This window comes from Streptococcus sp. ST14, assembly GCF_046098195.1.
Taxonomy (GTDB): Bacteria; Bacillota; Bacilli; order Lactobacillales; family Streptococcaceae; genus Streptococcus.
This window is the reverse complement of record NZ_JBJUSF010000011.1, coordinates 1-57671: the sequence shown is the minus strand read 5'-3', so window position 1 is coordinate 57671 and position 57671 is coordinate 1. Positions and strand designations below refer to the sequence as shown.

At 41.4% G+C, this 57671-nt stretch carries 48 protein-coding genes and 1 pseudogene (1 of these 49 running past the window's edge); 3 read left to right on the top strand and 46 right to left on the bottom strand.

From position 1 onward, the window contains the following. The 6 genes from ACIY19_RS05225 to ACIY19_RS05200 all read right to left on the bottom strand — a co-directional run. Positions 1–349, bottom strand: the 5' portion of a protein-coding gene (locus ACIY19_RS05225) for a DUF948 domain-containing protein (protein ID WP_268700020.1). It extends 35 nt beyond the left edge of the window; the window shows 349 of its 384 coding nt (coding positions 1–349); it begins with the start codon at positions 347–349; its stop codon lies beyond the left edge, outside the window. Continuing rightward, positions 350–1138, bottom strand: a complete 789-nt coding sequence (gene lgt / locus ACIY19_RS05220) for a prolipoprotein diacylglyceryl transferase (RefSeq protein WP_409002866.1) — start codon at positions 1136–1138, stop codon at positions 350–352. Continuing rightward, positions 1131–2066: an HPr(Ser) kinase/phosphatase gene (gene hprK / locus ACIY19_RS05215; RefSeq protein ID WP_000115193.1), complete on the bottom strand. Its 936-nt coding sequence runs from the start codon at positions 2064–2066 to the stop codon at positions 1131–1133. The genes lgt and hprK overlap by 8 nt, the downstream gene beginning before the upstream one ends. 130 nt (positions 2067–2196) lie before the next feature. Then, complete coding sequence (rpsU, locus tag ACIY19_RS05210; protein ID WP_000048054.1) at positions 2197–2373, bottom strand: 30S ribosomal protein S21; 177 nt, start codon at positions 2371–2373, stop codon at positions 2197–2199. A gap of 146 nt (positions 2374–2519) precedes the next feature. Further along, positions 2520–2825: a hypothetical protein gene (locus ACIY19_RS05205; RefSeq protein ID WP_409002865.1), complete on the bottom strand. Its 306-nt coding sequence runs from the start codon at positions 2823–2825 to the stop codon at positions 2520–2522. Positions 2826–2972: 147 nt separating this feature from the next. Continuing rightward, the gene (locus ACIY19_RS05200; RefSeq protein WP_409002864.1) at positions 2973–3680 is read right to left on the bottom strand and encodes a glucosamine-6-phosphate deaminase; all 708 of its coding nucleotides are present in this window, start codon (positions 3678–3680) and stop codon (positions 2973–2975) included. A gap of 147 nt (positions 3681–3827) precedes the next feature. Here ACIY19_RS05200 and queA point away from each other — a divergent pair, with 147 nt between their 5' ends. Then, complete coding sequence (queA, locus tag ACIY19_RS05195) at positions 3828–4856, top strand: tRNA preQ1(34) S-adenosylmethionine ribosyltransferase-isomerase QueA (RefSeq protein WP_009013937.1); 1029 nt, start codon at positions 3828–3830, stop codon at positions 4854–4856. A gap of 39 nt (positions 4857–4895) precedes the next feature. Here queA and ACIY19_RS05190 read toward each other — a convergent pair whose 3' ends face one another. The 5 genes from ACIY19_RS05190 to ACIY19_RS05170 are packed head-to-tail and all read right to left on the bottom strand — an operon-like array spanning position 4896 to position 9602. After that, positions 4896–5756 (bottom strand): YihY/virulence factor BrkB family protein, encoded by an 861-nt coding sequence (locus tag ACIY19_RS05190; protein ID WP_409002863.1) that lies wholly within the window; start codon positions 5754–5756, stop codon positions 4896–4898. 35 nt (positions 5757–5791) lie between these two features. Next, positions 5792–7846: a cation:proton antiporter gene (locus ACIY19_RS05185; RefSeq protein WP_409002862.1), complete on the bottom strand. Its 2055-nt coding sequence runs from the start codon at positions 7844–7846 to the stop codon at positions 5792–5794. Positions 7847–7857: 11 nt separating this feature from the next. Then, a complete protein-coding gene (locus tag ACIY19_RS05180) occupies positions 7858–8112 on the bottom strand; it encodes a hypothetical protein (protein WP_000361099.1) in 255 nt (84 codons plus the stop codon). Then, positions 8105–8662 (bottom strand): class I SAM-dependent methyltransferase, encoded by a 558-nt coding sequence (locus tag ACIY19_RS05175; RefSeq protein WP_409002861.1) that lies wholly within the window; start codon positions 8660–8662, stop codon positions 8105–8107. Before ACIY19_RS05175 ends, ACIY19_RS05180 begins: the two co-directional genes overlap by 8 nt. Further along, positions 8646–9602, bottom strand: a complete 957-nt coding sequence (locus ACIY19_RS05170; RefSeq protein ID WP_409002860.1) for a TIGR01212 family radical SAM protein — start codon at positions 9600–9602, stop codon at positions 8646–8648. Before ACIY19_RS05170 ends, ACIY19_RS05175 begins: the two co-directional genes overlap by 17 nt. Positions 9603–9693: 91 nt before the next feature. On the opposite strand from ACIY19_RS05170, the gene ACIY19_RS05165 reads away from it, so the two are divergent. Further along, positions 9694–10053, top strand: a complete 360-nt coding sequence (locus tag ACIY19_RS05165) for a DUF3397 domain-containing protein (protein ID WP_409002859.1) — start codon at positions 9694–9696, stop codon at positions 10051–10053. Between the two features lie 80 nt (positions 10054–10133). Here ACIY19_RS05165 and ACIY19_RS05160 read toward each other — a convergent pair whose 3' ends face one another. The 7 genes from ACIY19_RS05160 to miaA all read right to left on the bottom strand — a co-directional run bounded on the left by ACIY19_RS05160 (position 10134) and on the right by miaA (position 23021). Then, a complete protein-coding gene (locus tag ACIY19_RS05160; RefSeq protein ID WP_409002858.1) occupies positions 10134–10874 on the bottom strand; it encodes a class I SAM-dependent methyltransferase in 741 nt (246 codons plus the stop codon). Positions 10875–11079: 205 nt separating this feature from the next. Continuing rightward, entirely contained in the window at positions 11080–18318 is a 7239-nt protein-coding gene (bgaA, locus tag ACIY19_RS05155; protein WP_409002857.1) for an LPXTG-anchored adhesin/beta-galactosidase BgaA, read from the bottom strand. 251 nt (positions 18319–18569) lie between these two features. Further along, entirely contained in the window at positions 18570–19325 is a 756-nt protein-coding gene (locus tag ACIY19_RS05150; protein ID WP_409002856.1) for an SDR family NAD(P)-dependent oxidoreductase, read from the bottom strand. Between the two features lie 20 nt (positions 19326–19345). Beyond that, positions 19346–20275, bottom strand: a complete 930-nt coding sequence (gene rnz / locus ACIY19_RS05145; protein WP_409002855.1) for a ribonuclease Z — start codon at positions 20273–20275, stop codon at positions 19346–19348. A gap of 14 nt (positions 20276–20289) precedes the next feature. Then, positions 20290–20913 (bottom strand): cystathionine beta-lyase, encoded by a 624-nt coding sequence (locus ACIY19_RS05140; protein ID WP_409002854.1) that lies wholly within the window; start codon positions 20911–20913, stop codon positions 20290–20292. Beyond that, a complete protein-coding gene (gene hflX / locus ACIY19_RS05135) occupies positions 20906–22144 on the bottom strand; it encodes a GTPase HflX (protein WP_000573172.1) in 1239 nt (412 codons plus the stop codon). The genes ACIY19_RS05140 and hflX overlap by 8 nt, the downstream gene beginning before the upstream one ends. After that, a complete protein-coding gene (gene miaA / locus ACIY19_RS05130; RefSeq protein WP_409002853.1) occupies positions 22137–23021 on the bottom strand; it encodes a tRNA (adenosine(37)-N6)-dimethylallyltransferase MiaA in 885 nt (294 codons plus the stop codon). The genes hflX and miaA overlap by 8 nt, the downstream gene beginning before the upstream one ends. A gap of 120 nt (positions 23022–23141) precedes the next feature. Between miaA and ACIY19_RS05125 the strand changes: the two genes are divergently transcribed. Further along, a complete protein-coding gene (locus ACIY19_RS05125) occupies positions 23142–23312 on the top strand; it encodes a DUF3042 family protein (RefSeq protein WP_001051782.1) in 171 nt (56 codons plus the stop codon). Positions 23313–23510: 198 nt separating this feature from the next. Here the strand turns inward: ACIY19_RS05125 and ACIY19_RS05120 are convergent, their stop codons facing one another. From ACIY19_RS05120 to ACIY19_RS04985, 28 genes and pseudogenes are all read right to left on the bottom strand, one after another. Beyond that, the gene (locus ACIY19_RS05120) at positions 23511–24350 is read right to left on the bottom strand and encodes a thymidylate synthase (protein WP_409002852.1); all 840 of its coding nucleotides are present in this window, start codon (positions 24348–24350) and stop codon (positions 23511–23513) included. A 99-nt stretch (positions 24351–24449) separates the two neighbouring features. Then, a complete protein-coding gene (locus ACIY19_RS05115) occupies positions 24450–25409 on the bottom strand; it encodes an ROK family glucokinase (protein ID WP_000078551.1) in 960 nt (319 codons plus the stop codon). Positions 25410–25534: 125 nt separating this feature from the next. Further along, positions 25535–26803 (bottom strand): annotated as a pseudogene (locus ACIY19_RS05110) (Ltp family lipoprotein). Between the two features lie 118 nt (positions 26804–26921). After that, positions 26922–28637, bottom strand: a complete 1716-nt coding sequence (pabB, locus tag ACIY19_RS05105) for an aminodeoxychorismate synthase component I (protein ID WP_049505271.1) — start codon at positions 28635–28637, stop codon at positions 26922–26924. Between the two features lie 74 nt (positions 28638–28711). Beyond that, positions 28712–34441 (bottom strand): ZmpA/ZmpB/ZmpC family metallo-endopeptidase, encoded by a 5730-nt coding sequence (locus ACIY19_RS05100; protein ID WP_409002851.1) that lies wholly within the window; start codon positions 34439–34441, stop codon positions 28712–28714. Positions 34442–34443: 2 nt separating this feature from the next. After that, the gene (locus tag ACIY19_RS05095; protein WP_162279543.1) at positions 34444–35007 is read right to left on the bottom strand and encodes a TIGR01440 family protein; all 564 of its coding nucleotides are present in this window, start codon (positions 35005–35007) and stop codon (positions 34444–34446) included. A 109-nt stretch (positions 35008–35116) separates the two neighbouring features. Continuing rightward, on the bottom strand, positions 35117–36808 hold the full coding sequence (locus ACIY19_RS05090) for a sensor histidine kinase (protein ID WP_409002850.1): 1692 nt from the start codon (positions 36806–36808) through the stop codon (positions 35117–35119). Next, a complete protein-coding gene (locus ACIY19_RS05085) occupies positions 36805–37542 on the bottom strand; it encodes a response regulator transcription factor (protein WP_007521375.1) in 738 nt (245 codons plus the stop codon). The genes ACIY19_RS05090 and ACIY19_RS05085 overlap by 4 nt, the downstream gene beginning before the upstream one ends. Before the next feature lie 70 nt (positions 37543–37612). Beyond that, positions 37613–38725 (bottom strand): peptide-methionine (R)-S-oxide reductase MsrB, encoded by a 1113-nt coding sequence (gene msrB, locus ACIY19_RS05080; protein ID WP_409002849.1) that lies wholly within the window; start codon positions 38723–38725, stop codon positions 37613–37615. 10 nt (positions 38726–38735) lie between these two features. Then, entirely contained in the window at positions 38736–39302 is a 567-nt protein-coding gene (locus ACIY19_RS05075) for a TlpA family protein disulfide reductase (protein WP_409002848.1), read from the bottom strand. 19 nt (positions 39303–39321) lie between these two features. Next, positions 39322–40032 (bottom strand): thiol-disulfide oxidoreductase-associated membrane protein CcdA2, encoded by a 711-nt coding sequence (gene ccdA2 / locus ACIY19_RS05070; RefSeq protein ID WP_409002847.1) that lies wholly within the window; start codon positions 40030–40032, stop codon positions 39322–39324. Positions 40033–40195: 163 nt separating this feature from the next. Next, positions 40196–40747 (bottom strand): GNAT family N-acetyltransferase, encoded by a 552-nt coding sequence (locus tag ACIY19_RS05065; RefSeq protein WP_000643823.1) that lies wholly within the window; start codon positions 40745–40747, stop codon positions 40196–40198. A 297-nt stretch (positions 40748–41044) separates the two neighbouring features. Next, the gene (nadE, locus tag ACIY19_RS05060) at positions 41045–41869 is read right to left on the bottom strand and encodes an ammonia-dependent NAD(+) synthetase (protein ID WP_409002846.1); all 825 of its coding nucleotides are present in this window, start codon (positions 41867–41869) and stop codon (positions 41045–41047) included. Beyond that, the gene (locus tag ACIY19_RS05055; RefSeq protein ID WP_000283149.1) at positions 41866–43326 is read right to left on the bottom strand and encodes a nicotinate phosphoribosyltransferase; all 1461 of its coding nucleotides are present in this window, start codon (positions 43324–43326) and stop codon (positions 41866–41868) included. Before ACIY19_RS05055 ends, nadE begins: the two co-directional genes overlap by 4 nt. A gap of 116 nt (positions 43327–43442) precedes the next feature. After that, entirely contained in the window at positions 43443–43931 is a 489-nt protein-coding gene (locus tag ACIY19_RS05050; RefSeq protein WP_000797143.1) for a DUF6773 family protein, read from the bottom strand. Beyond that, positions 43921–44394: a DUF6773 family protein gene (locus ACIY19_RS05045; RefSeq protein ID WP_409002845.1), complete on the bottom strand. Its 474-nt coding sequence runs from the start codon at positions 44392–44394 to the stop codon at positions 43921–43923. The genes ACIY19_RS05050 and ACIY19_RS05045 overlap by 11 nt, the downstream gene beginning before the upstream one ends. Continuing rightward, positions 44384–44593 (bottom strand): helix-turn-helix transcriptional regulator, encoded by a 210-nt coding sequence (locus ACIY19_RS05040; RefSeq protein WP_049478916.1) that lies wholly within the window; start codon positions 44591–44593, stop codon positions 44384–44386. The genes ACIY19_RS05045 and ACIY19_RS05040 overlap by 11 nt, the downstream gene beginning before the upstream one ends. A 198-nt stretch (positions 44594–44791) precedes the next feature. Then, positions 44792–45202 (bottom strand): GNAT family N-acetyltransferase, encoded by a 411-nt coding sequence (locus tag ACIY19_RS05035; RefSeq protein WP_000558473.1) that lies wholly within the window; start codon positions 45200–45202, stop codon positions 44792–44794. Positions 45203–45302: 100 nt separating this feature from the next. Beyond that, complete coding sequence (locus ACIY19_RS05030) at positions 45303–46667, bottom strand: amino acid permease (RefSeq protein ID WP_001293566.1); 1365 nt, start codon at positions 46665–46667, stop codon at positions 45303–45305. 76 nt (positions 46668–46743) lie between these two features. Further along, positions 46744–47226 (bottom strand): transcription elongation factor GreA, encoded by a 483-nt coding sequence (gene greA, locus ACIY19_RS05025; RefSeq protein ID WP_000818765.1) that lies wholly within the window; start codon positions 47224–47226, stop codon positions 46744–46746. 62 nt (positions 47227–47288) lie between these two features. After that, positions 47289–49037, bottom strand: a complete 1749-nt coding sequence (mltG, locus tag ACIY19_RS05020) for an endolytic transglycosylase MltG (protein WP_409002844.1) — start codon at positions 49035–49037, stop codon at positions 47289–47291. Positions 49038–49111: 74 nt separating this feature from the next. Beyond that, positions 49112–49615, bottom strand: coding sequence for a GNAT family N-acetyltransferase (locus tag ACIY19_RS05015; protein ID WP_000702421.1), 504 nt, complete (start codon positions 49613–49615; stop codon positions 49112–49114). Then, a complete protein-coding gene (locus tag ACIY19_RS05010) occupies positions 49612–50079 on the bottom strand; it encodes a GNAT family N-acetyltransferase (RefSeq protein WP_409002843.1) in 468 nt (155 codons plus the stop codon). Before ACIY19_RS05010 ends, ACIY19_RS05015 begins: the two co-directional genes overlap by 4 nt. 9 nt (positions 50080–50088) lie before the next feature. Continuing rightward, a complete protein-coding gene (gene murC, locus ACIY19_RS05005; protein WP_409002842.1) occupies positions 50089–51423 on the bottom strand; it encodes a UDP-N-acetylmuramate--L-alanine ligase in 1335 nt (444 codons plus the stop codon). Positions 51424–51434: 11 nt separating this feature from the next. Next, positions 51435–52046, bottom strand: a complete 612-nt coding sequence (locus ACIY19_RS05000; RefSeq protein WP_409002841.1) for a cystathionine gamma-synthase — start codon at positions 52044–52046, stop codon at positions 51435–51437. Between the two features lie 47 nt (positions 52047–52093). Next, positions 52094–55189 carry a DEAD/DEAH box helicase gene (locus ACIY19_RS04995; protein WP_409002840.1) on the bottom strand — a complete coding sequence of 1032 codons (3096 nt, stop codon included), beginning with the start codon at positions 55187–55189 and terminating at the stop codon, positions 52094–52096. 92 nt (positions 55190–55281) lie between these two features. Continuing rightward, positions 55282–56448 carry a MalY/PatB family protein gene (locus ACIY19_RS04990; RefSeq protein ID WP_409002839.1) on the bottom strand — a complete coding sequence of 389 codons (1167 nt, stop codon included), beginning with the start codon at positions 56446–56448 and terminating at the stop codon, positions 55282–55284. Between the two features lie 7 nt (positions 56449–56455). Beyond that, entirely contained in the window at positions 56456–57550 is a 1095-nt protein-coding gene (locus ACIY19_RS04985; RefSeq protein WP_409002838.1) for a cystathionine gamma-synthase, read from the bottom strand. Positions 57551–57671: the final 121 nt, after the last annotated feature.

Below are 57671 nucleotides of genomic sequence, written 5' to 3'. Positions count from 1 at the left end.
CAGATAATCCCGCACCCGTCTTAAGTGTTTTTGATCCGGCTGATGAAGCTTTTTTGCTCAAGACACGCGCTTGGCTATTGAGGTCAGATACAGACTCAGATAAGTCTGCTACAGCCGTAAAGAGTGGATCAATCGTCGCAACTTTGATATTGATATCGTCTGCTAACACATTGACCTTAGCCAACAATTCATTGGTCTGATGCAAGGTAACGTCCACATCCGAGCTCAACGTTTTGATGGTTTTCTCTGTCTCATCAATCATACGACCTGCTTTTTGAATCGTAATTGTCAAATAGACTAAACAGACAATCAAAGCAATGGCAACAAGAATATAAGCAACTTCTAACATTTAGTTTTCCTCCTCTGTATGATAGAAAGGGGCTTTCTTTCGATTTTGATAAAGTATGATAAAAATACCGAGTCCGATAAGGACAACTGATAACCATTGGGAAACTCGCAGACCAAAGAACATGAGACTGTCTGTCCGCATCCCTTCGATGATCATACGACCAAAACCATACCAAATCAAGTAGAAAGCAGTGATATGACCACGTCTGATTCCCTTTAATTTTCGTCTAAAAATCAGAATCAAAGCAAATCCAATCAGATTCCAAACTGACTCATACAAGAAGGTTGGCTGACGGTAACTACCGTCAATGTACATCTGATCACGAATGAAGCCTGGCAAATAATCCAGACTATCTACTGCTGCACCGTAGGCTTCTTGGTTAAAGAAATTTCCCCAGCGTCCTAAACTTTGAGCAATCAGAACGCTCGGCGTCGCAATATCTAGAAAGTCCCAAGTATTGATTAGTTTTCTATCCGCAAAGATATAAAGTACAATAGCTCCTGCTATCAAACCACCGTAAATGGCCAAACCGCCATTCCAGATGGCAATCACATCACCTGGATTTTGAAGATAGTAATCTAAGCGGAAGAGTACATAGTAAAGTCTGGCACCTAAAATTGCAACTGGAAAAGCAATCAGGATAAAATCCAAAATATCATCTGATAGGATTTTCTTTTTAGGAGCTTCTTTCATTGCAAGATAGACTGCCAAGACCAAGCCTGCCACAATACATAGGGCATACCAACGAATGGAAAAAGGTCCGATTTCAAATGCAACTGGATTAATCATGTTTCACCTCATTTTGAGCGATCAGATTTGTCAAACGTTCTTCAAATAAACGCGTCGCATCAAAGCCCATTTCCTTAGCACGATAGTTCATTGCTGCCGCCTCAATAACAACAGAGATATTGCGTCCTGTTTTTACCGGGATGCGGATACGTGGAATAGCTACACCAGAAACTTCTAATTCTTCGGCATTGTTTCCTAGACGGTCAAAAGTCTTATGGGTATCGTAATTTTCCAAATAGACAGCCAGCTGAACTTGTGAAGAATCTTTTACAGCGCTTGCTCCATAGAGACTCATAACATCGATAATCCCAACTCCACGAATTTCAAGTAGATGCCTTAAGATTTCAGCAGGTTCTCCCCAAAGAGTCATCTCATCCTTAGAATAAATATCGACACGGTCATCCGCTACTAGACGATGGCCACGCTTCACGAGTTCAAGACCTGTCTCACTCTTACCGATACCACTATCCCCTTGGATTAAGACTCCCATACCATAGATATCCATCAAGACACCATGTACACTGGTACGTTTAGCTAAACGGGAATCAAGATAACTAGATAACTCTCCAGACAAACGGCTGGTTGCTGTTCGACTGGTCAAAATCGCAATTTTACATTCTCTAGCAGCCTTCAACATTTCTTCTGGAACCACCAAGCCACGGGCTACGATGACCGCTGGTGTTTCTGGCAGAAACATTTTTTTCAAAACTTGATAACGGTTTTGAGAAGGCATACTAACCAAATAGGACCACTCCTTCATCCCCAAAAGCTGGATCCGTTCTGGAGTGTAGTAATCAAAATAGCCCGTCATTTCAAGACCAGGTCTCGTAATGTCCGCTGTGTTGATTTCTTTTTCAAGCAATTCGCCTTCGCCGTATACAATATCTAGTCTGAGCTTTTCAATTACTTCTCTTACTAAAACCGACATAATTTCCTCCTTCAATCGAGTTCTCCTTACTATTATATCAAATTGTAGTTGGAAGTTTCCTTTTTTTGCAGGATTTACAGTATTTATTTAAAAATAAAAAGACTAGACAAGTCTAGCCTTTCATTTCAAATTAGAATTTTTTACGTTTACGAGCTGCTTCTGATTTACGTTTACGTTTTACAGAAGGTTTTTCATAGAATTCACGTTTGCGTGTTTCTTGAAGAGTACCAGCTTTAGTAACCGCACGTTTGAAACGACGAAGTGCATCGTCAAGAGATTCATTCTTACGTACTACTGTTTTAGACATTTTTTTCACTCCCTTCAAGTTCAAGATCTATTCTATTTTACATGCAAAATGAATAAATGTCAAGAGGAAACCTACATTTAATCCTATTTCTCAGCCCATTAATGACTTTCTTGCTTATACTTTATTAAATCTAATAATTTTTACATTCAATCGTACAACTTTGTTACTGCTTGTTCAAAAGGTTCAATATACTCCCAATATTCATCAGGAAAATTCGAAATCTTACTCAAGTCATTGCTATCAAAATGGTAAACAAGGTGTCGAAGAATTTGATTTTCAATAAAATGCAAATCTCTTATCTGATCTATACTAATAGAATCAAGATTTTCTATGTAGCGACATAAATCAGCCAGCGACTGCGTATCAAATTTGTTTTCCTCATGTAAATAATAGAGAAAACTTTGGTTTTCGGCTCGTATATTGTCTTTTATCAGATCATTTTCTAATAGCATACTTTCATTCTCTTCTTGTATATCATAAAATAGTAAAATTTGAACCTAACTAGGTCTAGTTGTTCTACAAATCTATTATACCACTTCTTCTATTGACTTATGAAAGCTATAAAAATCACTCACCCAAAAGAGCAAGTGGTTGAGAATTTATTTTTCAAGTAAGCTTAGCGCCTCTGCATCTGCAATGATGGTCACGTCAGGGTGGTTTTGTAGGCTACTTGCTGGTAGATTTTCAGTTACTGGGCCTGACACTGTTCCAGCAATGGCTTCTGCTTTTGACTCACCATAAGCAAAGAGAAGGATAGACTTGGCATCCAAGATGTTTTTAATTCCCATTGAAATGGCTTGGGTTGGGACGTCTTCAATCTTGTCAAAGAAGCGAGCATTGGCTTCGATAGTAGACTGGTCAAGTTCGACTAGATGCGTTTGGCTATCAAATGGAGTTCCTGGCTCGTTAAAGCCGATATGCCCATTGCGACCAATTCCCAAGATTTGCAAATCAACTGGATGATCAGCCAAAATTTGATTGTAGCGTTCTACTTCTGCTTCAGCATTGTCCTTAACCCCACGAGGCAAGAAACTTTCTTTAAATGGTTTTTGGTTGAACAAGTTTTCTTGCATGAAGTAACGGTAAGACTGTGGATTGTCCCCATCAAGCCCTACATACTCATCGAGGTTTACACTGCTTAGATTTGAAAAATCAAGGTCACTCTCAACGATTTCCTTGTAAAATTCAAGCGGGCTACTTCCTGTTGCAAGTCCTAATGTTTGAGCACCATTGGCCAATTTTTCTCTCAAAATCTCAAAAGCTACTTTTCCACCTTCGACTTGATTCTCAACTTTTATAACTTTCATTTTATATCCTCCATATTTCTATATTCATTATATGGTATAGACCAATTTTTGTCAAGTAAAAACGATTTAATTTCTAAAAAAAGAGCGTCCAAACTTGAAACATGTTATAATGGATAAGATTAGAACTTAGAAAGAATGAACAGATATATGAATACAGCTGATTTTGATTTCCACTTGCCTGAGGAATTGATTGCCCAAACACCCCTTGAAAAACGTGATGCCTCTAAACTCCTCATCGTCAATCGTGAGACGGGAGAATTTCAGGATAAACACTTCCACTCTATTATTGATATGTTGGAACCGGGTGATGCCCTTGTCATGAACGACACCCGTGTTCTCCCAGCCCGCCTCTACGGTCAAAAGGAAGAAACAGGTGGCCACGTGGAGCTTCTCCTTCTTAAAAATACTGCTGGTGATGAGTGGGAAGTCCTAGCTAAACCTGCCAAACGCCTCAAGGTCGGTACTCGCGTCAGCTTTGGAGATGGTCGTCTCAGCGCTGTCGTTACGGAAGAATTGACCCACGGAGGCCGTATTGTCCGCTTTGAATACCAAGGAATTTTCCTAGAAGTTTTGGAAAGTCTAGGTGAAATGCCACTGCCGCCTTATATCCATGAAAAACTAGATGATCGTGAACGTTATCAAACGGTCTACGCTAAAGAAAGTGGCTCTGCTGCTGCACCGACTGCTGGCCTCCACTTCACCAAAGAACTGCTAGCAGAAATCCAAGCCAAGGGTGTCCATTTGGTTTATTTGACCCTCCATGTCGGACTCGGAACCTTTAGACCTGTCTCTGTTGACAATCTGGACGAACATGAAATGCACTCAGAGTTCTACCAACTTTCTGATGAAGCAGCAGCCACCCTTCGATCTGTCAAGGAAAATGGAGGCCGTGTCATCGCTGTTGGAACTACATCGATCCGCACACTGGAAACCATCGGCTCTAAGTTTGATGGACAAATCCAAGCAGACTCTGGCTGGACCAATATCTTTATCAAGCCTGGATATGAGTGGAAGGTCGTGGATGCATTTTCAACCAACTTCCACCTTCCAAAATCAACTCTGGTCATGCTAGTTTCAGCCTTTGCTGGTCGGGACTTAGTTCTAGATGCTTACCACCATGCCATCCAAGAACACTACCGCTTCTTTAGCTTTGGTGATGCTATGTTTATCTATTAAGAAAATCCCTATTAGGAAACCTAATAGGGATTTTTCTAATTATTCCATACTAAACTTTGGATCCTTCAAACTCTGCACACTGGCATTGATAACTGCTCCAATAATCAAAATCTTTGCGATGAGTATAAACCAGAACATCATGACCACCACGATAATGGAACTGAAAAATCGGACATCGACCAAATGGTTGACATAGTTATTGAAATAGACAGAAAAGATATTCAACAGAAAGACAAGAGTCAGCAAAACGAAGATACTACCAGGAAAAACGTAGCGAATACGAGGGACTCTAACGTTTGGAAGGAAATAGTAGAGCATGACCAAGATTGCAAAGAGCAAGGTATAAATCAAAGGGCCTGTAAAGTCCTGCAGATAATCAAAGAAAGGACTGTCTGATTGCCAGTAAGTTTTGAGGAGATTAAGCAACATACGCCCAAACATACTCAAAAATAAGGCTAAGGCAAAAAGAATTTGCAAGCCAAAGCTGACGAGTAAACTCATCAATTGATGGGAGATAATTCCTCGGCTCTTGGCCACTCCATAAGCCTTATTAAAGGCTTTTTGGAGAAAATCCATCGATTTAGAGAAGGTCCAAAGAGCAGATAAGACTGCAAAACTCAGCAAACCAGTCGATGGTTGAGTCAGGACTTCTCGGACAATCTTTGCGACCACATCATAGACTGTATCTGGTACAAATTCCTTGATGGTGAGCAAAAAATTTGAAATCGGAATTTGAAAATAGGGCAAAATATTGACCACTATCATCAGCAAGGGGAAGATTGAAATCAACCAATAGTAGGCAACCGCAACACTGGTCAGTTCACTATCGGAAGCTTGATAAAAATGTAAAAAAGCTTTCAACAAGGGCCGTTCCATCAGCTCTTTCCACCACTTTTTCATGTTGCGATCCTCCTAATACAATTTAATTTTCTAAACTAATTTCTTCTGACTAATTCCATCATATCATAGGGTAGGGTATTTGCGGCTTCTTTTAGAGAATAATTTTCAAGATTGTTGACATTTTGCCGTAATTTCTTGGCATACTTGGTCGTAATCAATTTCTTCTCTTCGTATTCAAAGATTAACTTACGTTCTAGGTAGTAACCTCTTAGCATTTCATCGATATTGTTTGGTTTGATACGAGTAATAACACGTTCGACAAAGGCCCCACTACCGATAATAGCTGTTTCACGCAAGCGAGACTCCTGCATAAAGCTGATCAGACTACTCTTGTAGATTCCTTTTAGGTTTTCCAAACTTTCGATAATCAACTCCGTATTCTCCAGATAAAGTTCGGATATTTGATCATAGTCAAGAGCTCGAAGGCGTCGTTGCTCCTTGTCATTCCAACTACGGAAAGTCTGGCCAAAGGTCAGCAATTCATGCAGGACAAAACGCAAGATACGGAGGGATACAAGGAAGTAATATGTTAGGCGGGAAGCCACCTTGCGATTGATGCTCTGTTCCATATTTTTCAAATAGCGTTGGTAAACTTGATAGCCACGCTCACCGATTTTTCCTTCCTCGTAAGCCTGCTCTAAACCATCGCTTTCGATACTCAAGATGAGGAGTTTTAAAGCCTCCCAGTCCTCTTGGGCGCTTTTATTTTCTTGACTAAGGATTAGGTTTTCAATTCGACCGTGATAATTATCAATAGCCGCATAAAGGGGTAGTTTGTTCTTATGCCCTTCCAGTTCTTTTTCTAACTCTCCTGTGACCTCATTTAAAATTGCAATGTGCATGAGGTAATCCTTGGTTTCTTCTTGCTCCTCGGAAAGGTGGGGAAGCACTAAAAGACCTGTTAGAAAGCTTAACAGCGTGACACCTGCTACAAGGAAAAGTAAGAGGGGATACTCCTGCTCTAGATTACTAGGTATGAGAAGAATGGTTGCAATAGAGACCGTTCCTTTTACACCAGAGAAGGTCAAAAGAAGCATATCCTTCATGTAATTACGAAGATTTTTCTTGAGCCGTCGAGTTCTCCAAATATAGAAGCCATAAATCATGACAAAGCGAATGGCAAAAAGTAAGAATGTCAGTAAAACAACCGATACCAATAAGAGTAAGGGGTTATAAAGGGGATTGGTCAGGATAGGTTCTGCTATCATTTCCAATTCCATTCCCAAGATGACAAAGACAGAACCATTGAGCATAAAGGTAACGGTATGCCAAACAGTATCAGTAACAGTATCTACTTGGGCTTCGAGGAGTGTAATTTTCTTGAAACGACTGGCCTTCAAAATCCCTGCAACTACAACTGCGATAATCCCTGAAACATGGATTTCTTCGGCGATAAAAAAGGTCATAAGAGGCAAACTCAGTTCAAGCAAAAGTTCACTCGCTATATCTGTCGCTCGCAGACTCAGTAAAAATGTATGTAGGAAACGATTAATCATTGCCGTCACAAAACCGACCGCAAAACCACCAAGGATAGAAAGCGCTAGGGAAGTTCCAGCCTGACTGAGGGAAAAAGCGCCTGTTGTCCATGCAGCCAGAGCCACCCTAAAGGCAACCAAGCCAGAAGCATCATTTAAAAGTCCTTCTCCTTTGAGGATATTGGATACCCGCTTTGGGAAACTAAAACGCTCAGAAAGAGAAGCAAAGGCAACTAGATCCGTCGGACCAAGCGCTGCCCCAACAGCCACGCAGGCAGCTAAGGGAAGGCTGAGCCAAAGGAAATGAGCCAAGGATCCTAAACTCAGGGTAGAGATGAAAATCACTGGAAAAATTAAGTAGACAATGATACGCCAGTGTTTTAAAACAGATGTAATATCTGCTTCTTGAGCTTCACGAAAGAGTAGGGGACCAATAACAACTGCCAAAAACAGCTCGGTATTGAGATGAAAGTCAGTATTTGGCAAAAAGAGACCAATGCCAATTCCCAAAAGGATTTGTACTAGGGGAAGGGGCAAAAAAGGCAAGAGTTTATTAGTCGTACTGGAAACAATTAAGACAAATAAAAATAGAATCAGGTAAATGAGTAATTCCACGCAATTCCTCCTTAGTCTTTTTTACAGCAAGATTCAAATATCTCCTTCTGCTCTTGGATTTTCTGATCAATCTTGGAACAGTCTTTGTGCTCAATTTTTTTCTGGCACCGTTCCATTTCAAGAGCCACTAACTTTTTCTTGATTTTGAGCATTTTCTTACTCATATGCTCTTCGTCGAGTACTCCAACCGCTCGCTCATGCTGCGTTGACTCAACAAAATTTTGGCGCATAGCCTCTAATTTCTCACGTAGGTATTGTTTATCCATGCCTATATCTTTCTAATTTCTCAATCATAACTAAAAACGGGGGATTGTTAACTTGGTTGAGAGTCCGATAAATGGCAGCTGTATACTCTTGTTGGTTCAACTGGCTAACAAAATCCAACACAGCATCCCTCTCGGTGTCTCCTCCCTCATGACCATAATAAATCATAATGGCAATCCTTCCACCCTTGACAAGCAAATGACAGAGCTTTTCAAGTGCTTCCATGGTAGTCTGAGGTTTGGTGATGACGGATTTGTCAGCAGAAGGCAAATAACCCAGATTAAAAATCCCTGCCTTAGCTTCTGTCACAAACTGGTCTAGTGTCTCATGACCTTTCAAGATTAACTGGGCATTTTTCATTCCAGCCTGATCCAAACGCTCTTGCGTCTTCTCCAAAGCCTGCTCCTGAATATCAAAGGCATAGACTTGCTTGGCTAACTTGGCTAGAAAAAGGGTATCATGGCCATTGCCCATGGTCGCATCCACTACAATATCCTCTTTTGTCACAACTTCAGCCAAAAAATCATGCGCCATCTCAAGTGGTCTTTTCATTTTTAAACTCCTGTTTTACAGCCTTGCATCCTTGCACACTTCCACGACGGCGCATCTCAGTTTCAATAGCATTTAGCACTTCCCATTTATTGAGGCTCCATATGGGACCAATCAGCATATCTCTAGGCGCATCTCCCGTGATTCGATGGATGACGATATGCTTGGGAATAATTTCCAACTGGTCACAGATGACCTTGACATACTCGTCCTGACTCATCAGTTGCAAGCGTCCTTCGTGGTAATCCCGCTGCATCCGCGTATTAGTCATGAGGTGAAGCAAGTGCAGTTTAATTCCTTGAATATCATTGTCCGTAACACAGCGACGGACATTTTCAATCATCATCTCATGAGTCTCACCGGGCAAACCATTGATCAAATGGGAAACAATCTCAATCTTGGGATATTTCCTCAAGCGTTTTACTGTTTCAACATACAATTCATAAGAATGAGCACGGTTAATCAGGTCAGAGGTTGCTTCAAAAGTTGTCTGTAAGCCCAATTCTACCGTCACATGCATGCGTTCCGATAACTCAGCCAAATATTCGATGGTTTCGTCTGGCAGGCAGTCTGGCCGCGTTCCGATATTGATCCCTACTACACCTGGCTCGTTGATAGCCTGCTCATATCGCTCCCGAATCACTTCCACCTTTTCATGGGTGTTGGTAAAGTTTTGAAAATAAACCAGATACTTTTTAACATCTGGCCACTTGCGATGCATAAAGTCGATTTCCTTATAAAATTGCTCACGGATAGGGGCATCTGGTGCTACAATGGCATCTCCAGAACCCGAAACCGTACAAAAGGTACAGCCCCCATGAGCCACAGTTCCATCCCGATTTGGACAGTCAAATCCCGCATCAATAGGAACTTTGAAAGTCTTTTCTCCAAAAAGTTTTCGATAATAATCATTCAAGGTATTATAAGATTTCATAACTTTCATTATAACAAAAAACACCTACAATCTCAAAAGCCTGCCTTTGCCATAAAATCCTCTGTTTCTCGTTTCCTTTAGTAATTTTTTATGATACAATATGAGTATGATTTTAATGAAAATAGCATCTATTTTATTATTGATATTAACCTTGGTGGTTTGCTTTATTGTCGCCAAGCTTTTCGGACTTAGGAAAATAGGATTTAATTTCGCGGATCTAGCTTTTCCACTTTTGGTATTTGAGTACTATCTGATTACTGCCAAAGCCTTTACCCACAACTTTCTACCGCGACTTGGTGTTGCCCTTTCACTCCTAGCAATCCTCCTTGTAGTCTTTTTCCTTGTCAAAAAACGAAGTTTTTATTACCCTAAATTCATCAAATTCTTCTGGAGAGCAGGTTTTCTCCTTACCCTGATTATCTACATAGCTATGATTGTCGAATTGATGATGCTCCCATAAAAACATTCCCTCAGACAGCTGTCCGAGGGAATATTTTTATCTTCATACCTTGTTTTCTATGCACTACCAAGATACTTTTCTTATTTCCTAAATGTTAAGGCGTAGAATTTGCCATCCCATAGAAGTTTTAATTCCTTTTCCTTAACTTCGCTTGGAACAGCATTCTCAATTTCACTCAAATCAACAGTAGCATCTTTGAAATAATCCTTACTAAAATGATTTTTCTTATATTGTTGATCCACATAGTCAGCCGTCTCATCTGCAATTAAAATCTTAGTCCCTGGCTTCGCCACTCGTAGCATTTCCTGCATAGCTTTAGCCTTATCATTGAAAAAATTGATTCCGCCAATATGGTAGACAATGTCAAAACTATTATCCGCAAAGGGGAGATCCTCCGCGCAAGCATGGAAAAGTTGCAGATTGGTCTTTTTAGCGCAAGATTTCTGGCATTTTTTAAGCATACTGATAGAAATATCCACCCCTACAAAGTCTAAACTTTTCAGGTCAATTGTCTCAGGAATATAACGGAGGTCTTGACCAGTACCGATAGAGACGTAAAGAACAGATAAATTATCTTTCCATTCTATTTCCTCCATCAGATCCTTTCTCAACTTGTCAATTGCCTTGCCGTGGAGAAGCGGCCCTATCCATTTCTCACTCATATCATACCAGCGAGCCAAACGGTTATACATGGTCATGTATTTAGCATTATCTCCAGATAGATATTCTGGATTAAGAGACAGATAGATATCGCCATCTTTTTGAAAATTTTCTACCTCCAAACCTGACTTCAATTTATCTTGTAATCTTGTTTCAATCATATGCAACATCTCCTTTTTTATTTGTCACCTATTATAGAGGATTTCGTCGCAAAAACAATAGCATTTCAGTAAGTGGCAACTATCCACTTGTATCCGGTAGTAGAAACAGGGTCAGTTACAAAAAAACAAGTGCCAATTTCTATTGACACTTGTTTCTACTTTTAAAACGTGTTACAAATTTAGTAAAAGATACCGTTTAAAAAACTTAATCTTCTTTTTTGCCTTTAGTGGCGACTAATCCTGCCCCAAAACCTAGAAGAGCTAAACCTGCTGCTACTGCTGCTTGGCTTGCTGCACTTCCTGTATTTGGCAACTGCTCTTTTTGAGCTTGATTAGCTTTACTTGAAGCAATTTCTTTTGTATCTGCTTTTTCTGTTACTTGTGGTTTTGTTGCTTCTTGAGGTACTGGTTTGGTCATTTCACCAGCTGTACCGACTTCGACGATGCGATCCTGAGCCATAACTTTATCATAGCTTTCTTTTTCAGTTCGCTTACCATTTTCAACTTCGATTAAATGAACACGAATACCTTGTCTTCCTTCTTGAAGGATGCGAGTTTGACCCGCTGGAAGCTTATCATTCTTTTGTTCCTGAACTTTGAAATCTATGATTTCTTCTTCTGAGATAAGCTCTGGAAGATTAAGAACGAGATTTTTCACTTCGTCTTCCGGAAGAGAAGTTCCTGGTTTTGTTCCAACTTCTACTATACGATCTTGAACAGCGACTTTATCGTAAGTTTCTTTAAGCTGACGTTTTCCATTTTCCACTTCAATCAAGTGAAGACGGATACCTTTTTGACCTTCTTGGACAACACGAGTTTCTCCTAGGTAGAACTTATCAGTCTTACGCTCCTGAACCTTGAAGTCAATGGTTTCTTCTTCAACTACAAGTTCTGGTCTGTTAAGGACTAGGTTCTTCACTTCGTCTTCTGGAAGAGCGGTTCCTGGTTTTGTTCCGACCAAGACGATGCGGTCTTTCGGAGCCTCTACCACTTCGCGAAGTTTTTCTTCCTTAGTGCCGTCAGGATTCATCGATGTGAAGATACGTTCCTTACCAACTACTCCTTCTTGTTCTACTCGAGTTTCTCCTAGATACAGCGTTGAATCCTTTTTCTCAACTGTCTTGTAGGCCAAATCGTTTTCAACAAATTCGAGTTTTGGAAGTTCTTCTTGTACAGCAGCAACTGTCTTCTCAGAAACTGGTTTTTCCTTGGTCAACTGGATACGGTATTCCTTGACTTGTTTTCCACTTTCTGAAACAAGACGAACAAGTACTGGAAGGCTATCGTCTCCGCTATCTACAACCGTTGAAGCCACTTGGTCTGTTTCCTCAACTGAAACTTTTGGACGTTGTCCGCTATAAGTTACTTGATAGTCTTGACGGTTTTCAGCGAAATCAGGAAGTTCTTTTCCATCTACAAGAATCTTCGATTGAGTGCTTTCTTGAGGCAATTCGCTTGGAGCAAGGAAGGTCATCTCAATTATCGCAACACCCTTCTTATCCGCTTTGCGCTCCATACGCCATCTCATGGCTTTGGCTTTGACAGCTTTAAAGGTAACGTTAATTTCATCACCGGCTTCAATGTCTTTATCCGCACGATAAGGAACAGCTTCCCAATTTTCTGGATTGTTGAATGGATGGTCTGCGTCGTAGGCTTGGTAGTTTGAATAGTAGGTTGGCACTTCAAACTCTGGACCGACATAGCGTTCTAAAACGAGTTTAGATGGTGCATCCGTACCACTATCTGCAAAGAAGTGAAGTTTAGCTTGAGCAACAGTCCGTTCTACAATCTTACCATTTTCACGGAAGATCACTCCCGCTGATACTTCTGGATTAGAAGATGGTGTTGGAGACCAGTTTGTCCAACGACGATTTTCAGAATGATCTCTATCATTGATATAGTCAACACGGTCATGAGAACTGTCGTCAATATCATTAGTTGCTGAGGCAAAGGCTTGGTTACTATTTTCATCATAGTTAGGGTTTTCTGAGAGGGCCTCACCAAGTTTGTCTGTCACTCGTACAGAGAATTCCGCAACGAGGTCACTACCAAGGACACGACCTCGAACAGTAAATTGACCTGCTTTTGTCAGATTTTCTGCTGGAACTTCTTCCCATTCAACTGCCAAGTCTTTTGTTTCATAGCCATCTTTACCTGTGAAGTAAACCGGAACCTTAGTTGGAAATTCAAGTGGTTGACCTACTTGTACCAAACGTGCTTGTTTAACCGCAGCAAGAGGTTTACGAGAAAGTAAGTCCTTGTCCTTAGTGAAATGTAGACGGTATTCTCCTAAGATGTCACCATTTTCAGCTTTCGCGATGACACGAACTGGCTCACCTTCACGAACGCTTGGAACAACCGTCGCAAGACCATTGTTGCTAACACTTGCTGTTACTGCAGGAACTTTTCCATCTACAGACTCAAGATAGTAGTCTGTCAAATCAGGGTTGAAGTTTGCTAAGTCTTTACCGTCAACTTGGATTCTCGTTTGTCCTTGTTTGGCTGCCGCAACTTGTTTCGCAAAGATTTGTACCTCTGTGATAGATGTTCCTTTCTTGCTATCAAGTCGAACCATACGAATGCGAACCGCATAGGTCTCAACTTTATCAAAACTGAAATGATTCATTTCTCCAGCTTTTAATTGAGCTGGTGCTTTGAGATTGCTTACCTCTTTCCAGTTTGCAGGATCATTAAAGGCATGGTTTTCCTCACCTACAAAGCTAGGGTTTTTAGGGGCTGTTGGAACGGTCTTACCGACATAATATTCAATCACATAAGACTTCGGTACACCAACTCCGTGGTCTTCGTGGAATCCGACACTTAGATTATCAACTGAACGTTTGCTCAAAATACCTGAGTCTCCGAATAGGACACCAACTGAAGCTTCTGGATTAGTACGGTTCCAGTTTGTCCAACGGTTAGCTGGGCGGTCATTAAAGGAAATCAATTTATCGTTGACGTTTGAAACAGGATCAGTTGGATTTGAGTCTGAAGCAAAGGCAAGTGGCAATTCTGAACCGGTCCATTGGTCAGAAATATTTGCTCCCTTCTCAGTTTGAGCAGATACGCGAACATGAAGTTTAGTTGTTAATTGCGTACCTTCTAGGCGACCATTGACTGTAAAGACACCTTCCTTGGCGTATTGGTCTGGACGAATCGTATCCCATGTAACCTTAGCTGATGAAACGTGACCATTTGAATCGTAAGTACGAACACTTTCTGGTAATTGTGGCGCTTCTGCGATTGGTGTTGTCACACTGACTTCTTCAACTGAAACGATACCTTCTACAGAGACTTTAGCACGCGCTTCAAGGTCAATTCCTTCAACTTTACCTAGTACTTCAAATGTTTGATAGGAGTCTAGTTTTTCTTTCGGAATAGCTTGCCAAATGACTTTATGAGTTTTAGGGAAACCTTTGTCATACTCAACAGTTACTGTTGTTGGAAGAGTAGGTTCTTGATGCAAGTCTGTCACTACATTTACTGGACGGATAGATTGCGCAACCTTCGTCTCAGTATTGGCTTGGATAGTGAGTTCAACTTGGCCTTTAGCTCCCTCATATTCCGCTTTCAGAGTGACTGCTCCTGGCTTATGCAATTCAAGCATTCCCTTACGAACTGCGACTTCCCCTTCACCACTTGTAGAGAAGGTTACTTTATCAGCTGGTAAAACTGCTTGGGTTCCGTCTTGATAGTGAGCGAGTACAGACAATTTCACTGTTTGATCTTCTTTAAGACCGTCAGCTTTCTCTACTTGTAAGCTCAAATGGTCAATTTTTGGTGCTTCTTCAAGGAATTGAATTGCATAGGTTTGAAGAGGACCACCATCTTTTGGTTGAACATAGATACTTGCACGCATGCCGTTTGCTGCACTTGCTTGGACTACAGTAACATCCGCATTTTCAGCACTTGCTACAACTTCTGGCAAGGATGCACCGTAAGCAAGAGTTCGATATTGCATTGGATTTTGAGTAGTAAGACCAGTGACAGATTCGCCACCTATAGTTACATTTGGCACTACAGGTGCTGCAACATCACCGTCTCCCACTACAAGGGTAGCGTGAATAGTCTCACCACCTAGTTGGCCAGTCATTGGAATACGTGATCCTGCAACTGACAGTTTAGCTTTATCTGCTTCCGCAATCTCCCACTTATCAACTTCGTATTCTTGAACGCTTCCATCCGTAACAGCAATAGAAACGTATTTGTCAACAGCGCTCAAGTCTGTTCCTGGAGCAACACGCTTAACAGTTGGAAGCTCATTTGCGATTGCTAGAATTTCGACACGAGCCTCAACTTCGCGTCCATCTGCCATACCTTTAACAGTCACAACTCCTGCTTGGCTCACATCAACTGAAGACCAAGTTACTGGACGTTTTTCACGACTGCCATCACTGTAGATAAAACCGACTGTCTTCGGCATTTTTGGCTCTTTCTCAATAACAGTACGTACTTTTGGTACTTCTGTCCCGAGAACAGTCTTTTCTTGGTCTTCTTTTTTACCAGTAAAGACCGTTACTTGACTAGATTTCAAGAGATCTGAATGGGCAGTAAGGGTGAATTTACCTGCTTGCTCAGTTGATTTAACAATGGCAACCCCTTTACCGTTAAAGGCTCTGCGGATCCAAGAACCATCTGGTTGTGCCTTATAACGTTCACGGCTGGCTTGTTCCCCATTATCTACACCGACAAGTTGACCTTGACCATGCAATTGGAAGCGAACCAGATTATTAGCAGTTGGGACTACATTCCCTTGGCTGTCAACAATTTCGTAGTAGATGTAGGTCAAGTCTTTTCCATCTGCTGCGATTGCGTGTTCTTCCTTGACGAGACGAACACCTGCTGGTTGGCCTGCAGTAGTGATCTTATCACGTGCAATTTCTTTACCAGCTTCATCACGAGCTACTGCTTCTAAAGTACCTGGTTGGTAAGCAACCTTCCACTCAAGGTAGAGTTCCTTGGCATTGGCACCCTCTTGGTAAGTTCGTCCATCGCTAGTTTGTTTTTTGTTGAAAGTCTTAACTCCAAGAGATTGACCGTTCAAGAACAATTCAACACTTGCAGCGTTAGAATAAGCACGAACTGGAATCTTTCCTTGTGCATCTTCTACTTTAGAGGCCAAGTCTCTATTCTCCCAGTTCCAGTGAGGAAGGAGGTGAACCATTTGTTTCTTCTTGACAGAAACCCATTGGCTTTGGTAGAGGTAGAAGTCATGTTTTGGAATACCCGCTGTATCTACAATACCAAAGTAAGAACTCTTAACTGGTGTATGGTTTTGGTTGTGCCATGGTGTAGGCTCCCCAATATAGTCTGTACCGGTCCAGATAAATTGTCCTGCGTAACCAGCATTGTCACGGTCAAAAGTCCATGAAGCGGTTGCAGTTTTACCCCAACCAACACGGTCATTTCCATAATCGGACTGTTCGTAATTACGCTCAGGTCCGTTACTATGTTTCAATTCCTGTTCAGGGCGATAGTAACTTCCACGTGTACGCGTAGCTGAAGATGTCTCAGAACCGTAAATCAACCAGTTAGGATGTTTTGCACGAAGAGCTTTGTAGTTGTCTTCAGAATAGTTGAATCCAACCGCATCCAGTTCATCAGCAATTTTCTCATGTCCACCACTACCATTACCGAAACGGAACTTATCTGCTCCCATGGTAACGTAACGAGTCTTATCAACATCCTTGATAACTTTGACCAGACGTTTTACAGTTGCTAGAGAGTGGGCATCCCCATTAGCTTCACCGATTTCATTACCAATTGACCACATGAAGATAGCAGGGTTGTTTTTGCCTCTTTCGACCATGGTACGAAGATCGTAGTCAGACCATTTTTCACCTTTTCGAGCTTCTGGGTGAGTGGCATCTTTTTCAAAGAAACGTCCGTAGTCATAAGGTTTCTTACCACCATACCACGTATCAAAAGCCTCTTCCTGAACCAGCAAACCAAGTTCTGCTGCGATTTGCAAGGTCTGTGGACTTGCAGGGTTATGAGTTGTTCGGATGGCGTTAACACCCATCTCCTTCATTTGTTTGAGACGACGGTATTCTGCTTTATAATTTTCTTCTGCTCCAAGCGCTCCGTGGTCATGGTGCAAAGAAACACCATGGAATTTAATGCGTTCACCATTCAAAGAGAAGCCTTCATTTGGCGTCCAGTGATAGTAACGGTAACCAAACAAATCTTTCTTAGCATCTACCAACTGACCATCACGGTATACACGCGTAATCAATTCGTACAAGGCAGGTTTGTCATTTAAAACTGTCCAGAGTTTTGGTTGTTCGACTTCCAAAATAGCATCAAGACTTGTAGATTCATGCGCTTTCAAGGTACGACTCGCTGTACGAACCAATCCAGTAACAGCCTGCCCACCTCGTTCAACGATTTGATACTCTGCTACAAGTTCATGGTCTTTATCGTCTGTATTGACAATTTTGCTGGTTACATGAGTCTCAACCTTGCCATGTTGCTGTTGTTCTAGTTTTGGTGTTAAGATGGTTGTCCCATTTTTCTCAACATGAACCTTATCTGTCACTTGCAAGGTCACATCACGGTAGATACCACTACCTGAGTACCAACGGCTACTTGGTTGTTTGTTGACAGCATGGACAGCAATCACATTCTCACGACCATCTTTGTGGAGGTATTTGGTAATATCATATGAGAACTGGTTATAACCATTTGGATAATGTCCCACTAACTGGCCATTGACATAGACTTGAGAGTCCATGTAGACACCATCAAATGTCACACGAACATTCTTCTTGAGATCTTTTTCATCAAGTTTAAAGGTCTTGCGATACCAAGCTTCACCACCATTTAGCTGTCCACCTTCGTTTTGAGCAGGTGATTGATGGTCAAAATCGTTAAAGATACTCCAGTCGTGTGGTAAATCCAATTTTTGCCATGTTGATACATCTGCATCTGGTTTCACAGCTTCTTTAGAGTTCGCATTGATTTTGAAGTGCCAATTTTGATTAAAATTCACTTTTCTATCTTCAATCATTTGATTCACTTCTTCATTTGTCGCAGCTTTCAACTCTTCCTTGACAGGCTTTTCTTGACTTGAAGCTTGAGATTCTACCTTTGGAGCTGTTTCTTCAGGCTTTAGAGATGCTTTCTCCTCTTTTTGAGCTACAGGTTCCTCTTCTTTCTTCTCGGCTTTGCTTGCTTCAATTGGAGCAGCTTGACTTTGGTCGGCACTTGCAGCATCCTTGTGCTCTTCTACAGCTTGATTTTCTTTTTCCTCCACTGCCGGACTTTCCTCTTTTGCTTGTTCAACAGTGTGAGTAATTGGAGTTTCATCCGCGAAAACTGGTGATTCTCCAATGACACTTCCTCCAAATAGAACCGCACAGGTTCCAATCATGACAGAGCAAGCTCCTACGGCAAACTTACGAATGCTGTAGACTCTTTTACGATTCCAATGGCCTTTTTCCATAAAATCCTCCTTTAGTAACCGCTTCCATTTCTTTTGTAAGCGTATTACTTTTTCATAGCCTTTTATCCTTATTTTATAAAATAATATAGGAAATTTCAATACCCTAAACACAAAAAATCATATTTTTGATTGTTTTTTCTAAAATTTGTAGAAGATTCAAAAAATGTGAATGTAGATTTAGAACAAGAACAAACAAATGTTTGACACTCAGTTCAATATTATAAAAAAGTTCCTTTTGTAAGGAACTTCTTTTACTTATAATTAAAGATTCCCCCTGCCAACTTATCTGCTAACTTAGGAAAGAGGGTATAAAATTTATGAGCTAAATTTAGCAAGGCTGGGAGATTGAGCTCGCGTTTGTTTTTTCCTATGGTTTTGACAATCTTTCTAGCGACTGCATCTGGTTCTAAGAGAAAGCGGTCAACCGACTTGAGGTAGGTCCCATCTGGGTCTGCCTGGTCAAAAAAGGCAGTACGAATCGGTCCTGGATTGACCGTCGTTAGATAGACACCATAGGGCATCAGTTCGAGACGCAGAGCGTTTGAAAATCCAATAGCCGCAAACTTGGTTGCTGAGTAAAGACTAGACTTGCTAGTCGCTATCAAACCTGCCATGCTGACGATATTGATGATATGACCTTTTCGAATCTCCTTCATACGAGAAGCAACCAAACGAGACAAATTCATGAGAGCAAAGGTATTAACCTCAAACATTTGATGAATGTCTTGATCAGAAATCTTGTCAAAATCTTCAAAAATTCCGTAACCAGCGTTGTTAATTAAAACATCAATCTTGCCATAACGGAGATAGAGGTCAGCTACCAGAGATTCTAGGGCTGAGTCATCAGTAATGTCGATTTCAATTAATTCCACATGGGCATGATTTCCATAGAGTTGAGCTAGTTTTTCCTTGTTTCTACCTAGTAAGATGAGTTGGTCATTTGGCAAGAGTTTGACCATTTCTTGGGCTAAGCCACCGCTAGCTCCGGTAATGAGAATTGTTCGCATACTTATCCTTTTTCGATCTTTTAGATTTCCACTTCTTCCAAGTCTTTAACCACATGGACATTCTCAAAAACAGTTGCAGCATCTTTCTTAAGTTGACTAATATCTTTTGAGAGGAAGCGGGCACTGATATGGTTGAGCAAGAGGCGTTTGACTCCTGCTTCTGCCGCTACTTGTGCAGCCTGCATATTGGTTGAGTGACCGTGATTACGGGCAATTTTTTCATCACCCTTGCCATAAGTGGACTCATGGACCAGGACATCGGCATTAACAGCCAGACGCACACTAGCATTGGTTTTGCGGGTGTCACCAAGTATGGTGATAATCTTACCAGGACGGGGAGCTGAGATATAGTCTGCCGCCTTGATTTCAGTCCCATCATCCAAAACAACATCCTGACCGTTTTTGATTTTTCCAAAAAGCGGGCCAAATGGAACACCAGCAGCCTTAAGTTTTTCAGCATCCAAGGTTCCATCTAGGTCCTTTTGCATGACACGATAACCAACACAGAAAATAGTGTGGTCCAGCTCCTCTGCATACACAGTGAATTTATCGGTTTCAAGGATTTTCCCTAGAGAATTTTGGTCAAACTCATGGAAATGAATGCGGTAAGGCAGACGAGAACCTGACACACGAAGACTGGTTAAAACAAAAGATTTAATGCCTTGCGGTCCATAGATTTCCAAATCTGTCTGCTCTTCATTAGCCTGAAAGGCACGGCTAGAGAGAAAGCCTGGCAAACCAAAGATATGGTCTCCATGCAAGTGAGTAATAAAGATTTTGCTGATCTTTCGTGGTCGAATTGTAGTTTCCAGAATGCGATTTTGCGTTCCTTCTCCGCAGTCAAAGAGCCAAACTTCGTTAATCTCGTCCAAGAGTTTCAGGGCGAGACTTGAAACATTGCGGGCTTTAGAGGGCTGACCTGCCCCCGTTCCTAAAAATTGAATATCCATTCGATGCTTTCTAATTAATCAATATATAACATAGCAGTGCGGTTTTCCGAGCGATAATAAAGCTTGCCAGAAAAAGCTCTAGCTTCTTGTAGTAAATCCTCTTGGCTGTAGCCCTTTAGACGCTTACGACCATCTGCTAAGGTTTCCAGGTCTGTCAAAACTGTAAGACTTTCTACATTAACAACTTCCTCATCTCCTAAAGCCTTCATGTAAATCTTACCAGACTCCACAAAAACTAGCTGATGGGGAAAAATTTGCGCTATCTCAAAGAGTAATTCATCCGTAATTGCTTCCTCAGTCTCTGAGAAAATGCGACCTAGTCCTTCTTTCTCGTAGCAAAATCCAAAGGATTTACCAGATAGATTGAGGCGAATAAAGGGCTTGCTTTCTTCCGTGAAACTTGGTTCAACATTGTAAAGATTTAGTTCTTTACTGACTTCCGCAAAATAATCGGTCGCAGCCTCTGGGCTCTTTTTCTGGTACAGCTCGGCAAAGTAGGCATTCACTACGCTGGGTGGAGGTGTAATGAGAACTAGTTGCTCCTCTTCAGACCTACCAGCTAAAAGCTGGTCCAGATAGACCTTGTCTAAACTTGTATAGCCACCATACTTGAGAGCTAATGATTTGATATCAGTCATAAAATTCTTCTAATCTCCATTTATTTTTCTCGGAAATGTAGCCTCTGATGACTTCTCCATCATCTTGGTAGTCACGTTCTTCAAGAATCGCAACACTTTCCAAATCATGAATCTTGTAAGATTTAGAAAAAGGCAGGCGCAGGGTAAATGATTCAAAAATTTCCTTGATTTTATCTAGCAGTAAAGCCTGCAACTGTTCTCGACTATCTTTAGACTTTGCTGAAATCAGAGCATATGGCGTTTGAGTAGGCATAAAGTCCTCCACCAAATCCGCTTTATTATAAAGAGTCAGGCGAGGAATATCCTCCATGTCTAAGTCTTTCACAATAGACAGAACCGTTTTTTCATGCTCTTCGTGGTAAGGATTGCTAGCATCAATGACATGAACCAGAAGGTCCACATGCTTGCTTTCTTCCAAGGTTGACTTGAAACTGGACACCAATTCTGTTGGCAAATCTTGGATAAACCCAACAGTATCTGTCAAGGTTACCTGAAGATTGCCTCCCAGATGGATGCTTTTAGTCGTCGCATCCAAAGTCGCAAACAACTCATCTGCCTCATACTGGGTCTTACTGGTCAGAGTATTCATAATGGTCGATTTCCCAGCATTGGTATAACCAATCAAGCCAATCTTAAAGATGCTTGACTCCAAGCGTTTTTCTCGAACTGTCGCCCGGTTTTTCTCAACCACTTTGAGTTGGCGTTCGATATCTGTGATTTGGTTGCGAACACTACGACGATTCAGTTCCAGCTGGCTTTCACCTGGACCACGGGAACCAATTCCCCCTGCCTGACGGCTAAGCATAATCCCTTGACCGACTAGACGAGGTAGGAGGTATTTAAGCTGAGCCAAATGAACTTGGAGTTTTCCTTCATGGCTTCGAGCTCTCATGGCAAAGATATCCAAAATCAACTGCATACGGTCAATAACTTTAACACCCAACACTTCCTCTAAGTTGACATTTTGACGAGGTGTCAGACGGTTGTTGACGATGACAGTCGTAATTTCTTCTGCATCCACCATTTGAGCAATTTCTTCCAACTTACCAGATCCAACAAAAGTCTTGGAATCATATTTTTCACGTTTTTGTCTGTAACTATCTACTACGACTGCTCCAGCAGTCTTAGCCAGACTGGCCAACTCTTCCATGGAGAGGTCAAAATTATCCATGCCCTGCAGCTCAACACCAATCAGCAGGACTCGTTCCTCTTTTTTCTCCGTTTCAATCATTTAAAAACTCCTCAATCTGACTTAAAATGCGGTCCTTCACGCCAGACTCTCCGATCTGATAAAAGGTCACCTGCATGCGATTACGGAACCAGGTCAACTGACGCTTAGCAAAACGGCGGGTCGCCTGTTTGAGACTATCGCTGGCTTCCTCAAGAGTTTGCTCCCCACGGAAATAAGGAAAGAGTTCCTTGTAGCCAATGCCTTTGGCTGCCTGCACATCTGGATAATGGTCAAAGAGCCACTTAGCCTCATCCAAAAGTCCAGCCTCAAACATCAGATCCACTCGGTGGTTGATACGTTCATAAAGCTGACTTCGCTCATCATCCAAGCAGATAATCAGTGGTTCATAAGGACTTTCTTGATTTTCCAAATCCTGACCAAAATGGGCGATTTCCAAGGCACGCATGGCACGACGACGGTTAAACTGAGGAATTTCAAGACCTGCTTGCTCCACATGATGGGCTAATTCCTCATCTGAATAAGGCTCCAAACTAGCCCGATAAGCTACAATCTCCTCATGAGGTGTTTCCCCACCTAGATGGTAGCCTTCCAAGAAGCTCTGAATATAAAGCCCTGTTCCTCCAGCGATAATAGCTAGTTTTCCTCGACTTTGAATGTCTTCTATAGCCTTTTTAGCTTCTGAAACAAAATCAAAAGCCGAGTAAGACTCGGTCACCTCTCTGACATCAATCAAATGATGAGGAGCAGCAGCTTGCTCCTCTGGACTGGCCTTGGCTGTCCCAATATCTAGCCTTCTGTATACTTGCTGACTGTCACCACTGACTACCTCTCCACCAAAGCGCTTGCCCACTTCAATAGCAAGGGCAGTTTTCCCAACAGCAGTCGGTCCAACAATCACAATTATTTTTGTTTTCATCTTTTTTCCTTGAAAAATTTCCATTTTTTCGTTACTATTATTATATCACAAAAAGGTCAGTCAGAAAAATGCTACCACTTGGGGAGCCTGGCTGATCGGGAAGATAAAGGAGGAAGACTCATGGCTAAAGGATTCGCTAAAGGTCTTGTAACAGGTGTCGCAGGAACTGTCGCTGCCGTTGCAGGTGCAGTATACGCAATTAAAAAGAAAGTGATTGAGCCAGAAGAGCAAAAAGCAGCTTTCATCGAAGAAAACCGCAAAAAAGCAGCTCGCCGCCGCGTATCACATTAAGCAACAAAAGAAGTTGAGAAATCTCAACTTCTTTTTATTTTCTTTTATACTCAATGAAAATCAAAGAGCGCAAACTAGGAAGCTAGCCTCAGGTTGCTTAAAGCACTGCTTTGAGGTTGTAGATAGAACTGACGAAGTCAGTGACCATATCTACGGTAAGGCGACGCTGACGTGGTTTGAAGAGATTTTCGAAGAGTATTAAATAGCTAGGTCAAACTTCAGCTGTGGCTTAACCGGATCATAGTCAACCAACTCAAAATCTTCTGCTTTGATATCAAAAAAATTGGTCCCATCTGGAACATTTAAAACCAAGCGAGGTTGGCAGTTTGACGGCTCACGGCGGAGCAATTCCTCTGCTTGTTCAAACTGATTATCATAGATATGAAGGTTGTTGATAAAATAGAAAAACTTCCCAACCTTCCAGCCAAAATGCTTGGCAATCATCATTTGAAGAGCCACATACTGCATAGCATTGATGTGGTGGGCCACCAGCATATCATTCGAACGCTGGGTCAAGGTCGCATCCAGATAGATGTCCCCATCAACCCGACGGACATCAAACATGGTCTGAAAGGCGCATGGAAGAAGACCATCTGTCTCCTCAAAAGCTTGGTAATCCCAGAGAGAGATGATATTGCGGCGGTTCCAGGGATTGGCTTCCAACTGCTTGAGAATCTTGTTAATGATATCGTGTTTCTTAACGACCGCCCCATAGCGTTCACCGATGGTTCCCGTATCGCCCACTTCCCAGTCATTCCAGTAGTGAACATTGTACTTATCATTGAGAACATCTAGGCTATTAGACTGATCTTGGTAAATCCAGAGTACTTCCTTGATGGCAGATTTGATCGCAATGGGACGTAGGGTTGTGATGGGAAATTCCCCTTTTGCCAAGTCATACTCTGCAAAAGCACCAGTCACATACTTAGAATTGGCAATAGTTCCATCTTTGTACTTGGGACGAGCCTGCTCAGAAAAGACACCGTCTTTGAGGATTCGTTCAATATTTTCTTTAAAAATCGTATCAGCTTTTGTCATTTACTCTCACCTCATTTATAGTCTTAACTAGTATAGCATAAAAAAAGAAAGGAGGAAAATCACTGGCTTTAAAGTAGTGTTTTTCCTCCTTTTATGATCTTATTGCAATACAAGTGATGCTGCTCCAATAACTCCAGCGTCATTTCCTAGAGTTGCAAGAGCTAATTTTGTTGATGTACGTACTTGTGGGAAGGTGTTTTCGTCGTAGACCTTTTGAACACCTTGGAGAAGGAATTCTCCCGCAGCTGATACACCACCACCGATAACGATTGTTGATGGGTTTAGGATTGAGCCGATGTTAGCACACGCGATACCCAAGTAACGTGAGAAGTTACGGTAAACGATCAAGGCAAGGTCGTCCCCTTCTTTAGCCAAGTCAAAAACAGTTTTAGCAGTTACTTCTTCACCGTCATCAATCAAGCGTTTCAAGGCTGCATCGCCTTCGTATTCATCAGCATAACGACGTGTCAAGTTGACAATCCCTGTTGCAGAAGCAACTGTCTCAAGACAGCCTTTCTTACCACAAGTACAAGCGATTGGTTGGTCAAAGTCAACAGTGATGTGGCCAAGCTCTCCTGCTGCACCAGCAACACCGTGAAGCAATTTGCCTTCTGCCACGATACCACCACCAACACCTGTACCAAGTGTCATAAAGACAACGTCTGGTTGGTTTTCACCAGCACCCATCCAGCGCTCACCAAGAGCAGCTACGTTGGCATCATTATCGATGAAGAATGGAATACCCAAGGCTTTTTCAATCTTTTCTTTAATTGGTTGAAGGGTTTTCCAGTTGAGGTTGTAGGCACCGATAACAGTCCCTTTTTCACGGTCAACCACACCAGGTGATCCCATCCCAATCCCTCGGAAATCCGTAGCTGACAATCCAAGCAAGTCCAAACGATGTTGAATAGACTCAATCATATCATCTACAATATGGCTTCCTTCATCCAAAATATTAGTCTTGATAGACCATTTTTCTTGGATTTCTCCCTCTTGAGTTAAAATTGCAAACTTGATAGATGTTCCACCAAGGTCAATCCCAATAATCTTTTGACTCATCGTCTTCTCCTTTTTAATTGAAAATGCTTACAGGTATAGTATAACAAAATCGTCTCTTTTGTGCAAAGGTTTGCAGGCTACAAGCCAAAATTAAAACATCTCATTTGCTTCACTATTTGTAAAAATTAGTCACCTAAATGTTGAATGGCATAGTTTGCTTCTTCTTCTGTAAATTCACCAGTAAAATATGAGGATGAGAGTAGTCTCCTATGAATTTCTGTTTTTGAGAGGTTAGTATATTTACGATAATCCCTTGCTGTAGCTAAGGCATTTGCCTTATAATCTGCATACAAATGATCGATAGTGTATTGTGCAACATCACTATTAAACCCAAAAAGAATTAATAATTTATAAATTCTTTTTTTTGAATAATGACTCCTATTATAACTTTTTGCTTCATTTAAAGCTGCTGAGTATGGATTCCCATCTGTTGACTTTGGTAGCCATAGACCATTCGGACCAACATAATAACGGCCACCATCTACCCACTGACTTTTAGCCATCCTACCATCTGATTTGAGATAATAATTACCTTCCCATTTGTTACGAGCATAGCTACCTTCTGCGGTTAGATAATAGTAAGAGAGGGAATTTGTGTCATAAATCCATTCATTCTTAGCCATCTTACCGTTTGATTTAAGATAGTAATTTCCTACCCAAGTATTACGAGCGTAACTTCCCTCTGAAGTCAAGTAGTAGTACGAAGCATAGTTCTTATCATAAACCCACTCACTCTTAGCCATCTTACCATTTGATTTCAAATAGTAGTTGCCTGACCAAGTGTTACGAGCATAGCTACCTTCTGTTGTTAGGTAGTATTATGAACCATAGTTCTTATCATAAATCCATTCACTCTTAGCCATTTTACCATCTGATTTAAGATAGTAATTGCCTACCCAAGCATTTTGGACATAGTTTCCCGAAGCATTTAGATAGAAATAAGAATTAGCTTTTTTATCAAAAATCCACTTATTAGTAACTTTAGTACCATTTTCATAGTACGATGAGCCTACCCAACCAGACTGAGCTGTAGATTTGGACTTATCCTCTTTAGGACTTGTATTTTTAGGTTTCTCAGCAGGGTTTTGCGCTGGTGTTTTCGGTTTCTCAGCTGGTTTCGGCGCTGGCTTTGGCGCTGGTTTTGGTTCTGGTTTCGGTGCTGGTGTTTTTGGTTTCTCAGCAGGATTTTGCGCTGGTGTTTTTGATTTTTCAGCTTGATTTGATGCCGAAGTTGTATTCTCTTTTACAACCTTACCATTTTTAGATGCATCCTTTTCTTGAGCAGAAACATGCTGAGCCGAAAAAGGAAAGTCTCCAGTTGTATCTGATAATGCAATAAGTCCCAGTGTTGCAGTTGCTAAGCTGGTTACTAAAATTTTTTTTGATTTTTTCATAAAAATCTCCATTATTTTTATTGATTTATACTTATAGTATACCATATATTTAATTTTGCTTTCAAATCAAATATTAAATATTAACAAATAAATCTAAAACTTAATTGAAAACCTATAGTTATATCACTTCCAACTCATACAAACCTCTGACTGCGTTACAGCCATAGATAGCTTCTGCTTGGTTCAGGTCTTCCAAAGTCATAATTTTCTCTTTTACCTGTCCTGTTTCCAGCAAATGCTGACGATAAATTCCTGGCAAAATTCCTAGACTGGTAGGCGGTGTGTAGAGTTCTCCAGCAATTTTCAGAACTAGATTCCCGATAGACGTTTCCAATAGCTCTCCTGCCACATTATGGTAAATGATTTCCTGTTCCCCTATGCTCAAGTGCGGTCTGTGAGTGGTTTTGAAGTAGGTAAATGCTTGCTGCAAATCAGCTTCTTGCAGACAAAGTTGAGCCTGACAGAAACTAGGACTAAGGGGTGTTAATACTTGACGACTGAGTTCTATCTCTCCAGACTTGCTGAGGGTAATTCGCAAACGGTAGTCTTGATTAGCATCACAAGCCTGACACTCTTCCTCTATCTTTTGTCTCAGGTCTTCCGGATCAAAAAGATAGGCAAAATAACGGCTCGCCTTTGTCAGTCTTTCCAGATGTTGATCTTCAAACAGCAGTTGTTTTTTGCTGATTTTCCCAGTTGTAATCAATTGGAAACGTGGTTGTTTACGATAGAGTACAGCCGCCTTTTGATGAACTTCACGGTATTCAGACTCCCAAGTACTATCCCAAGTAATCCCGCCTCCAACTCCATAGATAGCTTGGCCCATATAGAGTTGAATGGTCCGAATGGCGACATTGAAAATCCGTCGTCCATTTGGAAGCAAGAGACCAATCGTTCCGCAGTAAACTCCTCTGGGTTGAGGCTCCAAGTTCTTGATGATTTCCATGGTCGCAATTTTCGGTGCTCCTGTGATGGAACCACATGGAAAGAGCGAACGGAAGATTTCAACTAGCTCAACATCCGGTCGTAACTGACTCTTGATGGTCGAAGTCATCTGCCAAACAGTTGAATACTGCTCCACCTGACACAGACGCTCCACGTGCTCACTCCCCACCTCAGAAATACGGTTCATATCGTTGCGCAAAAGATCCACAATCATCATATTTTCAGAACGATTTTTAGGATCCTGTTCTAGCCAACTAGCCTGTTCTAAATCTTCTTGGTTAGTCACTCCCCGCTGGGTTGTTCCCTTCATTGGGCGAGTCGTTAATTCCCGGTCATTTTGCTCAAAAAAGAGCTCTGGACTCATGGAAATCACTGCCATCTCATCATGTTCAACATAGGCATTGTAGCCCGCCTCCTGCTCTACCACCATACGATTATAAATGGCAAAAGGATTGACACTCAAGTCTTGCTTGAGTTGGACAGTGTAATTTACCTGGTAGGTGTCCCCCTGACGCAAATGATGGTGAATCTGGGCAATAGCTTTTTCATAGTCTGCTGCAGACGTTACTTCCCGCCACTTTGAAGGCAGATCTACTTCCTCATAAGTCAGAGGAATAGGCGATGTTTCTACCCTGTCATGAACTGTAAAATATAGCAGATACTCTGCCAGTAAAGGAGCTTTATGAACTGCTAATTTCTCCTCAAATGCAGGTGCAGCCTCGTAGCTGACATAGCCCACTACATAATAGCCTTGCTCTTGGTAGCTTTCCACTTGTGCCAGCAAGTCTGCCACTTCTGATAAATCTCTCGTTTTTAACTCTTTGATAGGCTGGGTAAAGGTGTATCTCTCCCCCAAAGCCCTAAAATCAATCACTGTTTTTCTATGCATATCTTAAGTATAGCACAAAAAGGCAGATACAGACAAAGCTGATCTACCTTTTTTCATTTTACTAGTCCTATCTACTATTTAGTGAATAAATCTCCAGTAAATCCGTCTGATTTCTGCAAGAGTTGTTTGTAAACTTTCCATTTAAGATTCACTGTATTATCAAATTTATTACCTTGAAGGTCTTTTTCAACTGCAGCATCGAATAGCTCTTGAAGTTTTTCATATGTTGAAATCTTTTGACCATCAATTTCAATTTCTACAAAACCTTTCTCAGCTTTAGCTCTGACTTCTTTATACCATTCTTTCTTCCACTCTTCTAATGTATTAAATCTACCTTTAGAAACTTTTTGGATGATAAAGTCATCACCTAGACCTACGTTACCGGCTGCTTTAGATTCTTGTTTATACTTGTTAGATGCATACCCTAAGAATCCATCAAGGTAACCGTAGTAGCCCCACATACGGAATGTATTGTGTTTGAATGAGATTGAGCCAGCCGTACTCTTACTTGTGTTACCACCGTAAATACCAGTCATCATATTCACAACAGTATAAGCAGAATCGAATCCTTCAGTACGGTAATGACCATTACCTGGTAGCCCGTGTTTAGTAGCGAAGTTGTTATCTACAAGTTGATCAATAGCTGTCAGTTTCATACTCTTCTCATCATCATTTAAATCACGAACTAAATCCCATTGGTGTGGTGCACCTTCTAACTTATTATAGCTCGCTTTTTCGCGATATTTCTTATCGATTTTCTTGAACCACTTATCGTTAGTTCCAGTATTTTTCTTGATGACAGATTCTGCTTCTAAGTAATCAAGCATCATCATTGATTCGTTATAGTTCTTCATGTAGTGATCAATCTTCTCACGACTACTTAACATATTAGGATCATAGTTATAAATTTGTGTACCATCATTTTTACGTTCGTACGCCATATTTAATCCAAGTGAACCATATTCACCATTATAGTTTGTAAGAGATGGCGATTGTAGCATACCTTGAGCAAATGATTCAATATCTGTCCCTTCACGGTGACGCCATGTTCCTAAGTAGGCCATACGGTCATTGATATGAGTTGTTTCGTGAGTGAATGCAGATGTACCATAATCACTAATCATACTAGAGATGATGTAGTATACAGCCTCTGAATTTTGTGGGTTAGAAAAGATATAAGCATACGCACCCATACCGTTATATCCGTGCCATTTACCTGTAGGTCCATAGAACTCACGAACTGGAGCATAGTCACCATTCTTATTATGACCCATTCGGTCAGACCATCCATTACCTGGAACATCTTGGTTATCCCAAATTGCTGATGGAACCATATTTTCAGATTTCAACAATTGATTACGTACATTATCAGCAGCAAGTCTTGACCAGAAGTCTAAGTAATTAATTTGCTCTTGTGCACGTAAATCGATTTCTTTCTTAAACGCTTCACGTTCAGATTCTGTATTCTTACCATATTTCTCAAATGCACTAAACGCTAGCGTATTGTACGTTGAAATTAAGAACATGTGAGCCTTCTTCGTATTAAGAAGTGGTAAAATGTATCGACCATGTTCACCGTTATTTAAGTTTTCATATAAGTGATATTTCTTATTAGCAAAATCAGGGTTAGATGATTGTTTCTCAACTACATAGTTAGTATGAGAAATAGATTTCTTATACCATACATTCATATCAGTATCTTCTGTAAAGAGTTTCATGTTATATGTTAAGAAGTCATTTAAATTACCTTTACCTGTTGCTCCCGCAATCACATCACGATAAGCATCTTGAGTTCGGTCTCCTTTCAAGAAATGTTCACGTGAACCAATTTGAATCAATCTATCAATAACGCTAACGTTCTTACCATAAAAATCAGGCTTGAACATCATAAGATCTTTAATGCTCATATCATTGTATTTAAATCCATAATAACGATTTAAATAAGTAAGAGCCATCATAATTTTAGCTTTGTTGTCTTCTACTTTTTTAAGAAGAGCTTTCATGGCAGCTTCATCACTATTCAATTGATGGTCTTCGTTTTCGGCTAAAGCTTTGACTAATTTATCCAAATTAGCTTTCGTTTCTTCAAAGCTTTCTTCAAGGAATAGATTTTTAATATAACCATCTTTACGACCATCAGTATTTTCTTCGGCTTTACCACGTTTGTCCATTAACGCACGTACTTCAGGTGAAATCAATTCAACACCTGCTAATTTTGCTTTAATATCGTTGATTAATTGTGTTCTATCTTTAACAACCATATTCGGTGTATAAACGACGTCACCAAGACCTTCGATACTATATTCACGAACTTGTTGGACTTGAGAATCAGCTTTACGTGTGACAACTTTTTCTTCCTTAGTACCATCAGCATAATGAATCATAATATGATCAACATCTGACAAGTCAGTTACAAACTGTCCATTTTTCAAACCTGTAACAGAAAGAACTTCTTTCGTAACCAAGTTTGAACTGGCTTCCAATTTATTGGCCTGATTGACAATCCACTCTTTATTGTAGAACGGTTGTAATTTTTCGATATTGCGATAAGCAAGTTCACGGTCAATTCTGTAATCTTGAGTATCTTTATAGGTCTCATCTAATGATTTTGTATTGTTGAGAGTGTCCTCAATTAGAGGTTTAATTTCAAACTTATCAGCAGTGATTCCCATTGCATCAATCTTGGTATTAGCTTCTTCGAGACTAATTTCTCTAATTCTATGTGAACGAGAATATTTGAACGAATGTTTACCTGCACTAACATCTTTTACAACAAAGTTTCTTTCAAGAGCATTATTCGTGAAGTATCCCCCATCGTAATCAATATCACCGGAACCATAGAATTCTTCACCGTTCTCAACTTTCATCATTGAAACATTATTTTCAAGTTTGCCCCATACCCAGTTCTTACTGATGAAACCTCCAACATCTACAGGTGATTTAACTTTAATTGTTCCTTTAGCGACTGAATTTCGTACAGTCCCATATTTACCGGTGCCATTAGGGTCCGAACTATTGTCAACAGTAGACGCAAGACCAGCAGCCCGGGCCTTAGTTGCTGTAATATCAGCTTCTACATATGTTTTATTCGCATGGCCTTTCCAAATCTCACCCACAATACCAGCAAGATTCCATCCTTTATCCCCAACACCATCAATTTTACCAATGAAAGCAACATTATTAACTTTAGCGCCCTCACCATCTAATTTATTAACCACACCAGCAATATCATTTTTCGCAATAATATGGCCTGTAACTTTGACATTTTCGATTACAGCATTTTTAACAATTCTTGCAACAGGTGCAATATTTTCTGCCCAAGGCATATTAATATTCACATTGCCAAGATTGATATTCTTCACAGAAGCATTCTCAATGCGCTCAAACAATGGTCGAGCGATATTATGAATGGTATACTGTTTTCCATCAACACTTGTTAAATGACCATTAAATACACCTGGTACATATTGTTTATTTGGAGTTGGAACATTTGCTGCGTTCAAATCTGCACCAAGCTTAAACGTCCCCTTACGATTAGCTTGCATTGCTTTTACCAATTCATTGAAATCGTAGTAGACATTCTCTTCGTGAGATTTTGGCTTGGCAAAATAATGAACATATTCTTCACTGAGTTCATTACCATTAGTATGCTGAACTAGATCAGGAGCTTTAGCAGTGACCTTGTATAGTGTTTTTCCATCGACAGTAACTTCTTCGATTTTATCCACAGCAAGACGGGTCACCTTATTATCATGCGTAGCGATTTTTAGATAGTATGGTTTTACATCAGTTGGAACAGAAGTTAAGAAGCTACTATCCGTTTCAACACCAGCATCATCCACACTCATCAAGCTTGTTTCTTTGATGTTTTTGACTTCAACTTTTTTGAGGTCAATTCTTAGTGGTTCTTCCCTTAGAACTTCTTCTTCATCACCCTCACCACGGTCATAAACCATCTTCGTTTCAAGTTTATAATCCTTGTAGTACTGTAAATCTGTCAGGGTAGTTGTCAAGTCGTCTGGTGAAACATTCAAGGTTTTGACAATCTCATCACCTTTTTTCAGAGTTAAGGTAATAGATTTAATGGCTGCCTTACTTGGATTTTCCAAATTGTAACGAATTTGAGATGTTCGTTTTAAATCTTTAACATCGATAAGCGACAAACTTAAAATTGGTTTTTCAAAGTTTTTAGTTCCTAATTTAACGATACGGTCTTGATCTAACTCCAAAACCTGTTCGACAACTTTTGGTGCTTCTTCAGTCTTCAGTCCTTTAATTGTCTTATAAGTCTTTATAACCTTTTTCTGTCCGTCTTTTCCTTCTTTGACAGTAACTCTTTCACCTTTTTTCAGTTGATCATCTTCTTCAACCTTTTCCTTAAACGGAATCTTTTCAAAACTTTCTTCTACCAGAGTTCCTTCAATTGGTTTCGTACCACGACTTATTTTTTTAGTGACCGGTTCTTTGATGACAGTTGTAGCTGTATTTAAAACTTGGTCAGTCTCAACACCCTCAATAGTCTTATAAGTCGTTTTGGTAATTTGACTACCCTTTTCTCCATCTTGGACGACAGTTTCTTCATCCGTATACTTGGTTGGATCTTCGATAATTTCTGTCTTATAGTCAATCTCCGTAGTAGTTTCTTTCGTAACCGCGCCCTCAGTTACTTTATATTCAGGTAACTTTTCTTGAACTACCGACTCACCTTCTTTACCTGGCTCCTGAGTACCTTTAGCTTCAATCTTGCCTGTATATTCCGCCTGTTGTTCTTGAACTAAGGATTCTCCCTCTTTGCCTGGCTCCTGAGTACCTTTAGCTTCAATCTTGCCTGTATATTCTGACTGTGGCTCTTGAACTAAGGACTCTCCCTCTTTGCCTGGTTCCTGAGTGCCTTTAGCTTCAATCTTGCCTGTATATTCCGCCTGTGGTTCTTGAACTAAGGATTCTCCCTCTTTGCCTGGCTCCTGAGTACCTTTAGCTTCAATCTTGCCTGTATATTCTGACTGTGGCTCTTGAACTAAGGACTCTCCCTCTTTACCTGGTTCCTGAATTCCTTTAGCTTCAATCTTGCCTGTATATTCTGACTGTGGCTCTTGAACTAAGGACTCTCCCTCTTTGTCTGGTTCCTGAGTGCCTTTAGCTTCTATCTTGCCTGTATATTCCGTCTGTGGTTCTTCAACTACCGACTCACCTTTTTTACTGCTTGTATTGGTACTAGATTTTGATTCTTTAAAGTAACCAACATACTCATATCCTTCAATATGAATAACACCTTTAGCCAAACCTTCATGTGTAGATGCAGAAATAGTTTGGTTATACGAAAGTAACTCTTTATTTTCAAATGCAAAGGCAGTAAAAGGTACAAAATTGCTGACGCCGATAGAGCTAATTAACAGAATACCAAGTACTTTACTACGGTGTTTCTTGGAAACTAATAGAACCGCTAGTGAGGCTGTTGCCAATCCAAGACCTGCCAAAGCAAGCTCCTTACTTCCTGTGTATGGAAGTTGTTGACTGTTAGTCTCCTTCTTGCGATAAACTACATAAATAATATCTTCATCTTGAAATTCTGTAGGGACCTCATGGTGAATCAAGGCTTTTTCAGACTCGGTTAATTCCTGCTCCGCCAGATAACGGTAATGCACACTATGAACACCACCAATTTCATTGGCTTGCACCTTATCTACTAAAAAGGTACTGGCACCAAAAAGGAAGGCCCCGATAGCTACAGGACCTACCCCAACAGTGAGCTTACGAATCGAATATTTGGTAATTTTTTCTAGTTGTTGTTTTGTCTTTTTCATTCTCATGACTTTCTGATAGAATCTTGTGGATACTGCGCACGCGCACCTCCGATTAGTTTGGGACGACTTGCAAGAGCCGTTACATGGGCATGCCCAATTTCTCTCAAAAGAGGGCGAATTGGAACCTGAACATGCTTGACATGCATGCCAATCGCAGTATCTCCGATATCCAATCCAGCATGGGCCTTGATAAATTCGACCTCAACTGGATCCTGCATAAACTTGAAGGCTGCCAACTGACCTGAACCGCCTGCATGAAGTGTAGGAAGGACACTGACGATTTCAAGACCAAACTGCTCTGCCACCTGACGTTCAACGACTAGGGCACGATTAACATGTTCACAACCTTGAACAGCTAGATGAATTCCTTTTCCCTCTAGGATATCTAGGATGGTCTTCACAATGACTTCCCCAATTTCTTGGCTGGATTCCTTGCCAATCTGACCACCCATCACCTCACTAGAAGAAAGGCCCAAAACAAAGATAGCTCCTTGCTTCAAATTAGCCTTGTCTATTACATCTTCTACAATCTGGCTTGTTGCTCTTTGAATGTCTTTTTCCTTCATACTTGATACCTCTTTTGTCACTATCTATCATATCTTTTTTTACTGATTTTATCAAGGCCAACTAATCATTCTGAATTTTAAAAGCAAAACTCCCAGAATAGACTGAGAGTTAGCTAATTACTATTTTATTAATGTATATTTCAACTATCGTCCCTTTTGAAGGTACAGAATTGATCTTCATCTGGTAATTGTCTCCAAAATGAAGTTTGAGTCGTTGGTCGACATTTTGTAGGCCAACTCCCCCACGTTTGAGCTGACTTTGACTACTATCGCCAGCAGCTTGGAAACCAACACCATCATCTTCAATGCGGATGACAAGCCCTGTATCCTGTTTCTGAACAGAAACTTTAATATGGCCCTGACCTTCCTTCTCCTTAATACCATGGTAAAGGGCATTTTCTACAAGAGGTTGCAACACCAGTTTAGGCAAGACTAAATTATCAAAGTCAGGTTCTTCATCAATCTCATACTCCAGCTTATCCCCATAGCGTTGTTTTTGGATAAAGAGGTACTGGCGGACATGATTGATTTCATCAGAAAGAGAAATCAAATCCTTTCCTTGATTGAGCGCCAAGCGGAAATAGGTTGCCAAGGACTTGGTCACCTGAACCACTCGCTGACTATCCTGAAATTCAGCAATCCAGATGATAGTGTCCAAAGTATTATAGAGGAAATGGGGGTTAATCTGGCTCGACAAGGCTTGAAGTTCATACTGCCGGGTCGCTTCTTCCTGCCTGCGCACATCTGTCATCAACTGATCAATCTGATCCAGCATGGCATTGAACTGACGAGTCACTTCTCTCAGTTCATAGGCGCCAGCTTCCTTAGCACGAAGATTTTGTGTACCAGAAGCAATTTCCAGCATGGTTTCTCTCAGATCCTTCAAAGGGGCAATCCAGCGTTTGAGACTGAACCACACCAAGCAGAGACAGGCAAGAAGAGATAAGGCACTAGCAGCAAGCAAGGTCCACATGAGTTGACTCCGAACCTGGTCTAACTTCTCCAACGAAGACACGCCTATAACCGTCCAATCAGTACCTGTAATCTGTTCCTGACTAACGTAGGATTGATGGTCCAGCGTATAGCCCTGCCCCGTCTCGATGTAGGGTTTCATGGCCTCCATTTCACTCGCTGAGCTATAGACAGTACGTTTAGGATGGTAGACAAATTCATGCTTTTCATTGATGATAAAGGCAAAGCCCTGCTGGCCCAACTGGAGTTGGTTGAGATAGGCTTCCAGAGTTTCGTAGGAAATATCCAAACGAAGTACGCCAAGATTGCCCCCCTTTGCATCAACAAGTTCCTGAGTAACAGAAATGACCCACTGACTATCTGATTTACGAGCTGGTGTCAAAACTGGCTTAGCTCCCTGATGGATAGCCTTTTGGTACCAATCCTCAGCCATCATATCTGAGGAAGTTTTCATCTGCACACTATCATCTGTAGAAATAACCTGACCGGATTTGGTGACCAGTACCACCGTTTTCAAGTCCTGGTCTGCCTTTAAGATCGTCAAAAACAGATCTCGGATTCCCTTGACTTGGTCTTGGTTAGGATTCTCAGCATAGGCTAAGACATCCTTCTGCTGGGTCAAACTGGTAGAGGTGGTTTCTAATTTTTTGATATAAGACTGAATAAAGTGGCTAGTTTGGCTAATGGTCGTTTGGCTATTGCCCTCGATAGTAGCCTCAATAGCTGATGAACTAGATTGATAATAGAAAGTCCCAACCAGAGCTAGGAGAATGAGAAAGACCAGAAAGATGGAAATAACCATTCTGACTAAAAGAGAAGAACGCTTCATCGGCCTTCTCCCTTCTTAAACTGACGAGGTGTCACACCTGCAATCTGTTTAAAACGTTGGGTAAAGTAGTTCATATCTTCAAAGCCAACCTTTTCGGCTATCTCATAAATCTTTAAATCTGTGGTCAGAAGCAAGAGCTTGGCTTGTTTGACACGCTCTCTCACTAGATAATCCTGAAAAGGCAGCCCCAACTCTTTCTTAATCAAGGAACTCAAATAAGTCGGACTAAAACCCAATTCACTAGCTAAAGACTTTAAACTAAATTGACTATCAGCCAGATGAGACTGGATCTTCTGAGCAATATTTCCCTCAAACTTATCAGTCAATAAATCTTGTAACTGCTCTTCCTTTTCTTCCTTGTCTAGTTTTTGCTTGATTTTCCCCAACATTTCCTCAATATCCTGACGAGAAAAGGGTTTGAGCAGGTAATCATCTACACCGAGTTTGACAGCAGACAAGGCATAATCAAAATCATCGTAACCCGTCAAAAATACCAGATGCACCTGGGGATAGGTTTCTCGTACCAGACTGGCCAACTGGATGCCATTTAGCTGAGGCATATTGATATCAGTTAAAATGATGTCTGGCACCTGCTTTTGAATCAAGTCCCAAGCCTGTCTTCCATTTTCAGCCTGACCGATGATTTCCATATCGTAGGCCGCTACATTGACCAACTTGGTCAAGCCTTGCCTTACCAGATACTCATCTTCTACGATTAAGATTGTGTAGGTCATGCTCTGCTCCTTTACCACTTACTAGTATCAGTATAGCAAAATTCTCCTCTAACTGCTTAGGAAAGACTTCTTAATCTACATAATCTAGTAAATAAGCGTAGCCTTTTTCTGCCATTTGGTCTTTGGGAATAAAGCGGATAGAGAGACTATTGATACAGTAGCGCAAGCCCCCCTTGTCCTCTGGACCGTCCGTAAAGACATGGCCAAGGTGAGAATCTCCAACTCGACTTCTCACTTCCATGCGCGTCATATTGTAAGACTTATCTTCCTTGTAGGTAGCAACATCTGGACTGATTGGTTGGGTGAAACTAGGCCAGCCACAACCAGACTCAAACTTGTCCTTTGATGAAAAGAGGGGTTCGCCAGTTGCCACATCCACATAGATACCAGATTCAAATTTATCCCAATAGCGGTTTGAAAAAGCTCGTTCTGTTTGATTTTTCTGGGTGACTGCATACTCCTCAGGTGACAAGGTCTTTTTCAATTCCTCATCACTTGGTTTAGGATATTTGCTGGCATCGATGACGGGGTAGGCAGCCTGATTAACATTGATATGACAGTAGCCATTTGGATTTTTCTTGAGGTAGTCTTGGTGATAATCCTCCGCCACCACAAAATTCTTCAAATTTTCCTTTTCAACTGCCAGAGGTTGGTCGTATTTCTTAGCAACTTCATCAAAGACTTGGTTGATTACTTCCAAATCCTTGTCATCTGTGTAATAAACACCAGTACGGTACTGGGTCCCCACATCATTTCCTTGTTTATTTTTGCTGGTTGGATTGATAATGCGGAAGTAATGAAGCAGAATTTCCTTGAGGGAAATTTGCTTGGCATCATAGGTGACATGGACAGTCTCTGCATGACCTGTTTGGTTAATCAATTCGTACTTGGTTGTTTCCCCTCTACCGTTCGCATAGCCTGAAACGGCATCTGTCACTCCAGGCACGCGTGAGAAGTATTCCTCCACTCCCCAGAAACAACCTCCAGCTAGATAAATTTCGTGCAAGTCTGCGTCTTTGCTTACTTCTGTTTTTTTCACTGTTTTTCCTCCTTGGCTAACGGATGCTTTCTCAATTTGCGAGCTATCTGTCTGCCCTGCATTTCGCGTCAATAGAAAATAAAAACCGGTTATGGCTAGGAAAAATACTCCTAGCAACAAGATGATTTTTAGCTTATCATTCATAGGACACCTCCTAGGCTAATTCCTTCAAAGTTTGCAAAATTGCATCTTTTTCCATAAAACCTGGTTGCGTTTTGACCAATTTTCCTTCACCATCTATAAATGCTTGAGTTGGGTAAGAACGGACACCATAAGTTTCCAAGAGCTTACCTGACGGGTCAACTAGGACTGGGAAATTTTTATAATCCAAGCCCTTATACCAATTCTTAAAGTCCGCTTCAGATTGTTCTCCCTTGTGGCCTGGTGACACCACTGTCAAGACCACATAATCGTCACCAGCATCTTTAGCGATTTCATCCGTATCTGGAAGACTAGCCAGACAGATGGAACACCAAGAAGCCCAGAACTTGAGATAGACTTTCTTGCCCTTGTAATCAGATAAGCGGTAGGTCTTGCCATCTACTCCAGTTAGCTCAAAGTCAGCCACCTCTTTCCCTTTAGCCGTGCTTGTTTTACTAGCTGTCTGCTCCATCTTCATTTCATCTTTCATTTGGTGTTCACTGGTCATGGACTTGCCTGAACAAGCCGTCAAACAAAGGAGCGAGCCTGCTCCAAGAACACATGTTTGCCATTTTTTCATATTGATATTCCTTTCCATTTTATTCAAATAATTGACTTAAAATTGAAGCATTTCCAAACAGAACCAAAAGTCCCATCACAATAATGAGAAAACCACCCACTTTTTTGAGGATTCCGAGATAGGGATGAAGTTTTCGGAAATGTTTCAAAACATAACTAGAGGCCAGAGCTAGAAGCAAAAATGGTAGCGCCAAGCCCAACGTGTACACCAACATGAGACCAGCTCCCTGCCAAGCACCTGAGCCACCTGAAGCCGCCAAGGCCAAAACAGATCCAAGAACCGGCCCCACACAAGGCGTCCAAGCAAAACTAAAGGTCAAGCCCAATAAAAATGCCTGACTATAGCCCTTACCATTTTGCCCCTGTCCTTGCAGTTGTAACCTCTTTTCCTTATAAAGCCCCTGAAAATGTAAGACTTCCATCTGGTGCAAGCCTAAGAGAATGATAACCACACCCGTCACATATTGGAACCAAGAAGCATAAAGCAAGTCGCCTAAAAAACCAGCTCCATAGCCTAGTAAGATAAAAATAAAGGAAATCCCCGCTATAAAGGCCAGCGTTCGCAATAAACTAGTAACTGAGATTGAAAATTTGCCACTAGAAGCCCGAGCACCATCTTTATCATCTAGTAATACCCCTGCATAGACTGGCAACAAGGGTAAGATACAAGGAGAAAAGAAGGAAAGAATTCCTGCCAAAAAGACACTTAGAAAAAAGAAAATATGACCCATAAAGTTCCTCCTATCATTTTATTGATAGATTTATTATACTCCTTCCATTTTCGAAAAAACAGGGACAATGATAGGGAAAAATAGGAATTTAATCAGATGATTTAGAAATCTGGCACAAAAAAAGCCAGACAAGGTCTGACTTTGGTAGAAACAGAAAAGAGAATCACCTGTCCTCCCTACTTATCTGGTAATAAATAAGGTCCGCAACGTAGTCTTTTCTCTCCACACCATTGGCAATGGTTTTTAGATAAGACATTCCCGCTTTTTCCATAACACGGCCTGAAGCTAGATTGAGACTAGCGTAACGAGCTCTGACTTTTTGAAAGCCTGCTTGAGTAAAACAAAAATCTAACACAGCTTTCAAGGCCTCTGTCATCATACCTCGGCCCCAAAAGTTTTTTCCTAAAACATACCCAATTTCACAACTTAAATCTTCCTCGTGCATTTCAATGATGCTGATATCTCCTATCACATGCTCTGGGTTCTCTTTGAGACAAATGGCCCATTTGTAATAGTTGGGATTAGTATAGGATGCAACCCAATTTCGAATCGAGTTCCGAGTCACCTCGACATCAGGATGAGGATCCCAGGTGACATAGATTAGATTCTCAGCAGACGAAGCCCAATTTTGAAACATGGCTTCCGCATCACTCTCCACAAATCTTCTCAAGATTAATCGGTCTGTCTGTAACATTTGCGTACCGATTGCTTTCATCATGTTACCTCGCTTTCTAAGCTTAAGGCTCAAGATAAAAAGACTATACTCAGTAACAGCTAGAAAACAAGTTTTTCATCTAGTTACTTGACGCAGTAGCTGTCTGGTTTGAAATGCACTTTACCAAGCTTCTTCAAACCTAGTCATCGTTGCGGGGGTAAGACAAGGAAAATCGAACTCTTCGAGTTACCGAATCTGCCTCGTTTTCCTGTTTCTAGACTCGGGCTAAAAAGGTCCCCCGGACCTTCCTCGCTTTCTCATTTCTAGGCTCAGGGTAAAAACCTCCACTGGAGGTTTTTACTCCCAAAAGTGATCAAAGACGGTGATTGGTAGGTGGCGTTTGTGTTGTCCTTTGTGCCACCAGTTTTCAATAGTCGCTTGGGCTTCTGGACTAACTTGCTTGCCTTCGAGGTAATCATCAATTTCATTGTAAGTGACTCCAAGTGCAACTTCGTCAGCAAGTCCAGGTTTGTCTTCTTCTAGGTCTGCTGTTGGGATTTTTTCATAAAGGGCTGGGTCTGCACCAAGTTCCTTCAAGAGTTGTTTTCCTTGACGTTTATTGAGGCGGTAAAGAGGGAGAATATCCGCACCACCGTCACCAAACTTGGTAAAAAAGCCTGTGATATTTTCCGCAGCATGGTCTGTTCCAATGACCGCTCCGCTATGGGCACCTGCAAGGGCATATTGGGCAATCATACGACTACGAGCTTTAATATTGCCCTTGTTAAAGTCTGAAACAGGACTTCCTGTCGCTTCGACTGCAGCTGTCATAGCATCAGCTGATTCCTTGATATTCACAACCAAGCTGACATCTGGCTGGATGAAAGCGAGGGCTTTTTGAGCATCTGCTTCATCCGCTTGCACGCCATAGGGCAGACGGACAGCAATAAATTGGTAGCTGTCATCTCCTGTCTCTGCTCGCATTTCTTCCATCGCTAATTGTGCCAAGCGCCCCGCCAAGGTTGAGTCCTGACCCCCAGAAATCCCTAGTACAAAGGTTTTAAGGAAGGGGTGTTTTTTCAAGTATCTCTTTAAGAAGTCAATGGAACGACGAATTTCTTCCTGGGCATCAATCACTTGTTTGACGCCCAGTTGCTGGATAATGGTCTCTTGCAAACTCATTCTTCTTCTCCTTCACCAAGGGCTTCTTTGCGCATCTTATCAATCAAGTCCATCTTATCTTGCCAAATATCACGGGCCAAATCTACTGGGTAATGTTGCGGATTGAGCACGCGCTTGTATTCATCCCATAGCTTGTCAAATTCCTTACGGGCATAATCCTGAATCTCAGTCAAACTAGGCAGGTTGTAGACTAATGTTCCTTCTTTGAAAATATCCACCAAGAGAGGAACGGCATCAAAATTACGAACGGTCTTTTTGATGTAGGTATAAGTCGGATGGAACATCTTGATTTCTGTCATGTCACTCACATCCACACCATCATAAGTAATGTAGTCCCCTTCTGACTTGCCTTTTTCACGGCTGGTAATGCGCCATACCTGCTTCTTACCTGGGGTCGATACTTTTTCAGCATTACTTGAAAGCTTGATGGTATTGCGCATCTTACCAGTTTCATCTTCGATAGCCACAATCTTATAAACCGCTCCAAGGGCTGGCTGGTCATAGGCTGTAATCAGCTTGGTACCCACCCCCCAAACGTCAATCTTAGCGTGTTGCATTTTGAGGTTAAGGATGGTATTTTCATCGAGGTCATTGGAAGCGTAAATTTTGGCATCTGGATATCCAGCCTCATCTAACTGTTGGCGAACTTTCTTGGAAATGTAGGCAATATCCCCAGAGTCGATACGAACGCCTTTAAAATTGATCTTATCACCCAACTCACGCGCTACCTGAATGGCAGCTGGCACACCGATACGCAACGTATCATAAGTATCTACTAGAAAGACACAGTCACGATGGGTTGAAGCATAGGCCTTGAAGGCTTCATAGTCGTTTCCATAAACCTGTACCAAGGCATGGGCATGAGTCCCCAAGACTGGAATACCAAAGAGCTTCCCGGCACGCACATTGCTGGTTCCATTAGCGCCACCAATCACAGCTGCGCGTGTTCCCCAAATAGCCGCATCCATTTCTTGTGCACGACGTGTCCCGAACTCCATCAAGGGTTCATCTTCGATAACCGAACGAATACGTGCTGCCTTGGTCGCTATCAAGGTTTGAAAGTTAACGATGTTCAAGAGAGCCGTTTCGACCAACTGGCATTGGGCTAGAGGGCCTTCAACTTGAACAATTGGCTCATTAGCAAAAACCAAGTCCCCTTCTTGGGCAGAACGAACCGTCAACTCCAACTTGAGATTGCGGAGGTAGTCTAAAAATGCCCCATGATAGCCAAGCGACTCCAAGTAGGCAATATCGCTATCTGAAAAGCGCAAGTCTTTAAGATAATGTACAATTCTTTCCAAACCAGCAAAAACTGCATAACCGTTCTGAAAAGGTTGCTGACGGAAATAAACTTCAAAGACCGCCTTCTTATTGTGAATCCCTTGGTCAAAGTAAACTTGCATCATGTTGATCTGGTACAAGTCCGTGTGCAATGTCAAACTATCATCTGGATACATCTGTTTTCCTTCTTCCTTCTTTACAAAGGTATGAACGTATTCTACCACTTTCACACCATCCGATAAATTAGTACTATTATAACACATTTTATCTGGATTGATAAAAAGCTAACAAGCTATTCTCCATTCTCCAGTTCATCCATATCTTGCTCAAACTTTTTCTGAGCCCATTCACCATAACTTTTAAGCCCGAGATTGCCGATAAAAACCCAAGGAAGGTAAATCAGATAAGTAATGACCCAAGCAGACAAGTATTTAACGTTCAGAGGATTGTGCTGATAAATTTCGATATTGAATTGATAATTCTGCAACATCAAGAGAGTCGTAATAGCGAGAGTTACCAGCAAACACCCTCCAATCGTAAAATGAAAACGACTATAGTAGGTCACTCCAAGTTGTCGTGCACGATTGAAAAAGAAGAAAATTCCTAAAAGAAGAGTAACCAGAAGAATATCAGGATTAAAAAGAGCAGGTGCTAATACAGCCACCAAATAACTTAGCAGAATGAGCCCGATAAACATATAAAAAGTCTCTGTCCCAGCTTTGTTAAACAGTTGTTCTTCTCTTTCGTCTAATAATTGATAATAAAAAAATCTATTTTTCATCTTCTTCCTCCCAAACTTGCTGATTTCTGCGATTCAAGTATAGGATAACTCTATCCATAGAATAACTCCCAACGAGATAGATGATAACTGCTAGAAGCACTTTTAGGGAGTACTTCCAAGTCAATAGATTGACCAGTTCCTCGCGATTGCCTACGATATCAATCAATAAAATCACTATAGAAAATCCCAAAGCAGATAAAATTCTTTCTTTTCCAGTATTCTCAACAATGTCTCGAATGTCAATTCCAACATACATGCGGCGAATAATGGCATACAAACCGACTCCAATCAATAAAAGTAATTCTGGTAAATAGGACAGAAGCGTTAAATTGAAGATATAAAGTTTGGCAAAAATTTCCAGTGCTAAAAATAGGCACATTCCCAAGAGAATTTCTCCTGAAATCTTTCCGTCTAATTTTTCCGTACGTTCATCTTTGATCACAAGTTTTTTTCTATTTTTCATCTTCTTCCTCCCAAAATAGTTGGTCTAAAGTTTTGCCTAAGCATCTGCAAATGGACTGGCAAAGGGAGAGACTAGGATTGTATTTCCCAGCTTCAATCAAGCCTATAGTCTGCCTAGTAACACCCACAGCCTCTGCCAAATCCCCTTGTGTTAATTCACGCTCCACCCGAGCTAATTTTAATTTTAAATTTTTAGCCACTAGAGTCCTCCTTCACATTTTTAAAAAAGTTGCGCTTCTTTTAAAAACATTATACCATATATCTAACTTAATGCAATATATAAATGTCATTTTGTAAGATTTTATTAACAAAAAACTCTCTATCATCTTACATGATAAAGAGTATTCGTTCTTTTTTGATACTTAGCTAAGTTCCTCTCCAAAAGAAAGAAGTCTAGGTCACAAATCTTTTTGATAATAGTATCTTTGCCCTGTGTAGGGATAGTCTTGCAAGGTAAAGACTTCCTTGTAGCCATGACTTAGATAAAAATCTGGCGCTTGAAACTGGTAAGTATTCACAAAAGCAAAACGACAGTTTCGATTCTTGGCTTCATTTTCAGCTCGCTGCAATAGTTTTGAACCAATTCCTTGTCCCCTCAATTCCTCTCTCACAAACAAATATTCGATTTCCAACCAATTTCCGAAAGTCTCTGCTACTAAGCCTGCCATGAGATTGCCCTTTTCGTCTTCGACATAAAGGTTCAGTGGCTCGCTTTCAGCCTCTTCTCTTTTAGAACGATTATAAGCACGAATCAAGTCCCCTATTTCCTGCGCTTTATGAGATTCCTTATTTTCCAATCTAACGTGCATCCAAACCTCCTAATAAACTGCTACAGCTTGATTATAGTCTTATTTAGATGGACTGTCAAACTAGAAAAAACTCACCAAGCAGAGTTGATGAGTCCATGAGTTATTTTCTAAATTTCCACTGGCTATAAATCCCAAAAACAAGGATCCAGATGGCAGAACCAACTGCCCCCATAAAGGTAGACTCTTGCAAAAAGAGAGTCGCAAAAACAAAGACGAAAAAGAGAATGGTTAGGGGATTAAGCAAGCGATACTGAGGCATGAGGTAGCCATCAGCCATGAAGTCTTGTGACTTGCGGTATTTGAGATGGGCCACCATAATCAAGATATAAATCGCGATGTAAACACCTGATGAAGATGCTGTAATCAAAGCAAAGGCATCTGAAACACCTGGCAACACATTGATAAAGGCAGCCAGAGCAATCAAAATTGCTGAGGCGATGATGGCATTTTGTGGAACATTGTGGCGAGAAAGGGTATCGACCTTGATGGCCTTTAAGAAACGATTGGGCGAATCATGGGCAATCTGATATAAGTGTCTCCCTGTTGAGTAGAGAGTTGAGTTAAGAGCAGACGCCGCTGAGGTCAAGACAACAAAGTTGATTAGAGCTGCTGCCCACTTGATACCCGCCAGTTCAAAAACCGTTACAAATGGAGAATCTGAAGAATTAAGATAAGACCAAGGAATAATGGCCATAATCGCAATGAGAGCTCCCCCATAGAAGAAGATAATTCTAAGAGGAATTTCCTTAACAGCTTTGGGCAAGACCTGACGAGGGTTCTTTGTTTCAGAAGTTGTCACCCCGATAAACTCAATCATCAGATAGGCAAAAAATACCATTTGAAAGGCCATGACAAAGTTCATAACTCCGTTTGGAAAAAGAGAGAATTTGTCGCTGATATTTGCCAAACTTGCAACACCATGCGGTGTCTTAAAGCCTGTCAAAACCATAAAGACCCCAGTGGCAATCATGGCTAAAATCGCCACAATCTTGACCATAGCAAACCAAAACTCGACTTCTCCAAAGAGCTTAACCGCAATCAGATTGACTAAAGCCAAAATTGTTAAAAAGACAAGTTGAATCATCCAGCTAGGCCAGGTGGGAAACCAGAAGCGAACATAATCTGAGATGGCAGTGATTTCTGCCATACCGATAAAGACAACTGACAACCAATAAGACCAAACTGAGAAATATCCCCAACCTTTCCCCAAATGACGGGTGATAAAGTTGATAAAGGTATGTTGTTCTGGATCCTGATACAGCATCTCCCCAACAGCCCTCATCATCAAAAACATAAAGGCTCCTGTAATCATATAAATCAGGATGATAGAAGGTCCTGTAAGGCTGATAGAGCGACCAGCACCTAAGAAAAGTCCTGTTCCGATTGTTCCCGCAATGGCCATCACCTGAACATGGCGATTGGTTAAACCACGCTCCATTTTATTTTTCTTCTTATTTTCACTCATATAGTCTCCTTTTTATCCAATAAACCAAAAAGGAGTTGAGCAAGGCAAGGCCTTCACTACTCCTTTTTCATCCTATTTAGGCTGTTTTCTCAACCTTTAAGATTTTGACATCATAGCTACCAACTGGTGTTTCAATCGTTGCAGTATCACCAGTCTTCTTGCCAATCAAAGCACGGCCAATCGGACTTTCATTTGATACTTTACCAGCAAAAGCATCTGCACCTGCAGAACCGACGATGATGTAGACCTCTTCTTCGTCTTCACCGACTTCTTGGATTGTTACTGTTTTACCGATTGCTACCTCATCTTGGGCAACTGCATCGCTATTAACAATTTCAGCATAGCGAATTTTTGTTTCTAGACTTGAAATTTGTCCTTCAACAAAAGCTTGTTCATCTTTCGCTGCTTCATACTCACTATTTTCTGAAAGGTCTCCATATGAACGAGCAATCTTGATACGCTCTACGACTTCGGGACGTCGAACGAGTTTCAACTCCTCTAATTCTTTTTCTAGTTTTTCCTTTTCTTCAAGGGTCATTGGGTAAGTTTTTTCTGCCATTTTTTTAACTTTCTATTCTATTTACTTTTTTAAAACAAAATTATGTGGAAAACCACATAATTTTAGTTTGAACTACTTGCTTGAGGTAACTTGCTATTGATATGCTCTGCAACGTTTTGATCATGTTCTTCTTTTGTTGTCGCAAAGTATACTTTACCGTCTTCAACATTGGCTACAAAGTACAAGTACTCACTCTTTGTCTGGTTTACACTTGCTTCAATCGCATCCGAACTTGGGCTATCAACCGGTCCAGGCATGAGGCCAAGGTGTGTGTAAACATTGTATGGTGAATCAATCGTTGTATCAATTCCAGCGTCATCTGCTAAACTAATCTTTTGACCAAGTTTTCCTTGAGCATATAGGATAGCGATATTACTTTGAAGTGGCATACCGACATTCAAGCGGTTATAGAAGACACCTGCGATTTTCTGGCGGTCTTCGGTCTTAGCACCTTCTTTTTCGACAAGAGAAGCAATGCTGAGCAATTCATTAACTGTCAGATTCTTTTCTTTGATCGTAGCGTAATATGGTGACATAGCCTTATCCATAGCAGCTACCATCTCATCAATCAAACTTTCAACAGTTGTGCTATCTTTGATCGTATAGGTCGCTGGGAAAAGGTAGCCTTCAAGACGATAACGAACGCCGCTGTCTTTTGTTGGAAGACTTCCAAGTAGGTTTGGATACTTGGATACTAATTGTGAGATAAAGGTCTCATCTTGAGCTTTTGCCAAGAAAGCTTCCGCAGTAAGAGGTTCTTTAAATTCACCTTGAAGTTGTCCTACTGTTTGAGCGATTTGCTCTAATGTATAGCCTTCTGGAATGGTCAAGTTTGCAAGAACAGGTGCCTGAGCTTCAGGAGTCCCACCTTTTTCCAATTCTTGAATCAACTCATCCGTACTCATACTCTTCTTCAAGTTGTAATAACCTGACTTCAAGTTAGCATGGCTATAATATTTAGCATAAAGGCTAAAGATAAGTCCATGTTTAACCAAACCAGATTTTTCCAAGGTGCTTCCAATTTCTTGAACATTTGCACCGTCTGGGATTTGAACCGTTACGTAATCCTTAGAGCTCGCATCAACAGGCTTCAAGGAATCTTGAACGTAACCATAGCCAAAATAACCACCACCTGCAACGAGTACTAGGAGAACTAGAACTGTTACTAGGCATCCTTTGGATTTTGATTTTTTCTTTTTCTTAGTTGATGTTGCACCTTGACGACGACTACGACGAGAACCCTCTCTTAAGCTGTCTGAGGACTCAGTAGAAACGGGCGCCTCAATCTCATTCTCAGGAGCAATTGAATCATCGGCTTCTTCCGTCTTATAGGTCACCGCTATCTTAGTCGGAGTATCGTTAAATTCTTTTTCTTCGGGTTTAAGCTCAACTGGTTCTACCTTAGGCTGAACAGGTTCCACTACAGGTTCTTCAACCAGATGAATCGGCTCTACTAGAGGTTCTTCAGATTCTACAACCTCAATCTTGTCGATGATTGGCTGTCTAATCTCTTTCTCTTCTTGGTCATCTGTTTCATCAGTTCTAGCACTTGAAAGTGGAGGAACACTTGGTGCATTCTTTAGGATTTTATCGACAACAGACAGGGAATCAGCCATCAACTCTTCTGTTGATGTTTCTGGTTCAAGATCTGAAGGAGTTGCTGAACTAGCTTGAGATGATGAAGCCGTCAGATTTGGAATCTCTACTTCTTTCTCTCTTCTATCTTGTTCTTTTACTCTTTCTAAATCACGTAGAATCTGCTCTTTAAAGCTTAATTTTTCTTCTTCTCTTGATTTTTCAGTCAAAAGCATTACCTCCTTGTTGACAATCCATAATATTATATCTTAAAAGTCGCAGAAAAGCAACCAACTAGGGCATTCCCTAGCTAGTTTTCTTTATTTTCAGGCTGCCAAACCATATCATACCAGGTTTCCCCAGCAAAGCTTGACTGGGATATTCCTTCATTAACAAAGCCGTGCTTTTCGTAATAGGAGATAAGGTAATCATGACACGTCAAGTTAATGCCCTCTCGCTCATGTTCTAAAGCGACTTCTTTCAGAGCCTTTAATAGTCTTTTCCCTACCCCCAAAGCTTGTGCTTCCTTGGCAATAGATAGGCAAGTCACAGAAATATAACCTCCAGGTTGATGGCTATAGTCTTTTATTTCTTCTGTAAAAGACTGATCATCTAGATGGCGGTGTGGGACGACTGGACCTTCGATATAACCAAGAATACGCCCCTCTTTTTCAGCTACCAGAAAACTGGTCTGAATTTCCCGCAAATGCGCCTCAAAGACCGAACGAGGAATGGCTTCTTCAAGGGAAAAATTCTCTAGCTCTATCTCTATAATCCGATCTAAATCCGAAAATCTTGCTTGTCTGATTTTCATATTTCCTCCTGATAAAAAGGATTTTCCCAAATCAGATACCATTCAGAACCACTGCCATAATGACTCTCTGACACTTCTTCTTCAACAAAGCCATTCATTTCAAAATATGATAGTAGTTCATCAGGACTCTGCAAAAGAATACCTTGATAATCTAGTTCGACTGTCACCTGTTTCAAGGCCGCAAGAAGAAGAGTTCCCAACCCCTGCCCCCAATGGTCAGGATGAATAGTCAAGGATTTTACTTCTATCCATTTGGGATGAATAGACTGAACTTCTCCCAAAACATAGCCTAGGAGCTGATTTTCATCCCCAGCTACAAGAAAGGTACCCGCAGACTTGCGGATACTCTCTTCTAAGGATTGGCGGCTAAGTGTCTCTTCTGATGAAGGATTGGCTTCTTCAATCGCCAACATTTCTTCTAAATCTGATAGGGTAGCTTGCCTTATAGTGATTGGAATTTCCATCTATTTTCCTTATTGGACGTTGCTTGTCAAGTTAGACAAGAGACGTTCAAATGAATATTCATAGGTTTGGATGTCTCCTGCACCCATAAAGACGTAAACAGCATTGTCATGGTCTAGGAGTGGAGAAACATTTTCAACAGTGATAACCTGATGTTTCTTGTTGATTTTATTAGCTAGGTCTTCTACTTTGACATCACCATGGTCCACTTCACGAGCTGATCCATAGATTTGCGCTAGGTAGACGGCGTCTGCTTGATTCAATGCATGGGCAAATTCGTCCAACAAGGCAATGGTTCTTGTAAAGGTATGCGGTTGGAAGATTGCCACGATTTCCTTGCTTGGATATTTTTGACGAGCCGCATCCAAGGTCGCAATGATTTCTGTTGGATGGTGGGCAAAGTCATCAATGATCACTGTATCATTGACAATTTTCTCAGTGAAACGACGCTTAACACCTGCAAAAGTTTTCAAGTGTTCACGGACCAAGTTCAAATCAAAACCTGCTGTGTAAAGAAGGCCAATAACAGCTGTCGCATTCATGATATTGTGACGACCAAAGGTTGGAATGTGGAATTGTCCCAATTCTTGTCCACGGAAGCGAACTGTAAAGGTCGAACCAGTTGTTGAACGAAGGAGATCACTAGCTACAAAGTCATTGCCTTCAGCTTCAAAACCATAGTAATAGATTGGAGCATTGGCTGTGATCTTACGCAACTCAGCATCCTCACCGTAAACAAACAAACCTTTGGTAATTTGTTTGGCATAGTCGTTAAAGGCATTGAAAACATCCTCTAGACTTGTAAAGTAGTCTGGATGGTCAAAGTCAATGTTGGTGATGATAGAGTATTCTGGGTGGTAAGGCATGAAGTGACGCTCGTATTCGTCTGATTCAAAGACAAAATATTTGGCATTGGCTGAGCCACGACCTGTCCCATCTCCAATCAAGAAGCTGGTATCTGTGATGTGAGACAAGACGTGTGACAGCATACCTGTTGTTGAAGTTTTTCCATGTGCTCCTGCCACTCCCATGCTGACAAAGTCGCGCATAAAGCTACCTAGGAATTCGTGATAACGTTTGTAGCTGATACCATTTTGATCTGCATAGGCGATTTCAACGTTATTATCTGGACGGAAGGCATTCCCCGCGATAATCTCTACATCACCTTGTAGATTCTTTTCATCAAAAGGAAGAATCGCAATCCCTGCCTGCTCTAGTCCACGTTGAGTAAAGTAGTATTTATCAACGTCTGAACCTTGAACCTTATGTCCCATTTGGTGCAACATCAAGGCCAAGGCACTCATCCCTGATCCTTTAATTCCAATAAAATGATATGTCTTTGACATGTTTTTCTCCCTTATTCAGTGATTCTTGTCAGGTTCAACTCTTGGGCAACCTGACGTTCCTGTTCTGTTTGCTTATTCTTTTTATTATAAATTTGGCTCTTCTTCAGAAAATCATAGTTGTTCTTTTTAGCTTTTCCAGCTTGATTTTCTAAAGTCGGAGTCACTACTTGTCCAGCTTCTTCAGCTAAAATATAGTGGGACTGTCTCAAGTTTTTGCTAAATTTGGCAAACTCACCTGGATTTTCCTTTTGAAATGGTGCTGTTGGTTGGCTTCCATGACGAACAAGTTTTGAACCATTGTGTCGTCTAGTATGGCTAACATCTTGGGTCAAATACTTGGCTGAACGTTTCTTCTTCAAGTCCGCACGCGCCTCTTCTCGAGCCAATTCAGCATAGGTTTTTTCAACTCTTTTAGGTTCTGGGCTTAGCTTTGACTCCTTGTTAACCACTGGAGAAACTACGGTTTCTTCCTCATTGATAGGAGACCATTCCAAATAGTTCTTATCGCGGTAATCACCTTTGATATTGCTAATAAAGTCTGACTCATCGTACAAGTCCATGACTGGCATTTTGGTCAGCATGATCTCATCATCTGACACCAATGGAAATCGATCTTGTTTCATTTTGTATTTCCTTTCAACACTTCATTATAGCGTATTGTCTTGATTTTTCAAGTGCTGGCTTCAGAAATTCCCAAAATTTCACGAATTTCTGCCAGACTGAGACTGGCACGCGACTCCGTACCATCTAAAACTTGGGAAACCAAATGTTTCTTTTGTTCTTGAAGTTCTTGGATTTTTTCTTCAATGGTCCCCTTGGTAATCAAACGGTAGACCTCGACCATCTGCTCCTGCCCCATTCGGTGGGCTCTTCCGATAGCCTGGGCTTCGACAGCGGGATTCCACCAAAGGTCAACCAAAATAACCGTATCAGCTCCCGTTAGATTGAGACCAACACCACCCGCCTTCAGGGAGATGAGAAAGGCATCTCTCTCCCCTTGGTTAAAGGCCTTGGTCATCTCCTGTCTGTCTTGAGCAGGAGTTGAACCTGTGATTTTGAAGGAGGTCAAGCCCAAGTCTGGGAGTTCTTGCTCGATTTTTTCCAACATTCCTTTGAACTGCGAGAAAATCAAGACCCGATGCCCACCATCAGCCACTTGTAGCAATAAATCTCGGAGACTATCGAGTTTACCACTGGCTCCCTGGTAATCGTCCATGAAGAGAGCTGGTGTATCGCAGACCTGGCGCAATCGCATGAGGCCAGATAAAATTTCTACCCGACTTCTCTGGAATTCTTGATCTGTCACTTGCGCTAGGCGGTCTCGCATCTGTTGCAACTGGGCTAGATAGATAGCTTTTTGTTGGTCTTCCAGTTCATTTTTATAGACGACTTCGATCAGATCAGGCAGTTCTGTAAGAACTTCTTCTTTCTTACGCCTCATGACGAAAGGCTTGATAAACTGCGCGACTCGGTCAGCCGGTAATTTCATAAACTCCTTTTTACTTGGCAAGAGCCCCGGAAGCACAATTTGAAAGATAGACCACAACTCTCCTAAATGATTTTCGATGGGCGTACCCGACAAAGCAAAGACTGCCGGCACCACAAACTGGCGCAAACTCTGAGCAATCTTGGTTTGGGCATTTTTCATGACCTGGGCTTCATCTAAGAAGAGAAAATCAAAAGCCATCTCTTGATAAAGCTCGCTGTCTTGACGAAAGGTGGCATAGCTAGTCACATAGATTTGGTGATTTTCAGAAAGAATCGCTTCTCGATTCGCTTTCAAACCATGAACGACAGCCAAATCCAACTGTGGGGCAAATTTCCTGAATTCATCTGCCCAGTTGTAGATTAAACCTGACGGCGCTAAAATCAAGACCCGACTGTCTTCTGTCACCTGACTGGTCAAAAAAGCGATGGTTTGCAATGTTTTTCCCAGTCCCATATCATCTGCCAGAATGCCACCAAAGCTATAGTGATGAAGCATCTGGAGCCAACGGACTCCCTTTTCCTGATAGTCTCTCAAACTCGCCTGCACCCGTATATCTCCCAAAGGAAAGTCCTCTGGATGGGTCAAATCATGAGCTAAATGCTGAAATTCTTCCGAGAAGGAAATCCTGTCTCGACCTTCAAACAACTGAGACAAACTGTAAGCTAGGGATTTCCGAGCCTGAAAAGAACCATCTTTTAGCTCAACTCCCAGTTCCTGCAAATTTTGACGAATCTGCTTGGTTTCCTCATCAAAAAAGTACACTTGGTCAGAACAACTGATATAGAAATCCTGATTGCTGGTCAGGGCTTTAAGAGCTTGATCAATCTCTTCTTGGGCAATCCCTTGGAAATCAAACTGAATCTCCAACAGTCCTCCCTTGGACTCAATCTGAACCTGAGGAGCTTGGACACTGTATAGCTGATTCATTTCATCAGACAAGAAAACCTGACCCAATTTCTCAAAAGCTGGAATCGTATGGTGAAAGAAAGAATAAACTGCCTCTGGCTTCAAAGCCTGTCTCCAAGACTGAAAATCAGCCTCAAAACCAGCTCCTAAACAGACTTGAAATAGCTGGTTTTCCAAGACGGCATCGCTTGAAAATGGTAATTGTTCCAGCTGTTGCTGACTAGTCACCTTAAGATCTCCATAATCAAACTCGATATCCAAACGAATGCGACCGTCATCCTCCCTATCAAAGTAAAAGATTGGTGAAAAGGATCTGATTTGCAAGCGCTCAGGAGCAGAAACTATGCCCAGCTGTCCAAACAAAGGCAGACAGGCGGCTAGGCGGTCACGATCACTGTTGTCAAACTGGAGGCATTTTCTCCCTCTTTCCTCCTGAGGGAGCTCCTTGAGTTCCTTTAGGAGGCTGATTTGTTTAGGGTTTAAGAGATAAAGATTCCCCTTACAAAAGAGAACCGCTCCCCCATAGAATACGTTGACTCGCTCACTTTCAGTAGTCTCCATCTCAAAATAATCGGGATACTCCTGCACGGAAAAAGAGAACAGTTCTGCATCTGGATCTAAATCATGAAAGAGAAGATTTTCATAACTAGTAATCTGATGTTCGAAATGAAAATCCTCCAAATTCATCAGCAACTCTACCCCCTGCTCAAAAAAGGTCAGAGGGAAAAAGAGGTGACGACCTTGATTGGGGAAAAAGAGGTCTTGACTCAGCCCCTCCTCAATCAAGCCACATAAAAAAGTAAGAACTTCTTGACTAGCTGTATCAAAAGCATCCCAAGACAAGTCGTTTTCATAGTGTTTCCCAATCATATATGGCTTTCGATGGGCCAAGACCTTCAAAAAGAGAGGGATGTCACGAATGACATAATATTTTTGACTATCAACTAAACCGATTCGGAGTGTCCAAAGGAGGCGATTGGTTCCAGCTTCTACCTGACCTTGAGCCGACAAAGTGTAGATTTTTTCTCGCTTCTGAGGTTGGATCCGCTCCAAAAAACTACCGCCAAAACTAACCTTGGTTTCGACCTCTTCTTGCTCTTCATGTCCTTTTTCTAAGGCTTGTAAAATCACCTGGCCTTCTTCATCATTTTTCAGATAATGCTCGAGCGCTGCGAGGTGAACACAGTAACCTCTTTTTTGGAAAAAATCGCAAGCACAAAAAACCAGATCATCCTCTAAACTGTAGCGCAAGTCTTCTCCCGCCACACGAGTATAGAGGCGATTCCCTTTTTCCTTGATGATTTCAATCTTGCCTGTCTCATAGAGAGTAACGCCCTCCATGCGCAACTTCCCCGGAATCAATTTAGCCATAGTTACCCCTTTATCTTATCTTTTCATTATACCACATTTTCCCCTACGAAAATAGCCTTCTAGGAAGACTTTTCTCCTAGAAGGCTCGGTTTTTAAAGTGTAACAAAAGTGGTCACGATACGTTGGCAAACCTCTTCCAGTACTGACTTCGGCATAGCTACATTGAGGCGGGCATGAAGAGTTCCTTCCTCCCCAAAATCCAAACCTCGGTTCAAGATAACCTTGGCTTCATTCTTCAAAAGCTCTTGCAAGCGGTCATCCGTTAGGTCATAGGCTGAAAAATCAAGCCAGATCAAGTAGGTACCTTGTGGTTTCATGACCTTAATCTTGGTTTCGTTGCCCAAAACATCCACTACATAGTTAATGTGGTCCTCGATGACTTCTTTTAACTCTCCTAACCAGTCCTTACCATAACGGTAGGCAGCTTCTGTCGCCAAATATCCCAAGCCTGAGATTTCATGTTGGTTATTGGCCAACTGGCGTTTTTGGAAAGCCACACGAAGCTTGGGATTTTCAATAACTGCATAGGAATTCTTTGTCCCAGCAATATTAAAGGTCTTAGTGGCACTGCTCAAGATAAGGGCGAAGTCTTTAAAAGCAGGATCAATGGTGTTAAAAGACTGGTGTTTGTGACCAAAGAGGGCCAAATCTTGGTGAATCTCATCTGAAACAAGCAAAACACCGTGTTTTTGGCAGAGATGACCAATCTTTTCTAACACTTCCTTTTCCCAAACACGTCCACCAGGATTGTGGGGATTGCAAAGAATATAAAGCTTCACATCCTCTTCTAACAATTGCTTCTCTAACTGGTCAAAGTCAATCTCAAACAACCCATCCTTTTCCACCAAAGGATTGGTAATCAATCTGCGATTGTTCAGTTTGACACTGCGTGCAAACGGTGGATAGACCGGTGTATTAATCAGAACAGCTTCTCCTTCTTTTGTAAAGGCTTGAATAGCTGTTGAGATAGCTGGTACCACTCCCTCTATAAAGACGAGGGCATCCTTGTCAAAGTGATAGCCGTGTTGACTGGCTTCCCAGTCCTGAACCGACTCAATCAAAGCATCGCTAGCATAGGTATAGCCATAGACCAACTGATCTGCGTAGGCTTGTACAGCTCGTCGAACCTCAGGCAAAACCACAAAGTCCATATCCGCTATCCAAGCTGGTAGAACTTCTCGATCAGCTTCCGCTTCTTTCCATTTATAGGTATGGTGCCCAAAACGATTGGGCAGGCTTGTAAAATCATATTTTCCCATATCTATCTTATCCTTCCAAAGCTTGGAGCAAGTCCGCAATCAAATCTCTAGCATCTTCAATCCCGATTGACAAGCGCAAGAGGTCATCTGTTAAGCCATAGGAATGGCGCACTTCTGCTGGAATATCCGCATGAGTTTGAGTCGTCGGATAGGTGATCAGACTCTCCACCCCACCCAAACTTTCCGCAAAAGAGAATACTTTCAAGCTATTTAAAATATGAGGAATACGTTTTTCATCCACTACTTTAAAGGAAATCATACCCCCACGTCCAGTATAGAGCACTTCCTTGACAGCAGGTGAATCCTTCAAAAAGGCAACCACTTCTTGAGCATTGGCTGTAGAACGCTCCATACGAAGAGGTAGAGTTTTAAGACCACGAATCAACTGATAACTATCAAACGGTGACAAGACTGCACCTGTCGTATTCAAATTGTAGAACAGTTGCTCATATAGTTCTAAACTATTAGTCACAACCACCCCAGCTAAGACATCATTGTGGCCTGCCAGATACTTGGTGGCAGAATGAAGAACGATATCCGCACCATCTTCAATCGGACGTTGGTAAATCGGACTGTAAAAGGTATTGTCCACCACAACCTTGGCACCCTTGGCATGAGCTAGTTTGGCTAGTTTGGCAATATCAAATTCCAACATCAAGGGATTGGTTGGCGTTTCGATATAAAGAACATCCACATCCTTTTCTAACTCAGCGATCAGCTCTTCTTCTGTATTGGCATAGGTAAAATGGAACCGGCCTTCTTGCTCCACTTGGTTGAACCAACGGAAAGAACCTCCATACAGATCGCGCACAGCCAAGACTTTACTTCCTACTGGAAAGACGCTAAAGGCCAGTACAATCGCAGCCATACCTGAACTCGTCGCTAGGGCATAGTCTGCTGATTCGATTGCCGCCAAGACCTCCTCCGCCTTACTGCGAGTTGGGTTTTTAGTACGGGTATAGTCAAATCCCGTAGACTGGCCAAACTCTGGATGCTGATAAGTGGTTGAAAAATGAAGTGGCGTCACCAAGGCACCTGTTGCCTTATCTGACTTGATTCCCGCCTGGGCCAAAATTGTGTTGATGTGTAGTTCTTTGCTCATACAATACCTCCAAATCTATAGTAACTATTGTACCACTTATTTTCGGCTCTATAATATTTGTAGTGGGTAAATCCCTTATAGATATTATGGAGCCTATTTTGTTGTAGAAAAAAAGTCCCAT

Excerpts from the sequence above, each read along its gene's own strand:
- lgt (WP_409002866.1), bottom strand. The coding sequence starts at position 1,138 with ATGATTAATCCAGTTGCATTTGAAATCGGACCTTTTTCCATTCGTTGG.
- hprK (WP_000115193.1), bottom strand. The coding sequence starts at position 2,066 with ATGTCGGTTTTAGTAAGAGAAGTAATTGAAAAGCTCAGACTAGATATT.
- rpsU (WP_000048054.1), bottom strand. The coding sequence starts at position 2,373 with ATGTCTAAAACAGTAGTACGTAAGAATGAATCTCTTGACGATGCACTT.
- ACIY19_RS05205 (WP_409002865.1), bottom strand. The coding sequence starts at position 2,825 with ATGCTATTAGAAAATGATCTGATAAAAGACAATATACGAGCCGAAAAC.
- ACIY19_RS05200 (WP_409002864.1), bottom strand. The coding sequence starts at position 3,680 with ATGAAAGTTATAAAAGTTGAGAATCAAGTCGAAGGTGGAAAAGTAGCT.
- queA (WP_009013937.1), top strand. The coding sequence starts at position 3,828 with ATGAATACAGCTGATTTTGATTTCCACTTGCCTGAGGAATTGATTGCC.
- ACIY19_RS05190 (WP_409002863.1), bottom strand. The coding sequence starts at position 5,756 with ATGAAAAAGTGGTGGAAAGAGCTGATGGAACGGCCCTTGTTGAAAGCT.
- ACIY19_RS05180 (WP_000361099.1), bottom strand. The coding sequence starts at position 8,112 with ATGGATAAACAATACCTACGTGAGAAATTAGAGGCTATGCGCCAAAAT.
- ACIY19_RS05175 (WP_409002861.1), bottom strand. The coding sequence starts at position 8,662 with ATGAAAAGACCACTTGAGATGGCGCATGATTTTTTGGCTGAAGTTGTG.
- ACIY19_RS05170 (WP_409002860.1), bottom strand. The coding sequence starts at position 9,602 with ATGAAAGTTATGAAATCTTATAATACCTTGAATGATTATTATCGAAAA.
- ACIY19_RS05165 (WP_409002859.1), top strand. The coding sequence starts at position 9,694 with ATGAGTATGATTTTAATGAAAATAGCATCTATTTTATTATTGATATTA.
- ACIY19_RS05160 (WP_409002858.1), bottom strand. The coding sequence starts at position 10,874 with ATGATTGAAACAAGATTACAAGATAAATTGAAGTCAGGTTTGGAGGTA.
- bgaA (WP_409002857.1), bottom strand. The coding sequence starts at position 18,318 with ATGGAAAAAGGCCATTGGAATCGTAAAAGAGTCTACAGCATTCGTAAG.
- ACIY19_RS05150 (WP_409002856.1), bottom strand. The coding sequence starts at position 19,325 with ATGCGAACAATTCTCATTACCGGAGCTAGCGGTGGCTTAGCCCAAGAA.
- rnz (WP_409002855.1), bottom strand. The coding sequence starts at position 20,275 with ATGGATATTCAATTTTTAGGAACGGGGGCAGGTCAGCCCTCTAAAGCC.
- ACIY19_RS05140 (WP_409002854.1), bottom strand. The coding sequence starts at position 20,913 with ATGACTGATATCAAATCATTAGCTCTCAAGTATGGTGGCTATACAAGT.
- hflX (WP_000573172.1), bottom strand. The coding sequence starts at position 22,144 with ATGATTGAAACGGAGAAAAAAGAGGAACGAGTCCTGCTGATTGGTGTT.
- miaA (WP_409002853.1), bottom strand. The coding sequence starts at position 23,021 with ATGAAAACAAAAATAATTGTGATTGTTGGACCGACTGCTGTTGGGAAA.
- ACIY19_RS05125 (WP_001051782.1), top strand. The coding sequence starts at position 23,142 with ATGGCTAAAGGATTCGCTAAAGGTCTTGTAACAGGTGTCGCAGGAACT.
- ACIY19_RS05120 (WP_409002852.1), bottom strand. The coding sequence starts at position 24,350 with ATGACAAAAGCTGATACGATTTTTAAAGAAAATATTGAACGAATCCTC.
- ACIY19_RS05115 (WP_000078551.1), bottom strand. The coding sequence starts at position 25,409 with ATGAGTCAAAAGATTATTGGGATTGACCTTGGTGGAACATCTATCAAG.
- pabB (WP_049505271.1), bottom strand. The coding sequence starts at position 28,637 with ATGCATAGAAAAACAGTGATTGATTTTAGGGCTTTGGGGGAGAGATAC.
- ACIY19_RS05100 (WP_409002851.1), bottom strand. The coding sequence starts at position 34,441 with ATGAAAAAGACAAAACAACAACTAGAAAAAATTACCAAATATTCGATT.
- ACIY19_RS05095 (WP_162279543.1), bottom strand. The coding sequence starts at position 35,007 with ATGAAGGAAAAAGACATTCAAAGAGCAACAAGCCAGATTGTAGAAGAT.
- ACIY19_RS05090 (WP_409002850.1), bottom strand. The coding sequence starts at position 36,808 with ATGAAGCGTTCTTCTCTTTTAGTCAGAATGGTTATTTCCATCTTTCTG.
- ACIY19_RS05085 (WP_007521375.1), bottom strand. The coding sequence starts at position 37,542 with ATGACCTACACAATCTTAATCGTAGAAGATGAGTATCTGGTAAGGCAA.
- msrB (WP_409002849.1), bottom strand. The coding sequence starts at position 38,725 with ATGAATGATAAGCTAAAAATCATCTTGTTGCTAGGAGTATTTTTCCTA.
- ACIY19_RS05075 (WP_409002848.1), bottom strand. The coding sequence starts at position 39,302 with ATGAAAAAATGGCAAACATGTGTTCTTGGAGCAGGCTCGCTCCTTTGT.
- ccdA2 (WP_409002847.1), bottom strand. The coding sequence starts at position 40,032 with ATGGGTCATATTTTCTTTTTTCTAAGTGTCTTTTTGGCAGGAATTCTT.
- ACIY19_RS05065 (WP_000643823.1), bottom strand. The coding sequence starts at position 40,747 with ATGAAAGCAATCGGTACGCAAATGTTACAGACAGACCGATTAATCTTG.
- nadE (WP_409002846.1), bottom strand. The coding sequence starts at position 41,869 with ATGAGTTTGCAAGAGACCATTATCCAGCAACTGGGCGTCAAACAAGTG.
- ACIY19_RS05055 (WP_000283149.1), bottom strand. The coding sequence starts at position 43,326 with ATGTATCCAGATGATAGTTTGACATTGCACACGGACTTGTACCAGATC.
- ACIY19_RS05050 (WP_000797143.1), bottom strand. The coding sequence starts at position 43,931 with ATGAAAAATAGATTTTTTTATTATCAATTATTAGACGAAAGAGAAGAA.
- ACIY19_RS05045 (WP_409002845.1), bottom strand. The coding sequence starts at position 44,394 with ATGAAAAATAGAAAAAAACTTGTGATCAAAGATGAACGTACGGAAAAA.
- ACIY19_RS05035 (WP_000558473.1), bottom strand. The coding sequence starts at position 45,202 with ATGCACGTTAGATTGGAAAATAAGGAATCTCATAAAGCGCAGGAAATA.
- ACIY19_RS05030 (WP_001293566.1), bottom strand. The coding sequence starts at position 46,667 with ATGAGTGAAAATAAGAAGAAAAATAAAATGGAGCGTGGTTTAACCAAT.
- greA (WP_000818765.1), bottom strand. The coding sequence starts at position 47,226 with ATGGCAGAAAAAACTTACCCAATGACCCTTGAAGAAAAGGAAAAACTA.
- mltG (WP_409002844.1), bottom strand. The coding sequence starts at position 49,037 with ATGCTTTTGACTGAAAAATCAAGAGAAGAAGAAAAATTAAGCTTTAAA.
- ACIY19_RS05015 (WP_000702421.1), bottom strand. The coding sequence starts at position 49,615 with ATGAAAATCAGACAAGCAAGATTTTCGGATTTAGATCGGATTATAGAG.
- ACIY19_RS05010 (WP_409002843.1), bottom strand. The coding sequence starts at position 50,079 with ATGGAAATTCCAATCACTATAAGGCAAGCTACCCTATCAGATTTAGAA.
- murC (WP_409002842.1), bottom strand. The coding sequence starts at position 51,423 with ATGTCAAAGACATATCATTTTATTGGAATTAAAGGATCAGGGATGAGT.
- ACIY19_RS05000 (WP_409002841.1), bottom strand. The coding sequence starts at position 52,046 with ATGAAACAAGATCGATTTCCATTGGTGTCAGATGATGAGATCATGCTG.
- ACIY19_RS04995 (WP_409002840.1), bottom strand. The coding sequence starts at position 55,189 with ATGGCTAAATTGATTCCGGGGAAGTTGCGCATGGAGGGCGTTACTCTC.
- ACIY19_RS04990 (WP_409002839.1), bottom strand. The coding sequence starts at position 56,448 with ATGGGAAAATATGATTTTACAAGCCTGCCCAATCGTTTTGGGCACCAT.
- ACIY19_RS04985 (WP_409002838.1), bottom strand. The coding sequence starts at position 57,550 with ATGAGCAAAGAACTACACATCAACACAATTTTGGCCCAGGCGGGAATC.